We start from the raw sequence: 57,671 nt of genomic DNA on the forward strand, positions 1-57,671 counted from the left end.
TGCTGGAAAAGCTGCGCCACCACTACCGACGAGCCAAAACCATCACGCTGATCCTCGATAACTACATCATTCACAAAAGCAAACAGACCGAGCGATGGTTGAAGAAGAACCCCAAGTTCTGCCTGGTATTCCAGCCAGTTTACAGTCCTTGGGTTAATCACATCGAACGGCTGTGGCACAAGTTACATGAAACCATCACGCGCAATCATCAATGCAGAGGGATGGCCAACCTGCTGGCTCGAGTGAAATACTTCATGGATACCGTGTCTCCTTTCCCCGGGAATGGCTATGGCACAGCGAAGGTGTAGCACTATTAGGATCAGTTATTTAGAGGCTTCACAACAGGCTTAACTGTTTTTTGGCTATGTTGCTCTCTCCACTCCTTTCTATTTTCCATGAATTGATCAACTTTGATTTCTACATTTGTTGATTCCACATCAGAAAATTTAATGACATCATATTCATTAGAAAAACCAACACCGCCACTCTTGATAACTATCAGACCCATTTTCTCAAGAGTTTTTAGGCTAGTCTCGATAGTGCCTTTGCTAACACCAAGTTCTTGTTGTAACTCACGGACTGAGCTATTAACCTTGGTTACTTTTTTATTGTTTGGATCATCTTTAGACACTTGCCAGCCTAGCAAGTAACTATACAACAGTTTGTCGATTGGCTTGAATTGAATGCCGTTAACTGTTTTGGCGCGGCGGACAGAATCCCAAACTGTAGTAAAATTCTCGGTTTCTTTTTCAGTGCTATTGTTTTTGGTTGTTTTTTCCATCGGTTTCCTCTTTATCATTAATATCATTGGATTTTTTATGGTGGTCGATCATTCTAATTATCACTGTCTGTGCGCTTACTTGTTGTTTCTGGCTTTCTGACATAACATATCGCAATAGCTCACGTGGAATATTCAGTTGCATTAATTTATTCCTCTTTGTTTTTAAGATATTTAGCTTTTGATTTCTTATATGGCTTATGTGATTTCAAGATCTCTTCTACTTCACGCCAGAAGTAATAACGAGCTTCTGTTGTAGCTTGGTGTGCTGCGCGCTGTGCTTTCTTAATTGCTTCGGATAATTCGTAGCGAGACATGTAATCTGTATATGCTTGATCAGTTGTAAAATAAGCCATTGGTTCCTCATAGTTAAAATATAAACAAAAATCTGCCGTTCAATAATATTATTGAAAGCATAATTTAATGGGTAATATGTGTGGGTGTTATACAAACAAGAAAAGTAAGTTATTTCCCATTTCTCACTGTATAACTATATATTATCACAAAAACAGAAAATAATCAAGAACTTTTTGCTTGTTATGCACAAATAATTCCTACTTAGTATATCACACAATAAATTTAGGTGTCAAATCGCAAATCAATGAAAAATAGATTTGCATTTAAAGCCTCTAATTAAGCCTAAATTTCAATTGCAGCCCTCAACCCATACAAACAACCCTACCTATAACACAACAATTGAATACAGCGCGATTTAAGCATGTTCTATTGAGGCGTAAAGCTTGTCACACAACACAATTAGCTGTCGCTGAACACCAACATAATATCTATTCAGATATATCACACAACATATGTTTTTATTTATGTTTGTTACTATAAATCTTGATGAATAATATATACTGTGTTTTTTAGTATATATTATGAATCTTAGATTTATCATATAGGCAAGTGTCATTGTGTTTGGACACGAAGCATATAGGGAGACTGTCGTAATGAGTGAGCATAGCGAGCATTTATGACTGTCTATTAATATCTATTAATATCTATAAACACATACCATAATATTAGACACAACACAATCATTCATGTTCATTCATTATGTTATGTTGGTCTTTAACACATACTGTTAATGAACGGATGTGAATGGGCTGTTTGTGTTCATAGTTTTATATATACATATTATATTATTAACCAATACATAAATTTCATATCCATTCAATTTATATACTGGTGTGTTTGGGCGACATTGGATGTTGGAGCATAAGCGACAACAGACAGGGCGAGCCCTACTAATTTAATTAATAGTTTTATTTAGTGTTATATAGTCTTATATAATATTATAAGTCCCAGTTTCTAGGACACCCTGTCCTAAATACTAGGACACCCCTACCCAGAAATTAGGACACCCTATTTATTATAAGGGGCAGTGTCACCCCTTTTTTGTTTGTGTTGGAAATAGGCGGCCATTAAATTTATTGGTATAATGATATTGGTGTAGGTGATGAGTCTGGTAGTGTATATTTTATTTCTATTACACCGTGGCTCAGTACATATTTTTTAATTTTATCACTTATTGTGTTGTCTTCACCTCTGATACCAGCCAACTCGTCATACAAACTCCAACCCTTAATTTTTGCTAAGCAGTTATATGCTTCACGTATCTTATTTTGATCGTTGAATGTAAAACACGCACTGATTAAGTCTTTATTTCCATCACCATGTATAACTATGTATTCGATACTTGCATTTATTTTATGCAAGACTTTAATGGTATTCTGGGAGTCTTTTATGGTAACATCATATTTTTTACCATTATAAATATTAAGCACCGATACTATTTCATTTGTATTATGAATATCAAAGCTTGCACCTACTTTGCGTTCATCAACTTTATGTCCTTTCTTGTTATATTGTTCAATTATAAAATCACTCATTAATTACCTCTTATGTAGTGTTCCATTGCTCAATATTAAACAATGGAGTCCCGAAGGACTCCACCACATTATTAAATAAAAGGTTGATTGTCAAAGCCCCGGAAAAATATATTTATCTCTAAATAAATAAAAGAGTTATCATATTAATTTTAAATCAATTTATAATAATTAAAAATACATAAATTTAAGACACGTTTTGTGTGTATTGATCCTAACTGTTTGTGTGGCATCGTCCTTACCATCTCCACGGCTCCCTGTGCGCTCATAGACACATACCTTATGTGACCCATCTAGATATGAATTGACGAGCCTATACTGTGTTTAGGGGCCGATAGAGCAGCCCCAGAGGCTAAGAACGTGAGAGATAACATGATTGTAATTATTGATTTCATAGTGCTACCTCTAAAGCCTCTTGCAATTTATTCAATGGAACATCACCACCATAGCGATCATAGCTGATAGCCTTGTTTGTGTGCCCGAGTATGGCAGCCGCATATTGCAAGGGAATACCCGCAGCTTTCAGCTTGCTGGCTACCGTGTGCCGCAGGCTGTGGAAGTCTTTATCAACTGGCCTGTTACGGCTGAACCATTGCCCAAACAGATGGCTATAGCTGTTGTTCCGGTATGGTAGCTCTTTGAACAACCTACCCACTTTCCTGCTTGCTACGAAGTCCAGGAATCCAGCAGCCAACAATTTGCTGTGTATGGGGACAAGCCGTTGGCTTGCTTCTGTCTTGAGGCTCTGATCTTTCCGTGTGGCTCGGATGTTGAAACACCACACACCATTAACTTGCTCTATATCGTCGCTGTAGAGCTGACAGGCTTCATTAGAACGCAATCCGTGGTATCGCCCTATCATGGCGATGAACATGCGCCACGGCTCTTGCTCCTTGGCCCATACATCGAATTGTTTAAGCTCTGGATCTGTGTAGCCGGATCTTACGTTGACCTCTTTGACCCGCTTGAGCTTCAAGCCTTTAAAGATGTCTGTTGTTTGCTCTGTGTGATCAGCAAGCCAACTAAACAACAAACTCAGTTTTTGAATGTACTTATTGATTGTGGTCGGAGACTTGCCAGAACCCAACAGCCAAGTTTTGAACGCTACAGCATCCGCCTTTGTGTACTCAGACAGACACTTATCACCAACGTTTTCAATAAAGGTGTTGATGTAGTTTTGTTGGTTCTTGGTCTCTTTAGGAGCCCATGACAATTGCTTTTCAGTAATGTATGACTCTACGTGACCGGAAAGCTTTTCTTCTTGGTCTGGTGATGTGTGTTCGGAAGGTACAACGGGGGACTCGACCCCGGAGGGGCTGCCGGTGCAAGCAGGGATGTGAACGTGCCCGTTTAGCGGGGGATGTTGTGTCGTTGATGCTTCAGCTTCAAACCCAACGGGTTTAGACATGACATCACGGCAAGCAGCATCGGAGATGCATACAGCTTGCTGCACATCAGGGCTGGAATGATTGAAGTGAATTTGAAGTGCTAAGAGCTGGGCTTGTGCCTTGTCTCTTGTTTTGAGGGATTTACGGAAGGTCTGACGACGACCATTACACATGGTCACTCGTTGGTAGTAGTAAATGCCGTTTCTATTCAGTAAGTACATGGCACCCCCTATGAGGATTGTGTGCCAGTTTGTGTGACAGTCATACACAAACAGCTTGCCTTCAACAAGCTAAGTTACTGATCTTAAACGGGAATGGCAGAAACAGGTGGTGGCCCCATCAGCCACATCCCGGCACTCGAGTCCCCCGCCTTGGCTGCTACCTTCCGGTCCTGACCAGGTTGACGAGTTATCAATGCGAGAGGACCAATGGGACCACCGGCGAGGAGAATAGCAAAGTCCCATTTCATTGCAATGGCTTTCTGCCTGCGGGCGTACCGTTTGCCTTATTTTTCAACAATCTGCCGAATGAGTCAGCTAAACAACATGAATTTTGCCCCGACCAGCAACATCAGCAGGGCGAAGGCCTGCTTGAGCCGCTTGGGAGAAAGTCGATGTGCCAGCCTGGCGCCCACCCGGGCAAACTGGGTGCTGGTGAGCACTATGCCAAGCAGGGCGGGCAGATAGATGAAACCGACACTCCACTCGGGCAAGTCCGCATGGCCCCAACCGGCGTAGAGATAGCTGAGGCTGCCCGCCAGCGCTATGGGTATGCTGCAGGCCGCAGAGGCTGCAACCGCGTTGCGCATCGGTACGCTGTTCCAGCAGAGATAAGGCACTGTCAGCGAGCCGCCGCCGATACCGAACAGTGCCGACATCCAGCCGATGAGGGTGCCCGCTATGCCGGTTCCCACTGGGCCGGGCAGATGGCGCTCCGCCTTTGGCCTGAGGTTGAGCCCCATCTGCAATGCCATGGCCCAGGCGAAACAGCCGATGATGACATTGAGGGTGCCGGCACTGAGCTGGTTGGCTGTCATGCCACCGAGCCAGGCGCCAATCAACATGCCGACCCCGAGGCGCCGTATCATCACCCAGTCGACCGCACCAGCCTCTTGGTGAGCCCGCAGCGAGCTGAAACCGGTGAAGATCATGGTGGGCAACGAGGTGCCAAGTGCCAGATGGGTGATGATGTCGGGCTCAAATCCCATGGCCCTGAAGCTCACCACCAGCACGGGCACTATGATAAGACCGCCGCCAATGCCGAACAGCCCAGCCAGCATGCCAGCAAACGCGCCCAACAACAGATAACCCATAAACAGCATAAACATTCCTTCCAGAGGCCGCGCAGTGGCCCCAAGGCCAACACGCGCATAAAAAAGAGATGGCCCTTGGACCATCTCTTCATTGTGCCGGTTAACTCAAGGGAATGGTACCGTCCATCACCTTGTAGAAGGCCAGCACGGCGCACCCGAGCAGGGCCGCCGTCATCCCCTGCTCCAGTCGGTTGAGGCCGCGCAACCCGTGGTGTTGACGCGCCTTCCAGTAGATGAAGATGCCCGGGCTGTAGAGCAGCGCCACCAGCAGCAGGTACTCCACACCGGCGGCATAGACCAGCCAGCAGCCATAAGTAGTGGCCACCAGGGCCAGCAGCAGGTCACGCTTGCGCTGATGGGATTGACCCTCGTAGGTCTCTCCCTTCATTGCCAGCTTGAGGCCATAGGCACCGGAGAAGACGTAGGGCACCAGCGCCGCCGAGGTGGCGATATTGACCAGCGCCAGATAGGTGCTGCTCTGGAAGTAGATGATGATCAGGAAGATCTGCACCAGACAGGTGGAACACCAGAGCGACACCTGCGGCGAGCCGTTCTTGTTCTCCTTGGCAAACCAACTGGGGAAGACACCTGTCTTGCCGGCTATGTAAGGTACTTCCGCTGCCAACACTGTCCAGCTAAGCAAGGCACCCATCACGGAGATCACCAGACCTATGTTGATGAGCCAGGCGCCCCAGGGGCCCAGCACTTTTTCAAGGATCATGGCGGTAGAGGGATTCTTGAGCTGGGCCAGTTCCGGCTGACTCATGACCCCCAGGGAGAACAGAGTCACCATGACGTAGAGCGTCAGGGCACCGAGCAGCGCCAGCACGGTGGCACGGCCCACGTCCTTGCGGTGACGGGCACGGGCAGAGACCACCACAGCCCCTTCGATGCCGATGAAGACCCAGAGCGTCACCTTCATGGTGGACTTGACCTGATCCATCACGGATCCCAGCTCCACGTTGTCGTGGCCCCAGATATCCAGGGTGAAGGTCTGCATGTTGAAGGCGAGCAGTATGGCGATGCAGAACACGATGAGCGGCACCATCTTGGCGATGGTGGTGATGATGTTCACCAGAGCGGCGACCTGGATCCCGCGCAGCACCAGCGCATGCACCGACCAGATCAGGATGGAGGCCAGTACGATGGCCACCGGCGTGTTGCCGTCACCGAAGATGACGTTGTCCGGCGTGTCAAAGAAGTAGCTCAGGGCGCTGAACACGACGATGGCATAGGAGACGTTGGCCAGCAGCTGACAGAGCCAGTAACCCCAGGCGGCGTTGAAACCGATGAAATCGCCGAAACCGGCCTTGGCGTAACTGAAGATACCGCCATCGAGATCCGGGCGGCGCATGGAAAGATTCTGGTAAACCAGCGCGAGGCAGATCATGCCCAGACCCGTGATGGCCCAACCCAGGGCAACGGCCCCGGCACTGGCATGAGCGGCAATATTTTGTGGCAGACTGAAGACCCCGGCGCCGACCATGGAGCCGATCACCAGCGAGATGAGGGCGCCAAGCCCTAGTTTCTTGTCCATCTCAATCCTGTTTGATTAGGCGGCGGCAGAGCGTCCGTATTCATACTGCGCGCAATATGGGAGGGGCGAAAAATCCGTACCCCGTGAAAAAGGCGGCAACTATATTGCATGACTATTCCGACCGCAATCCCTCGTACCGTCAATCATGCCCCGTCTTGACCGCGCGCAATTTTACAGTACTGACCCCGAGTGCCTGTGAGCTGGTTCAAATTAAGAAAGACCCGTTGATATTTCACATTTTTCCATGACCTGGCCCCCGTTTTTCCGGATCAGACCTGCATGGGCATGCAGATGACCATCAGCGCCGCCGGGCCGGCCCGCGAGTCAAACGCACAATAAAAATGCCCCTGTACCAGCGGCCAGGGGCATCTAGTGGTGGGCGACAAAACTAGAGTCTCAGGCCACCGTCGAGCTCTATCATGCGGCCCGACAGATAGTCATTGGCGAGAATAAAATGCACGGTGTCGGCCAGCTGGTGCGCCTCCCCCAGGGCGCCAACCGGGATGGCCTGCTGCATGCGGGCCATTGCCTCCGGTTTCATCGCCGCCGTCATGTCGGTGGCAAACACGCCGGGGGCTATGCCCATCACCCGAATGCCGTGGCGAGCCAGCTCCCGCCCCCAGGTCACCACCAGAGAGGCCACTCCCGCCTTGCTGGCGGCATAGTTGCTCTGGCCCATGTTGCCGGCACGGGCAATGGAGGAGATGTTGACGATGACCCCCCCCTGCCCCCCCTGGGCCATCAGGGCGGCCCCTTCGCGACCACAGAGGAAGGTGCCGGTCAGGTTGACGTCGATGACGGCCTGCCACTGGGCCAGACTCATCTTCTCCACCAGCGCGCCCTCTTTCACCTTGATCAGCATGCCGTCCCGCAGGATACCGGCGCAGTTGATGAGGCCATGCAAGGCGCCGAGTTGCTCTTTGATGGCACTAAAGGTCGCCTCAACCTCGGCTTCGCTCGCCACGTTGCAGACGAACAGGGTGCATTGACCATCGCGACTGCGCACCTCGGCTTCGGTCACCTCCAAATCCGCACGATTCACATCGATCAACGCCAGTACGGCGCCCTGACTGGCCAGACTGAGGGCAATGGCCCGGCCGAGCCCCCGCCCCGCGCCCGTGACGGCGATGATCTTCTGCTTGATATCCATGGGTACTCCTTGCCAGTTTGTCTGGCCATACATGATTGGGTGAATGAGTTGAGAGCAGAGCACCCGAGATCAACCGGCTTTGGACTGATCCCGCATTTTATCCAGATAGAGCTCGACGATGCTGGAAAAATCCTTGCTCTCCTGGCCCTGACTTGCGTGCAGGTTGAACAGGTTACGGGCCAGCGCCCCCATGGGGACAGCGCTGTGGGCATGCTCGGCCAGCGCCATGGCCAGTCCCAAATCTTTGACCATCAAGCGGGTCATAAAGCCCCCCTGATAATTGCGGGCGGCGGGCACGTTTTCCATCACACCAGGCCAGGGGTTGTAGCGCTCCAGGCTCCAGTTGTTGCCCGAGCTCTTGCCCATGATGGTGGAGAGCACACTCGGATCCAGCCCCTCCTTCACCCCGAGCGCCAGCGCCTCGGCCGTGCCCGCCATGTGGATGGCGAGCAGCATGTTGTTGCACATCTTGGCGATCTGGCCCGCCCCCAGCGCCCCGGCATGGAACAGGTTCTGTCCCATGTGGGCCAGAATGGGGCTGGCCGCCTCGAAATCCGCCAGTTCACCACCGACGATGAAGGTGAGGGTCCCTGCGCTCGCCCCCGCCACGCCACCCGAAACGGGGGCATCGACAAAGCGAATGCCCCGCGCCTTCGCCGCTTCCCCCACCTGGCGGGCCGACGCCACGTCTATGGTGGAGCAGTCGATCACCAGGGCTCCCGTTGGCAAGGCCGCCAGCAGATCCTGTCCGCCATTGCCTGCGAGCCAAAGTGCCCGTACATGCTCACCGGCGGGCAGCATGCTGATGACCACCTCGCAATCAGCCACCGCCTCGCGGGCATCCCCGGCGGCGATCGCCTTGGCGATACTCTCCGGCATCAAGTCAAATACCCGGACCCCGTGCCCCGCCCTGGCCAGATTGGCGGCCATGGGGCCCCCCATGTTGCCCAGCCCGATAAATCCAATCCTTGTCATCTCGTTTGCTCCTTGCCGTGCTGGCTCTCCAGCAACCTGTGTCCGTTCATCCGCTCTGACGTCTTACACTCCAAGACTCAAGGCGCCAGGGGGTTTTTCCCTTCGGGCCAGCGATAGAAGGCATCCAGCCACTCAGTGCCTGCTTGCGGCGCCTGCCAACGGGGGGACTTGTCCTTGTCGATGAGCAATGCCCGCACCCCTTCCACAAAATCCCCTTTCAACACGCAATTGACCGACAGCGCCAGCTCATCGGCAAACACCTCGGCCAGCGACTGGCGGCGCGCCTGCCAGTACTGGCGCCACAGAATGGCGCGGCTGATGGGACTGCCGCTGCGACATATTTCGCGAGCCTGCGCCAGGCTCCCTTCACCCAGATCGGGATCGAAGCTGGCATCAAACACGCTGTCCAGCACCCCTTGCAGGGTGCGCCCGACCAGCAGGGCGTCAATTTTGGCCCTGTGGGGCAAGAACACAGGCGCTGGCAGGTCTTTGTCTGCCTCTACCTGCAAGCCCCTCAACAGCAGATCGATCTGCTCCCGTGGCGCCTGGCTGCCACACCAGTCCAACCCGGCCAGGCGAGGCAACAAGGCTGCACGCTCACTGCTGACGATGGCGTGATCCGCCAGCCCCAGTCCGATGGCATCCGCGCCATTGAAACGGGCGCCGGTCAGACCGAGCCAGAGCCCGAGTCGCCCCGGCATCCGGCTTAAAAACCAGCTGGCCCCCACATCCGGATAGAGACCGATAGTGACCTCCGGCATGGCGAACAGGCTCTTCTCGGTCACCACCCGAAAGTCGGCGCCGGCGAACAGGCCTATGCCACCCCCCATGCAGATGCCATCCGCCACACAGATGAGGGGCTTGCCGTAGCGGTGGATATGGTGATCGAGCCGATACTCCTGCTCAAAAAAATCCCGCGCATAGCCAAACAGCGCCTGCTCGCTCTCCTCCTGTCTGCGGTAATAGAAGGAGCGGATGTCACCGCCGGCGCAAAATGCCTTCTCGCCGGCCCCTTGCAACAGCACGCAGACCACGGCGGGATCCTGCTCCCAGCGCGTGAGCTCGCGCTGCAGAGCCTGGATCATCGGCAGGCTCAGGGCATTGAGAGACGCAGGGCTGTCCAGGGTCAAGACGCCGATATGATGGCCGTCCGCCGTGGGATGGGTCTCTATGCGTACCGATTCACTCATTCGTCACTCCATTGGATTTTTCATACTGCCAGCGGGGTGGGCGCTTCTCCAGGAAGGCCGCCACCCCTTCACGCTGGTTGGCGTCTGCAAACTGCTCGAGAAACAGGCTTCGCTCCAGCGGCAAGGCAGCATCACGATGGCCACTGCGCCCCTGATTGATAAGGGTCTTGCAGGCGCGCAGGGCGCTCGGGCTCTGACGCTCCACCAGCTGGGCCATCTGGTGCGCCGCGTCCCAGGCGTGACCTTCTTTGACCACCTCCTCCACCAGTCCCATCTCGTAGGCCAGGGTGGCGCTGACCTTCTCGCCGCACAAGATCATGCGCTTGGCCCAGCCAGGCCCCACCAGCTCTGTGAGCCGCTGGGTGCCACCGGCGCAAGGCAGCAAGCCCACGGACGCTTCCGGCAACCCAAGCTTGGCTTGCAGCTCGGCGATGCGGATGTCGCAGGCCAGCGCCACTTCCAGCCCGCCGCCCATGGCGTAACCATTGATGGCGGCTATGCTGACGCCATGAAAACGCGCCAGCGCCTCGAAGGCATGACCAAAGGCCTCGGCTACCTCGCGAGCATGGTCCAGATCGCCATCGGCAAACATCTTGAGATCGGCGCCGGCGCAGAAGAACTTGTCCCCCGCCCCGCGGATCACCAGGGCCACCACATCGGGGCGACTGTCGAGCTCCACCATCATCTGCAAGAAGGCCTGCAAGCTGGCCAGGGTCCAGGTGTTGGCGGGCGGATGGTCGAGGGTGATAAAGGCCACGTGACCGTGATATTCGAGCCTGATCCTTGTCATTGCATTGTCCTTGTGAATGAGACTGCCCCATGATGACAGGGTTGAATGGAGCCAACCTTCGGCTGGCTCACAAAGCCTGATGACGTCTCGGAGGCAGATAATATGTTACGCCAGCGCCAGGCCGGGCTTCGCCAGCAAGCGCCCCCCCTTACTCCAGTGACAGACAGGGATCCGCCAGCAGGCGGCGGGCGATGATCAACCGCATCACGTCGGTGGCAAAACGCTTGGCCATGGCACACCAGGCGCTCTTGTCCGGGCTGCCTCTGTCCAGCTTGTCGGCGGCCTGCCGTACCATCAACCGAGCCGCCGCCAGCTCGGTGGCCATGTCAGCGAGACGAAACTGCACGCTCTGGAATTCGCTGATAGGGTGGCCAAACTGCTGGCGCTGCTGCACATAGCGCAGAGCATCGTCCAGCGCCTGCTGGGCGGTACCCACAGAGCAGGTGGCGATGTTGATGCGCCCACCATCCAGCGCCTGCATGGCGAACTTGAACCCTTCCCCCTCCTGCCCCAACCGATAGCTGGCGGGAATGCGCACCCCGTTGAAGGCCACCTCCCGGGTCGGCTGGCTGTTCCAGCCCATCTTCTCTTCCGCCTTGCCGTAGACAATCCCGTCACTGTCGGCGGGCACCATGAAGGCGGAAATCCCCTTGGCCCCGTCGCCTCCGGTGCGAGCCATCACCACCAGCACATCCGTGCTGCCCGCCCCCGAGATGAACACCTTGCTGCCGTCGATGAGATAGTCATCGCCGTCACGCACCGCACGGGTCTTGAGGGCCGCCGCATCTGAGCCAGCACCAGGCTCGGTCAGGCAATAAGAGCCCAGCAGTTCGCCGCTGGCGAGCCTGGGCACCCACTCCTCGGCAACAGCGGCAGGCAGCCAGCTGCCCAGCATCCAGCTCACCATGTTGTGGATGGTCAGATAAGCCGTGGTGGAGGTGCAGCCCATGGCGAGGCGCTCAAAAATCAGGCTGGCATCGAGCCGGGGCAGACCGAGCCCGCCGTACTGTTCCGGGGTATAGAGGCCGCAAAAGCCGAGCGCCGCCGCCTGCTTGATGGTGGGGATGGGAAACTCGTGATCTCTGTCCCAGCGGGCGGCATGGGGTTTGAGCGCCTCATTGGCAAAGGCGGTGGCCGCCTCGACATAAGCCTGTTGATCCTCGGTCAGGGTAAAATCCATCTTGTCCGCTTCCTTGTGTCCTTTGTCTGTTGTCTCTCTGGCCCACGCGCAACGCAGCCGATGGTCAGGTTCGCGCCGGTCTGCATTGCCAAGTTCTGTGTCTTTTACCCCCTCAACGCAGGCTGATGGTCATATTGGGGCCTGTGGGGATATCCTCGTCGAACCAGCGTTCGGTCACCGTCTTGGTCTCGGTGTAGAAGCGCACCGCCTGCTTGCCGTAGGCGTGCAGATCCCCGTAAAAAGAGCCACGCCAGCCGGTAAAGGAGAAAAATGGCAGCGGTACCGGGATGGGCACGTTGATCCCCACCTGACCCACTGCCACCTCGTGGCGAAACTTGCGGGCCGCAGCGCCGCAGCCGGTAAAGATGGAGGTGCCGTTGCCGTAGGGGTTGGTGTTGATGAGGGTCAGCGCCTCGTCCAGGCTCTCCACCTCCAGGCAGGCGAGCACGGGGCCGAAGATCTCCTCTTTATAAATCCGCATCTCTGGGGTCACACCTCGAAACAGGGTCGGCCCCACCCAGTTGCCCACCGGATAGCCCGCCACATCGCAGAAGCGACCATCGAGCAGGCACTCGGCCCCCTCCTTGATCCCCGCCTCGATGAGGCCCTCTACCCTGACTTTCGCCTCCGGGCTGATGAGGGGACCATAGGCCGCCTCGGGATCGTGCCAGACCCCGGGCCTTACCTTGGCAAACTCGGCGGCAAGCTCGGGGATCCAGTCGCGGGCACTGCCGACAAACACAGCCACACTGATGGCCATGCAGCGTTGACCGGCCGCGCCAACGCCAGCCCCCACCAGGTTGCTCAGCACCTGCCCCTTGTTGGCATCCGGCATGATCACCATGTGGTTCTTGGCACCGACAAAGCACTGGGCCCGTTTGAGATGTTCGGTGGCGGTGCGATAGACGTGAGCCCCGACCCGGGCAGAGCCGACGAAGCTGACCGCCTTCACATCTGGATGACACAGCAGCGCATCCACCTGCTCGGCGCCGCCGTGTACAACGGAGAGGATGCCTTTGGGGGCTCCCGCCTCGGTGAACAGCTCGGCCAGCCGCATGGGGGTAAGCGGATCCTGCTCGGAAGGCTTGAGCACGAAGCCGTTGCCGCAAGCCACCGCCAGCGGGAACATCCACAGGGGTATCATGGCGGGGAAGTTGAACGGCGTGATGCCGACACAGACCCCCAGCGGCTGGACCCAGGAGTGGCCATCGACCCGACGCGCCACGTTGCCCATTGTCTCCCCCATGGTCTGGCTGGCGATACCACAGGCTTGCTCCACCACCTCGATGCCGCGCCACACATCCCCCCTGGCGTCCGCCAGATTCTTGCCGGTCTCCTGGGCCAGCAGGGAGGCCAGCTCATCGTGATGGGCTTTAAGCAGATGCTGGTAGTTGAACATGACCCGCGCCCGCTCGGGGGCGGGTACATCCCGCCACAGCAGATAAGCGTCGTGAGTGCTGCGCACCGCACGCTCCACCTCGGCCGGGGTCGCTTTGGGCACGCGTGCCAACAGGCTCTGATCCGCCGGATTGGTCACCTCGATCCACGCCTCGCTCGTGGAAGCACAGGCCTCGCCACCGATATAAAGCGGCACATCACCGTACTGGGTCTGATGGTTGCTCATGCCCTGCTCTCCTTGCTGGCAGGCTGCAATGGATATTGGCTTGTCATGCCGCTCACTCCTTGAGGTCGGTTGATGGAGGGGGACGAGCCACCTTGCAGCCGCCACCCGACAAATTTACCTTAGACTAACAATCAATTTACGTTTACGCTAACGTAAACTTAACTCACAAATGGACTGACCAGTTTGACACCCTGTTTACGACCATAGGGGCTGTCAGATGGGTGAGAACCAACCATTCAAAGGAGAGCAAGGATGCACGCAGTGATGGATGAGACCCTCAGCGCCCTGACCGAGCAGGTCGAGGCCTTCTGCCAGAAAGTGATAGCGCCGCGCGCCAGCGAGATCGATCACAGCAACGTCTTTCCGCGGGATCTCTGGCCCCAAATGGGCGAACTCGGGCTGCACGGCATCACAGTGGCGGAAGAGTATGACGGCGTGAGCCTCGGTTATCTGGCCCACGTGCTGGTGATGGAGCAAGTGAGTCGCGCCAGCGCCTCGGTCGGCCTCTCCTACGGCGCCCACTCCAACCTCTGCATCAACCAGATCCACCGCCACGGCACACCCGATCAGAAGGCGCGTTATCTGCCCTCCCTCGTCAGCGGCGAGCACGTGGGCGCACTGGCCATGAGCGAGACGGGAGCAGGCTCCGATGTTGTCAGCATGCGGCTTACCGCCAAGCACGATGGCGATCATTTCGTGCTGAACGGCAACAAGATGTGGATCACCAATGGCCCGGATGCCGACACCTTTGTCATCTATGCCAAAACCGATACCAGCGCCGGACCCAAGGGGATTTCGGCCTTTATCGTCGAGGCGGGTACACAAGGTTTCACCACAGCCCAGAAGCTCGACAAGCTCGGCATGCGTGGCTCCAGCACCTGCGAGCTGGTATTTGACAACTGCCGCGTCCCGCAGGAGAACCTGCTCGGCACCTTGCACGGCGGGGCCCGGGTACTGATGAGCGGCCTCGATTACGAGCGGGTGGTGCTGGCCGCCGGCCCCCTTGGCATCATGCAGGCCTGCATGGACGTTGTGCTGCCCTATGTGCGCGAGCGCAAGCAGTTCGGTCAGGCCATCGGCGAGTTCCAGCTGGTACAGGGCAAGCTGGCGGACATGTATACCCGTCTGGCCAGCAGCCGGGCCCTGGTCTACTCGGTGGCGAGCGCCTGCGATCAGGGCCGTACCAGTCGCAAGGATTGCGCCGCCGCCATTTTGTTTGCCGCCGAGAATGCCACCCAGATGGCGCTGGATGCCATTCAGCTCTTGGGGGGCAATGGCTACATCAACGAGTATCCCACCGGCCGCCTGCTGCGGGACGCCAAGCTCTACGAGATAGGCGCCGGCACCTCGGAGATCCGCCGTTGGCTCATCGGTCGGGAGCTGATGGGAGAGAACGCATGAGCCAGATACACTCCCGTCTCGACACGGCCAGCCCGGAATTTGCCGCCAACAAAGCGGCGATGCAGGCGCTGGTCGAGGATCTCAATGCCCGGCTCGCCGAGATAGCCCAGGGCGGGGGCGCGGCCAACAACGCCCGCCATCAGGCCCGTGGCAAACTGCTGCCCCGCGAGCGCATCAATCAGCTGCTGGACCCGGGCTCCCCTTTTCTCGAACTCTCCGCGCTGGCTGCATGGCAGGTCTATGACGAGCCTGTGCCCGCTGCTGGCATCATCACGGGGCTCGGCCAGATTGCGGGCAGGCTCTGCCTGCTGGTGGTGAACGATGCCACCGTCAAGGGGGGCACCTACTACCCGCTCACGGTGAAAAAGCACCTGCGCGCCCAGGCCATCGCCGAGCGGCTGCGCCTGCCCTGCCTCTATCTGGTGGATTCCGGCGGCGCCTTCCTGCCCATGCAGGACGAGGTGTTCCCCGACCGGGAGCACTTCGGTCGCATCTTCTACAACCAGGCCCGCATGTCCGCCCAAAACATTCCCCAGCTGGCGGTGGTGATGGGGCTCTGTACCGCCGGGGGCGCCTATGTACCCGCCATGGCGGATGAATCCATCATGGTCAAGGAACAGGCCACCATCTTTCTGGCGGGGCCCCCACTGGTCAAAGCGGCCACTGGCGAGGAGATCAGCGCCGAGGCCCTGGGCGGCGCCGAGGTGCACTGCGCTCACTCAGGCGTGGCGGATCACATGGCGCGAGACGATGCCCATGCCCTGGCCATAGCCCGTACTTTGGTTGGCAATCTGGGGGAAAACACGATTCCGGTGTTGGGTTTCGCTTCGCGCGACCCGGGCTATGACGAACCCCGGTACCCCATTGAGGAGCTCTACGGTCTGGTGGGCACCAGCCTCAAGCGCCCCTACGATGCCCGAGAGCTCATCGCCCGTCTGGTGGATGGCTCCGAATTTGACGAATTCAAGGCACTGTTCGGCACTACCTTGGTGACGGGGTTTGCCCGCATCGGTGGCATGCAGGTGGGGATCCTTGCCAACAACGGTGTGTTGCACAGCGACAGCGCCCAGAAAGGCGCCCACTTTATCCAGCTTTGCAACAAGCGATCCATTCCCCTGCTGTTCCTGCAAAATATCACCGGCTTTATGGTGGGCAGTACCGCAGAGCGGGAAGGCATCGCCAAGCATGGGGCCAAACTGGTCACCGCCGTGGCCTGCAGTCGGGTACCCAAGATAACCCTGATCGTCGGCGGCAGCTTCGGCGCGGGCAACTACGGCATGTGTGGCCGCGCCTATGAGCCCGATTTTCTGTTCAGCTGGCCCAACAGTCGCATCTCTGTCATGGGCGGCGAGCAGGCTGCCGGTGTGCTGGTACAGGTGCGCCGGGACAAGCTGGCCGTTGAGGGCAAGGTATTGAGCGAGCAGGAAGCCGCCGCCATCCGCGCGCCCGTGATCGCCCAGTATGAACAGCAGGGTCACCCCTATTACGCCAGCGCGCGGTTATGGGATGACGGCGTCATAGACCCGGCGCAAAGCCGCACAGTGCTGGCGCTGGCGCTGGCCGCCTGCCGGGGTGCTGAGCCGGGACCTGAGCAATACGGCATCTTCCGGATGTAAGGAGTTCGTCATGTCCGATCCACTTTTCAATGATCCTCCGGCGGGATTTCGCCTGGAGCGCCATGGGCCACTGGCCGAACTGGTGCTGTCACGCCCCGCTCGCCACAACGCCTTTGATGCCGAGCTCATGCTGGGGCTGCTCGATTGCCTCGACGAACTGGCCCATCTTCATGGTCAATCGCTCGCCGAACGCCCCCATGCCTTGCTGCTGCGCGCCGAGGGCAGGCACTTTTGTGCCGGCGCCGATCTCAACTGGATGCGCAATCTCGCTCACGCCGACTTTGAACACAACAGAGAAGACGCCCGGGTACTGGCGAGGCTGATGCAAACCCTGGATGAGCTCCCTTTCCCCACCCTGGCGCTGGTGCAGGGAGCTGCCTATGGCGGTGCATTGGGCCTTGTCTGTGCCTGCGATCTGGTGCTGGCCAGCGAAGATGCACGCTTCTGCCTCTCCGAGGTGAGCCTGGGGCTGGTACCTGCGGTGATCAGCCCCTATGTGGTGCGCACCATGGGCATGCGCCAGGCACGCCGTTACATGCTGAGCGCCGAACCTTTCGATGCCATCACCGCCTGCCGGCTCAATGTGGCGCACCAACTGGCCAAGCCGGAGCAGTTGCTGGCCGAAGGGCGCGCGCTGGCCATGCGCCTGTGTCGCAACGGCCCGGAGGCGATGAAGGAGACCAAGCGACTGCTGGCCGCCATCGAAAGCCATACCGCCCGCCTCCATGAAGAGAAAACCGTCGAGACCATAGCCCGGGTGCGGGTCGGGCTCGAGGCCCAGGAGGGGATGCAGGCCTTTTTTGATAAACGCCCCCCCAGCTGGCGCCCCCGTTTCAAGGATGAAGCATGACTCACAGCAACACCGTCAAGCGACTGCAGATCGCCAACCGCGGCGAGGAAACCCGCCCCGCATGATCCCATTTTGCTTTTTCAACGCAATGTGAGGAGCCGTCATGACCAACCAGACGCCGATTAGACGGCTGTTGATTGCCAACCGCGGCGAAATCGCCGTGCGCATCATCAAGACAGCCCGTCGGCTCGGCATCCACACCATAGCCCTCTACTCGGATGCCGACCAAAATGCCATGCATATGCGGGAAGCCGACGAAGCCTGGCATCTGGGACCTGCCCCCGCGCGGGAGAGCTATCTCGATGCGGCCAAGGTACTGCGCATCGCCCAGCAGGCAGGCGCCGATGCCATCCATCCCGGTTACGGCTTTTTGTCGGAAAACAGCGACTTTGCCACCGCCTGCGAGCAGCGTGGTGTGCGTTTTATCGGCCCCAGTGGCGCGGCTATCCTCGCCATGGGGGACAAGTCCGGCGCCAAGTCGCTGATGCAGGCAGCCGGCGTGCCCGTGCTGCCCGGCTATCACGGCACGGATCAGCGCCTCGAGCTGCTGCGCGAGCAGGCATTGCTGACCGGCTTGCCGCTGCTGATCAAGGCGGCCAGCGGGGGCGGTGGCAAGGGGATGCGCCTGGTCGAACAGATCGACGAATTTGACGAGGCGCTGGCGGCCGTGAAACGCGAAGCGCTGGGCGCCTTTGGCGATGACAGCGTCTTGCTGGAGCGCTACTTGCCCAAGGCCCGTCATGTGGAGGTGCAGGTGTTTGCCGACAGCCTCGGCAACGCCATCTATCTGGGGGACAGGGATTGCTCCTTGCAGCGACGCCACCAGAAGGTGATTGAAGAGGCCCCCGCCCCCGACATCCCCCCGTCACTGCGCCAAGCCATGGGGCAAGCCGCCGTCGCCGCTGCCAAAGCCATCGATTATCGAGGGGCTGGTACCATCGAATTTTTGCTGTGCGGGGACGAATTCTTCTTTATGGAGATGAACACTCGCCTGCAGGTGGAACACCCTGTCACCGAGTGTGTCACCGGCCAGGATCTGGTGGCCTGGCAGTTGGCAGTCGCCGAAGGCAAGCCCCTGCCCCTGACCCAGGAGGAGGTAGTCCTGCACGGCCATGCGGTAGAAGCGCGCCTTTATGCCGAGGATGTGGCAGCCGGTTTTCTGCCCGCCAGCGGCCCCATAGAGTGGCTGCACTGGCCGGACGGGGTGCGCATCGACACAGGTGTGACTGCCGGAGATGACGTCAGCCCCTATTACGATCCCATGATTGCCAAGCTGATTGCCCACGGCCAGAGCCGAGCAGAAGCCTTTGCCAGACTGGCCGATGCGCTGGGTGCGCTGGAACTCGGCCCCCTGGTGCACAATGGCCCCTTGTTGCTGCGCCTGTGTCAGGAGCCGGACGTGCTGGCCATGCGCCATCACACCCAGTGGCCCATCCCCACAGAACCATTGGCAGTGCCCGAGCTTGCCTGGCCGCTGGCCACCCTCTGGCTCGCCAGCCGCAGTACAGGCAGTGCCCCCTGGCAACAGGCATCCGGCTTTCGTCTGGGTCAACGCAAAAACTGGACGGCGGCGGTACAGATCGGCGAGGAGGATCGGGTACTGAGCCTCACCGAATGTGCAGGCAAGCTTGAGTGGCAGGGAGAGCAAATTCCCTATGCGCTGGGCGCTGATCATATCCGCCTGCAACATGCAGGGTGCTGGCAGCGCTACCCCATACAGGCTGTTGGGGCGAGGGATTTCATGGTGCAACTGGATAGGCAACGTATTCGCTTTTTCCCCCATGAACACGCGCACCAGACCCATCATGATCACACCAGCACCACCATGCAGGGCGCCATTGCCCCCATGCATGGCATCGTAGTGGCACTGCTGGTCGAGGTCGGGCAACGTGTCAGCAAAGGGCAACCCCTGCTGGTACTGGAGGCAATGAAGATGGAGCACGTCTTGAAAGCCGAACAAGACGGTGTGATCGATACCCTGCAATGCAAAGCAGGGGAACAGGTGAGTCAGGGCGCCGTGCTGGTACGTTTTACCGATGCCGACCTGGCCGATGAAAGCACGCTGAAGACGCAAGAGAGCAGTACATGAAAAGAGAATCTGGCATGCAGGACGACAAGGTAAGCCTAGTGGAGATGGGCCCGCGCGATGGCCTGCAAAACGAAGCCAATGCCCTGTCCCTTATCCAGCGGCTTGAGCTGATAGCCCGTCTCGTCGAGAGCGGCTTGCAGCGCATCGAGGTGGGGGCCTTCGTCTCCCCCAGGCGAGTGCCGCAGATGGCCGACTCAGCCGAACTGTTCAAGGCCCTGCCGCGCAAGGGGCCAACCCGCTACGGCGCCCTGGTGCCCAACTTGCAAGGCCTGCAGGCCGCCATTGCCGCCCGGGCTGACGAGATTGGTCTGTTCACCGCCTGTTCTGACGGTTTTACCCGCGCCAATATCGGCATCGGTGTGGAGGAGTCGCTGGTGCGCTTCGCCCCTCTGGTGCAGGAGGCACGCAGCCTCGGCATCAAGGTGCGCGGTTATCTCTCCACCGTCATCGCCTGCCCCTTCGATGGCCCGACCCGCCCGAAACGGGTAGCGGCCATGGCCGAGCGACTCCTTGATCTCGGTTGTCATGAGATCTCGCTGGGGGACACCATAGGAGTCGGTACCCCTGGCACGGTCGCCCCCATGCTGGATGCTGTGCTGCACGAGATCCCCGCAGGTCGGCTCGCGGTCCATTTTCACGACACCTATGGCCAGGGCTTGGCCAATTTGCTGCCGGCGCTGGAGCGCGGTATCCGCACCATAGACTGCTCGGTAGCCGGACTCGGCGGTTGCCCCTACGCACCGGGTGCCTCTGGCAACGTCGCCTCGGAGGAGGTGATCTATCTGCTGCACGGCCTTGGCATGAGCACAGGGGTGGATCTGGACAAGCTGGCGGCCACCGGCCAATGGGTAAGCGAGCGGCTCGGCCGTCCCAACGGCTCCCGGGTCGGCCAGGCCCTCCACGCCAATGCAGAGCGGCTGCGGATGCGCCTTTGCCAGTCATCCTCGCACTAACAGGAGTCACTACCATGCCACCGTCCCTGCCCGGCAAGGAGATCACCTACAGCATCTCGGAGCTGGCCCATGAATTTGATATCACGCCAAGGACCATCCGCTACTACGAGGATGAGGGACTGATCACCCCGACCCGGGAGGGACAGACCCGCATCTACAGCCACAAGGACAAGATCCGCCTCAAGCTGACATTGCGCGGCAAACGGCTCGGCTTCAGCCTGGCGGAAATCCGCGAGCTGTTCGACATGTATGACACGGATCGCTCGAGCAAGACCCAGCTCCACTCCATGATCCAGCTCATCAATGCCAAGCGCCAATCCCTGCACCAGCAACTAGAGGATATCCAGATGGTGATGGCAGAGCTGGAAGCCGCCGAGCAGCGCTGTGCAAATTCCCTTAACAGCTTGAAAACCAGCGCAGATTAACCGAATCTGGGATCATCTCACCATCTTGGTGCTCCCGATGAAATGCTGGTGCTGGTTGTTACTCTTGTTCTGCTCCACGGCCTGGAGCCATCCCCTGATCCGGGTCGGGGGTTACCCCTATGCCCCCTTCGTGGTCAAGGAGAGTGAGAACCGCTATCGGGGACTGACGCTGGATCTCATCTCGGCGCTCAACGAAGTTCAGCAAGAGGTGCGTTTTGTCTTTGTCCCCACCTCGGCCACCTATCGCTATCAGGCGCTGGCACTCGGCCGCTTCTCCCTCATGCTGTTCGAGGATATCCGCTGGAATTGGGATGCGGAACAAGTTCACATGACCCCACCTTTACTGCTGGGGGGCGGAATATATGTCGCCCTCAAAGTGCCCGGACGTGATCAAACGTTCTTCGAACACATTGATCAGCGCAAGCTTATCGGCGTCACCGGTTATCACTATGGATTTGCCGACTTCAATGCCAATGCGGACGCGCTCAAGCAGCGCTTTCGCATCACGCTGGTGAAAGACAGTGCCACCGCCATACAGGGATTGTTCAAGGAGCGCGGCGAGGTGGCCATCCTCAACCTTGCCTACCTCAACCAGTTCAGCCAACAGTATCCTGAGCTGGCGACCCAGTTGCTGCGGTCAGACAAGTGGGATCAGCAGTATGAGCTGAGAGCACTGCTCAGCCCGACGGCAGACATCTCGACCCGCCAGCTGGAAACCTGGCTGGCCGAGTTGAAGAAAAGCGGAACCCTGGCACGCTTGTGGACAAAGTACGGCGTACAGCATCAAGCGGCACCATGATTATGTCCTGAAAACTTGCTACCCTGTGCGCATCAATTGGAGACCTTCATGCCCAAACCCCTGCGTGTCCGCCTGCTGCGCTATACCCTTTATCTCTTCGCCGCACTGCTCATCTCCCTGTTGGTCCTGTTATGGCAAGCGCCGACTCTCACCCAGCGCCACCTGCCCGCCTGGCTGGCCAAACACTATGGTCTGAACCTGACGCTGGGGGAGATCCATGTCAGCCTGCGCCATCCCTCCCTTGCCATCGGTCCCTCGGCGCTGCTCGATGAAAAACAGCAACCCATCATTGCATTCGAGCAGTTGCAGCTTGTCCCAGAGCTTGGCCAGAGCTGGCGGCAGAAGGCCATTATTCTGAGTGACGCCACCCTCACCAAGCCGATGGTGAATCTCATCCGTCGGGCCGACAGCAAAGGTGAGGTACGTTTCAATCTGACCGATGCCCTGGCCAGCATGCTGACGCCCTCGCAGACGCCCGCCACGACCAGCAGCGAACCCCCTCTGGTACAGATAGCCAAACTGGCCGCCGTACAGGGTCACGTCAGCTACCAGGACAGTCGCAAGAAAAACAGTGCGGGCTGGATACCCCCGCTCACCCTGAGCGGGCTCGATCTGCAACTGCCGGATTTCTCCACTGCGGCGAAAAATACCAACCACTTCCAGTTGACCGCCCGGCTCAACAAGCAGAGCCCGCTCAAGGCGAGCGGCCAGCTCGATATCATGACGGGGGCTGGCAAGGGCCAGCTCAGTCTCGGCAAGCTTGCGCTCTCGCCCTTCGCGCCGCTCTGGGCCCCCTACCTCAAGGTCAATCTGGTCAAGGGCGAGGCCAGCGCCGAACTGAACTACCAGCTCAGTCAGGGCAAGCATGGGCTGGATTGGCAGTTGTCAAAGGGCAAGCTGACCTTGAGCGACTGGCAACTCAAGCAGAACAAGGGCGCCGAGTTTGCCCGCTTCAAACAGCTGGCATTGGCAGGCATAGCCCTGGATGGCAACAAGCAGTCGGTCAGGATCGACAAGATCGCACTCAAGGCCCCGGCGGTCACGGCAACCCTCGATGCCGCGCAGCAGCTGGACCTGACAGCACTGCTTGTCCCCCAGCCTGCGGATAAACCCTCGGGCAAAAAGCCGGCTCCGGGCAACCCCTGGCGCTGGTCGCTTAAGGAGACGCGCATCAGCCAGGGGGAGTTCAAGCTGACCGAGTCGAGCAGTGGCAAGCCGCTGCTGCGCGAGATCTCCGGGCTGAACCTCACGCTGGGTCCCCTTGGCAGTCAGTCTGATCAGCCCAGCCCGCTCAGCCTCAATGCCACCCTCAACACCCAGAGTACGCTGGGGTTTGACGGCGACCTCACCCTGGCCCCTTTCACCCTCAAGGGCGAGTTCAAGCAGCAGGGGCTGCCCCTCAAATGGGCACAACCCTACCTGCAGGATCTGCTGCGCATCACGGTGCGCGACGGCCAGCTTGCCAGCCGTACCAGACTGGACTTGACCACCAATGCCGAGGGGGGGCTGAGCAAACTCGAAGTCACAGGGGGGCTCGACATAGACCAGTTGTTCGTGCTTGATCGGGCCGACAATCAACGCCTGCTGCAGATAGATCGTCTGGAGCTGAGCGGGTTGCACTATGACGGCATCAGCCAGCAGGTGAAGATTGGCGACATACTGCTGCGCAAACCCTTCGCCCGCATCGAGATCAACGAAGACGGGATCACCAACCTCCAGCAACTGGTGCTGCCACAAGCTGCCAGCACAGAGCCCGCCAACGGGCCCGTCCCCCGCATTACCATCGATCAGGTCCGTACCGAACAGGGCAACCTGCGCTTTGCCGATCGCAGCCTGAGCCCGGAATTCGTGGTGGACATTGCCTCCCTCAGCGGCCAGAGCCGCCATATCAGCAATATTCCCGGCCAACGTTCGGATCTCGCCTTCAACGGCAAGGTTGACCGCTATGCCCCCGTGACCATTCGCGGCAACACCAATCTGCTGATCGAGCAGCCCGTGCTCGATGTGGCAGTCACCTTCAGCAACCTGGAACTCACCACTTTTACCCCCTACTCCAGTACCTACGCCGGTTATGCCATCGACAAGGGACAGCTCTCCATGAAGCTGAACTACAAGCTGCAGGGCAATCGACTGGAGGGGGATAACGACATCACCATCAAGAAGCTGCAACTGGGAGAGAAGATCAAGAGCGAGCAGGCCAAGGACATGCCGCTGGGACTGGCCATCGCCCTGCTCAGCGATGCCAACGGCGTCATCCAGATGAACCTGAAGGTAAAAGGCAATCTGGATCAGCCAAATTTCAGCCTCGGCAATATCTTCTGGGATGTACTGGGCAATACCCTCAGAAAGGCCATTACGTCCCCCTTCTCTCTGCTGGCGTCGTTGACCGGAGGCACTGAGGATCTGGATGAGCTGCCCTTCCTGCTGGGTGAGCCGGCTCTCACTCCGACCCAGCAGATCAGGCTGACCAAGCTGGCGCAAGCGCTCAAGGAGAGACCCAAGATCAGCATGAACATTCGCGGCAAGGTCAACTTCAACGAAGAACGCCCCATTTTGCAGCGCCAGAAGCTGGAGCGAGTATTGACCAAGATCACTGGCATGCCGGTTGACCTCGATCTGCTGGAGCAGGACCCCGTACTCCAAGCCGCGCTGGCCGAAGCCTATGAGGCGCGCTTCAACGAAGAGCTGGGGGACTTGGCCGACAGGTCGAAACTGGATGAAGAGAGCCCGGCCCTGCGAAGCCAGGCTATGATCCTGCTGCGGGATCAACAGCTGATCACCGCCAAGTCCCTGCGCAATCTGGCCATGCGCCGTGCCCAGAATACCAAGGAGTATCTGGTGGATACCCAGGGGATTGCGCCGGAACGGCTGTTCGTACTCGACAGTCAGGTAAAGGAGGCGGACAAGGAAGCCAAGGTCGTTCTGACACTGGATAACTGACCGCTGCCGGGGAGCAGAAACGGCTCCCCGGCGTTTTCACCTCAGCTCTCCTTGATTGTTCGTGCCGCCAGGCGTCCACTTCCCCCTTGAAACCATAGCCACTAACGACTCATCATTGAGTGCGCAGAGCATAGAGGGTATCCCCCCTCATTCCCAACGCCTTTTACGACTGCGCTCTGCCCTCCTCTGGCGACCCGTTATCCCGTTATCCCGTTATCCCGTTATCCCGTTATCCCGTTATCCACATAATGCGTCCAATGTGAGCGCCCCTGCTCGACCGGTTTTCCTCTGGATTTGGGCAAGTGTCTTCTGCGCTTCAAATGGTGACTCCCTCTTTTTGTTTGATGGCATATATAGTGATTTTTACCTCTGACGAATGCCTGGCATCTGGCTGCAACAGACAAGAGCCCAGTGGCATGAAACAGGCTCGAAAACCAGGGGACGAAGGCACTGCTGCTATCTGTTATTCACTTTCATATCCGGCGTGGCTCACACAAAAAATCAACCTTGCCACCGCTATTCATTCACCTGTTATCTACCTGAATGGCACGAATAATGACGTGGATAAAATTTCGTGTAGTTTTTTTACCATTTTTTGTACTCCCCTCTTGCGAGGGACCCGTTGCCTGCCTAAAATCGCGCGTCTTTTATCAACCCCCACCTCTATTTTTGGAGAACACCACGTGAGCGAAAAATTGGCCAACCCTGCCCCTCTGGGTCTGATGGGTTTCGGTATGACCACCATTCTGCTGAACATCCATAACGCAGGTTTCTTCCCCATCAGCGCCATGATCCTGGCCATGGGCCTGTGCTATGGCGGTCTGGCCCAGATCATCGCCGGTATCATGGAGTTCAAGCGTGGCAACACCTTCGGTGTCACCGCCTTCATCTCCTACGGCACCTTCTGGTGGAGCCTGGTGTTCCTGCTGGTGATGCCAACCATGGGTCTGGCCGAAGCCACTCCCCACGCTTACATGGGCTGGTATCTGCTGATGTGGGGCATGTTCACTCTCTTCATGCTGGTCGGCACCGTCAACTTCCCCCGTGTGAAGCAGTTCGTGTTCGCCTCCCTGACAGTGCTGTTCTTCCTGCTGGCCGCCCGTGATTTCACCGGCAGCACCCTGATCGGCACCATTGCCGGTTTCGAAGGCATCATCTGTGGCGCCAGTGCCATCTACCTGGCCATGGCTACCGTGATCAACGAACAGTTTGGCCGCACTGTGCTACCGATTGGCGATCACAAGAAAGCCGCTGCCGTGCAGCTGAAAGCTGCTGCCTGATAGGTAAGCAATTCAGATTGTGAAAAAGGCACCTCCGGGTGCCTTTTTGCTATTCAGATTAATTCATCTGCGGATCGGTTATCAGACAATTAGCCCCGTTTGCGCCTCTCCCGCCAACAAGCGGGTCGCCGGAAAACGCAGGGCGGGATCCTGGCTGAAGAACTGACTTAGTTGCCGGTATACAGCGGGATAGACCTGCCGCAAGCGCAACGGATCGGTAAAGAAGCTCTCGCAGCACACGGCAAAAACTCGGCCGGATGCTCGGCGGCATAGGGATCGATAGCTGTTACCTCGTCGCGGGCCAGCTGGGCATTCATGGCATCGAACGCCTCCTGCAGGGCCTGGGTCCACTGGCGTGTATCCATGCCACTTGGCAGCGGCGGCGCACCGTCGGCATCTCCCCCCAGCATGTCGAGTTTATGAGCCAATTCGTGGATAACCAGGTTGAAGCCATCCCAATCCCCGTCCTGCTGCAACTCGCTCCAGGCCAGCACCAGCGGCCCCTGAGGCCAGGACTCCCCAGCGTTCTCTTCTTCCCACTCGCTCACCAGACCGAATTCATCCTGCACCTCCTGACGACGGACCACGGGTTCCGGGATCAATATGATTTCGTGAAAGCCACGATACCAGTCGAGACCAAGATGCAAAATGGGCAGCACCGCCTGCAAGGCCAATACCGCCTGCTGGCGGGAAGTCAGCTCAACCCCGAGTTGGGTCAGGGTCTTGCGGGCCAGAAATTGCTGCGCCAGAGCAATCAGCCGCAGCTGATCGTCTTTGGAAAATCCCTGCAAGATGGGCACCACAGCCAGGGCCTGTTGCCACTCCAGCGCTCGTGGGGCGCTCTCTTCCTGTCGGGACATACCACCAAACAGACTCCATAACCTGGACCAGAACACGCAGACTCCTCTTGCCAATCAAAATACTTTTACGAACCGCTTCGGACGCTCGAGGTAACCCTGAGACAGATAGAAACGATGGGCATCTTGCCGTTTGAGACTGCTGGACAATTCCAGCTGGCTGCAACCTTGCGCCAGGGCACGAGCTTCTGCCGTCGCCAGCAAGGCAGCCCCCACGCCAGCGCCTCTTGCACCTTCATCGACGACCAGCGCCGAGATCAGGCCCCAGTCTGGTGCAACATGCAAGGGCCGCAGGCGATGCCACACCAGCACTCCCACTACCTCGACCTCGTGACAGGCGAGCAGCACCTCACGATCAGGAGCTGGCTGCAACCAGCGTTCAGCCACCTCGACCGGGCTGGCGGGGTAGCCAAGCTGCCCGAACAGGTAGGCCATGGCGACCGCATCCCCCTGCCCGGCGAGGCGGATCACATTGAGATGGTTTTCTATTTTCATCCTTGGCCTCAAATTTGCTGTGTCTCCGTTATCACCAATCCAGGTAGACGAGAGAGGAGATCATGGCGGGGATACCGGCTCATCCCGACCAAAAGGACCATTTGTTAACGCCAACTCACAAATTAACAACATGACAACATATTTTGCTGGGAAGCCCTTGAACAAACCGATATGTTAAAACCCACGGACTTGGCAGTTGAAAGTCCCGCTCAAGATTGAGTGACCCTCTTGGTCACTTACCATTTTAAGGGAGCGAGGCAAAGACCTCGCCAAGACAGCACAACAAAGGAGTTGTTGTACATGAATGAAATCGTCAATGCTATCAATGGTGTGATTTGGAGCCCTGCGCTCATCTATCTGTGCCTGGGGATAGGCCTCTACTTCTCCCTACGCACCCGTTTTTTACAACTACGCCACATGAAAGAGATGGTACGCCTGATGTTTGATGGCAAGAGCACCGATGCGGGTGTCTCCTCCTTCCAGGCGCTGGCCATGACGCTTGCGGGTCGGGTCGGTACCGGCAACATAGCCGGTGTCGCCACTGCCATCACCTTCGGTGGTCCGGGCGCCCTGTTCTGGATGTGGATGGTGGCCTTCCTCGGTGCCAGCTCCGCCTTCGTGGAGTCCACCCTGGGTCAGGTCTACAAAGAGAAGATCAACGGTGAGTACCGCGGTGGCCCAGCCTTTTATATCGAGAAAGGGCTTGGCATGAAGTGGTACGCCTGGACCTTCGCCATATCTACCATCTTTGCCTGCGGCGTGCTGCTGCCGGGGGTGCAAGCAAACTCCATCGGCTCCAGCCTGAAAACCGCCTTTGACATTGATCCAAACGTCACTGCCGCTGGTCTCGCTCTGCTGCTGGGCTTTATCATCTTCGGTGGCGTCAAACGGATTGCCAGCTTTGCCAGTACCGTAGTGCCCTTCATGGCGCTGGGCTACATCATAGTGGCCTGCGTCATCATAGCCCTCAACATCTCGGCACTGCCGGGCGTGATCCTGCTGATCTGGAAGAGTGCCTTTGGTCTGGACGCCGGTTTTGGTGCCATTCTGGGTCTGGCCATCATGTGGGGCGTCAAGCGTGGGGTCTATTCCAACGAAGCGGGTCAAGGTACCGGCCCCCATGCCTCCTCTGCCGCCGCAGTGAGTCATCCGGCTAAACAAGGGCTGGTGCAGGCGTTTTCCGTCTACATCGACACCCTGTTTGTCTGCTCCGCCACCGGCTTCATGCTGCTGATCACCGGCCTTTACAACGTGCAAGGACCGGATGGCGCAGCCATTTACACAGGCATCGCCGGCATTGCCGCAGGCCCTGGTTATGTACAGACCGCCATGGAGAGCATGATGCCGGGCTTTGGCAGCATCTTCGTGGCTATCGCGCTGTTCTTCTTCGCGTTCACCACCATAGTCGCCTACTACTACATCGCCGAAACCAACATCGCCTATATCAACCGCAAGATTAATCGCCCCTGGCTCACCTTCTTGCTGAAGATTGCTCTGATGGCAGCGACTGTCTACGGTACCGTCAAGACGGCAGATCTCGCTTGGGGTCTGGGAGACATAGGGGTAGGTCTGATGGCCTGGCTCAACATCATAGCCATCCTGCTGCTGCAAAAAACTGCTTTTATCTGCTTGAAAGACTATGAAGCACAGCAGGCTCAAGGGCTGGATCCCGTGTTCCACCCGGAGAAACTCGGTATCAAGAACGCCGATTACTGGACTGGTCGTCGCTCCGAGCAAAACCTGGAGCAAGAGCTGTCTGGCCACCCGTTCGAACCGGATCCGGATACCATTACCAAATAAGTGCAACGACACAACGAAAAATGGCAGCCTCGGCTGCCATTTTATTTTGCTGTGTTCTTTACCGCTTCCCTTTACCACGTCAGAGGGCGTTGCGCCTCGGCCCAAACGGCAGGCGCCAGCGAAACAGGCTGTTGAACGTGGCGCGCCACTGATTGGGTCGGCCCAGGATCTGCTTTTGCAAGCGGGTCTCTTCCTTGAGCATCACCTCATCGCTGCGAGCCCAGGCCTGCTGGTAGAGCTGCTTGATCCCCGCCAGCGCATCCGGCGACTTGGTGATGAGGGTGCGGGCAAACTCCCGCGCCTCGGTCAGCGGATCCTCGCATACCCGGCTTACCAACCCGAGGGACTTGGCCTCAAGGGCATCGCACTCGCGCCCGCTCATGGCAAGCTCCATGGCGGTATCCACCCCCATCAGGTTACGCAGGGTGACGCAGCCACTCATGTCGGGAATGATGCCCCACTTGATCTCCATCACGGAGAAGCGACAATCCGGGGTGCTGAACCGGAAGTCTGCGCCGAGGGCAATCTGCAAGCCGCCGCCAAAGCACACCCCCTGGGTCACGGCAATCACAGGCACCGGCAACTGGTGCCAGCCATAGGCGACCCGCTGCGCCAGATTGGTTGCCTCATCCGCCTCGCGCTTGAGTATGTCCAGGGCCGCCACCGGCTGCTTGAGCATGGATTTCACATCCAGACCGGCGCAGAAGGCGCGCCCTTCCCCATACAGGATCACCGCCCGCAGTCCTTTGTGTTGCTGCAACTCGGCGAGCGTCTGGTCGATGGCGCCAAACATGCTTCTATCCAGCGCATTGAGCTTGTCCCCCCGCGCCAGCATCACCTCGGCGATACCGTCCCGGATCTCGCACTTGACCCTTGGTTTTTCCATTTCCCTCTCCGCTCCTTGAATCAAACTGGTCATACCACCACGTTATCAGAGTGTTATTGCGAGGTACAGCGAGGCCACCATTTTCCCGCTTCCTGTTGCAGGCAAGGTGTGCGACTAAAGTCGGCTGGCTCCTGCGTCACGGCTTTGTCAGACTGATCTGACGCCACAGGCCAAGGATTGCCATGACTAGCTTGTTCAACTTTGCCCGCCCCCCATTTGATGTACTGAATGCAGAGCAGCGTGAGCGGCTCGAACAGCACCTCTCCATCTGCTATTTTCGCGCGGGACAGACGGTGTTGAACGCCGGTGATGCCCCACCCGGCCTCTACCTCATCATCAAGGGAGCGGTGGAGGAATCCGCGACCCATCACCATTTTGGCGATTACGGGGTCGACGATCTGTTTGATGTGCGCGCCCAGTTTGATGGCCGCTGTCGCCACCAGTTCAACGCACTGGAAGATACCCTCTGCCAGCTCATTCCCCACGCCGAGTTTCGGGCACTGTGCGACAGCAATCCGGTGCTGGCTGGCTACTTCACCGCCAGCCTGGCCGAACGACAACAGCAACAAGAGCAGCGCGAACAGCTGGGCCAGAAGAATCTGGCGGAATTTATCCTGACCCGGATTGAACCCGGTCATCTGCAAGCACCGCTCGTCGTCGAAAACCGGCTCAGCCTGCTGGCGGCCACCGAGGCCATGGTGGCCAAGGGCACGGATTGCCTGCTCTACCCCGCTCACGATGGCAGCCTGACCCTGGCTACCCGCAAGACATTGCTGCACGCCCTCACCCTGAAGGGGCTGCCGCTGACGGCACCGCTCGCCGTGCTGACCCCGGCACCACTGATTGGCCTGCCACTGGGCAGCTATCTGTTTGATGCCCTGTTATTGATGACCCGTCATCGCATCAAGCGGCTAGTCATCTGGCAACAAGGTGAAGTGATGGGCATCTTGCAGTTGGCACAGGTGCTGGGGCTCTTCTCCACCCACTCCCATGTGTTGACCCTGCGCATCGCCCGCGCCGATACACTGCCCGCACTGGAAGCGGTGGCCCGGGAGCAGCAACAACTGACCCGATCCCTGTTTGGTCAGGGTATCCACACCGCCTTTTTGATGAAACTCATCGCCACCATCAACGAGCAATTGATCGCCAAGGCCTTTTCTCTGGTGATCCCGCCCGAGGTACAGGACAAGGTGTGCCTGCTGATGCTGGGCTCGGAGGGACGCGGCGAACAGATCCTCAAAACAGATCAGGACAATGCCCTGATCCTGCCTGCCGACCTGCACTGGCCCAGTCAACAGAAAGATCTGGCCGCCTTCAGCGCACTGCTTGAGCAACTCGGTTACCCTCCCTGCTCCGGCCAGGTGATGGTCAACAATCCCCTATGGGTGAAAGAGGTGACACAGTGGCAGAGCGGGATTGAGCAGGCCTGCCTCGCAGCAAACGAAGCCAGCCTGCTCTGGCTCGCCACCCTGGCCGATGCTCACCCTATCGCCGGAGATCGCAACCTGCTCCCTCCCATCGCCCGTCAACTGCGGGAGCAGCTTGCCGACAGGCGGGATCTGCTGGCGGAGATGGTCAGACCGGCAGTGGCGTTTCATGCGCCGCTCACCCTGCTTGGCCGGCTGGAACGCTCCGCTGATGGGCTGGATCTCAAGCGGGGCGGACTGTTCCCCCTGGTCCATGGCATCCGTATGCTGGCACTGGAGGCGACCATTATGGAGACCTCGACCCTGGGGCGCATCGAGGCACTGGTGGCGGCAGAACGACTTAGCGCCAGCTATGGTGACAATCTGGCAGAGGCATTTCGACTCTTTATCCGTCTGCGATTGCGCAGCCAGCTCAAGGGAGGAGAGAGCCGGGTACAGGTCAATGAACTCAGCCACGGCGAGCGGGATCTGCTGCGTCAGGCACTGCATCAGGTAAAGAAATTCCAGCAGTGGCTCACCTTGCACTTTCGTCTGAGACAATAGGCATGTGGAGCCGCGCTCGACGCTACTGGCATGGCCGTGCTTTCCGAACTGGCGAGTTCGCCCCGCTCTTTGCCCTGCCACCAGAGGATGAGCTGATTGCCCTCGATTTTGAAACCACCAGCCTGGATCCTGCCCGGGCCGAGATCGTTTCCATCGGGGCGGTGCGCATCAAGGGTAACCGGATATTGACCGGCGAAGCGCTCTCACTGCGGGTACAAGCCCCCGCCAGCCTGAACGCGCAATCCGTGGTGATCCACGGCCTGCGCCATCAGGATCTGCAACAGGGCATGAGGCTGGAAGCCGCACTGCGCCAGCTGTTGGCCTTTATCGGCCCACGTGAACTGGTGGGATATCACATCGCCTACGATCTGCGCATTCTCAACCTGGCCTGCCAGAAACAGTGGGGGCTGACCCTTGCCCAACAAGGGATAGAGGTGAGCCGGCTCTACCACGACCACCTCTATCGCCGCTATCCCGACGCGGTCATCGACCTGCATCTGGCCGCCATCCGCCAGCACCTGAACTTGCCTTCCCTGCCCGTACACGACGCCCTGAGCGATGCCATCACGGCTGCTCTTATTTACCTGCGCCTGACCCAAGGCGGGCCACTGGCTTATCCCAAAGTCTAATTGCCCATAAATAACATTTAATTCACATTTTGATTACATGAGCAGGGTGCCTGCTCGGTAGGGACTTCCCTTCATCCACCGCTGACACTTATGTCATGGAGAACTGCAATGGAACAGCAACGTTACTTGAGGATCCAGCAAGATCCCCACTTCCAGGAGTTGGTGGCCAAACGCCAGCGCTTTGCCTGGACCCTCTCCATCCTGATGCTGGGGCTCTACCTAGCCTTCATCCTGCTCATCGCTTTTGCCCCCGGCTGGCTTGGCACCCCCTTGAGCGAGGGCTCCACCATCACCCGTGGTATTCCGGTGGGAGTGGGACTGATCCTATCTTCCTTCGTACTGACCGGCATCTATGTATTCCGGGCCAACGGCGAGTTCGACGAGCTGAACCAGAAGATCCTCAAGGGAGTGCAATCATGAAAGGCAAGTCTCTGCTGTTGCTGGCCTCGCTGGCCTCTTCCCCCTTGCTGGCGGCCGAGGCGCTGACCGGTGACGTCAATCGCCAACCCCTCAACATCTCTGCCATAGTGATGTTCGTGATCTTCGTGGCGGGTACCCTGTTCATTACCTATTGGGCCTCCAAGCGTAACCGCTCCGCCTCCGATTATTATGCCGCTGGCGGACGCATCACCGGCTTTCAAAACGGTCTGGCCATCGCCGGTGACTACATGTCTGCCGCCTCTTTCCTCGGTATCTCCGCTCTGGTTTACACCTCGGGCTACGATGGCCTCATTTACTCCATCGGCTTTTTGGTGGGCTGGCCCATCATACTGTTCCTGATCGCGGAGCGGCTGCGCAATCTCGGCAAATATACTTTTGCTGATGTGGCTTCCTACCGCCTCAAACAGACCTCTGTGCGCAGCCTCTCCGCCAGCGGCTCCCTGGTGGTAGTGGCCCTCTACCTCATCGCCCAGATGGTGGGTGCGGGCAAACTCATCGAGCTGCTGTTCGGCCTGCAATACCATGTGGCTGTGGTGCTGGTCGGCATACTGATGGTGCTCTATGTGTTGTTTGGCGGCATGCTGGCCACCACCTGGGTGCAGATCATCAAGGCGGTGATGCTGCTCTCCGGTGCCAGCTTCATGGCCATCATGGTGATGAAGTCCGTCAACTTCGATATCGGTGCCCTGTTCAGCGAAGCGGTCAAGGTACATGAGAAGGGTATCGCCATCATGAGTCCGGGTGGGCTGGTGTCTGATCCCATCTCCGCCATCTCGCTGGGTCTGGCGCTGATGTTCGGTACCGCCGGTCTACCCCACATACTGATGCGTTTCTTCACAGTGAGCGACGCCAAGGAAGCCCGTAAATCTGTGTTCTATGCCACCGGCTTCATCGGCTACTTCTACATCCTGACCTTCATCATCGGCTTTGGCGCCATTTTGCTGGTCAGCACCAACCCTGACTTCAAGGACGCTACCGGCGCCCTGCTGGGCGGCACCAATATGGCAGCCATTCATCTGGCCGATGCAGTCGGTGGCAGCCTGTTCCTCGGCTTCATCTCCGCCGTTGCGTTCGCCACCATACTGGCGGTGGTCGCGGGCTTGACCCTGGCAGGTGCTTCTGCGGTCTCCCACGATATCTATGCCAGCGTCATCAAGAAGGGCAAGGCCAACGAAACAGACGAGCTGCGCGTTTCCAAGTACACCACTGTGGTGCTGGGGGTGGTCGCCATCGGTCTGGGGATCCTGTTCGAGAAGCAGAACATCGCCTTCATGGTCGGACTGGCCTTCTCCATTGCGGCGAGCTGCAACTTCCCTGTGCTCTTCCTCTCCATGTTCTGGTCCCGTCTGACGACGCGCGGTGCCGTCTTCGGTGGCTGGCTCGGTCTGGTCAGTGCTGTCAGCCTGATGGTGCTGGGCCCGACCGTGTGGGTGAAGGTACTGGGTCATGCAGAAGCTATCTTCCCCTACGAGTACCCTGCCCTCTTCTCCATGGCAGTGGCTTTCATCGGGATCTGGCTGTTCTCTGTCACCGACAAGTCCGAGAATGCGGCAGACGAACATGCCAAGTTCCAGCCCCAGTTCATCCGTTCACAAACCGGGCTCGGTGCCTCCGGCGCGACAGCCCACTAACCACAACTTACCTTGTTGCAAGCCGGCCCTGCGCCGGCTTTTTTCATGGCCGACGCTCACGGACGATTCCCCCCATGCCATGAGAACCGGTCACTGACTTCATCAAAACGTTCAGAGGACTTGCCACCTGATCTGTGCCCTGCCCGCAATGGGGCCAGATCACAGTTCTTGCTAAAACTTTCGGGGGATCTGTGCCATAATGCGCGCCATTTGACAGACCAACCGGGACACTTACTTTGTTAAGCAGCAATAACATCACCATGCAATTCGGCGCCAAGCCGCTGTTTGAGAACATCAACGTCAAGTTTGGCGGCGGCAACCGCTATGGCCTCATTGGCGCCAACGGCTGTGGCAAGTCCACCTTTATGAAGATCCTCGGCGGCGACCTTGAGCCGAGCGGCGGTAATGTGAGCCTGGACGTCAACGAGCGGATCGGTAAGCTGCGCCAGGACCAGTTCGCCTACGAAGAGATGCGCGTACTGGACGTGGTCATGATGGGTCACGGCGAGTTGTGGGCCGCCATCGCCGAACGCGATGCCATCTACGCCAACCTGGACGCCACCGACGACGACTACATGAAGGCCGCCGAGCTGGAAGGCATGGTTGCCGAGTACGATGGCTATACCGCTGAATCCCGTGCTGGCGAACTGCTGCTGGGCGCCGGCATTCCCATCGAGCTGCACAATGGCCCGATGAGTGAAGTGGCACCAGGCTGGAAGCTGCGGGTGCTGCTGGCGCAGGCACTGTTCTCCAACCCCGACATCCTGCTGCTGGACGAACCGACCAACAACCTGGACATCAATACCATCCGCTGGCTGGAGCAGGTGCTCAACGATCGTGAAAGTACCATGATCATCATCTCTCACGACCGTCACTTCCTGAACTCGGTCTGTACCCACATGGCGGATCTGGACTACGGCGAGCTGCGCGTCTACCCGGGCAACTACGACGAGTACATGACGGCGGCCACCCAGGCCCGCGAGCGTCTGCTCTCCGACAACGCCAAGAAGAAGGCCCAGATTGCCGACCTGCAATCCTTCGTCTCCCGTTTCAGTGCCAACGCCTCCAAGTCCAGCCAGGCTACCTCCCGTCTCAAGCAGATCGACAAGATCAAGATTGAGGAAGTGAAGGTCTCCAGCCGTCAGAACCCCTTCATCCGCTTCGAGCAGGAGAAGAAGCTCTACCGCAACATCCTGGAAGTGGAAGGCGTTGCCAAAGGCTATGGTGAGGCGCCCCTGTTCAAGGGCCTGAGCATGATGCTGGAAGTGGGCGAGAAGGTCGCCATTCTGGGTACCAACGGCATCGGTAAATCCACCCTGATCAAGACCCTCATGGGCGAGCTGGCACCGGACAGCGGCACCATCAAGTGGTCCGAGAACGCCCAGATCGGCTATTACGCTCAGGATCACGCCGACGATTTCGACACCGATCTCAACGTGTTCGACTGGATGGCCCAGTGGAAACAGGCCAACGAAGACGAGCAGGCAGTGCGCTCCGTGCTGGGTCGTCTGCTGTTCACCCAGGACGACATCAAAAAGCCGGCCAAGGTACTCTCCGGTGGCGAGCAGGGTCGCATGCTGTTCGGCAAGCTGATGATGCAGCGTCCCAACATCCTGATCATGGATGAGCCGACCAACCACCTGGACATGGAATCCATCGAATCCTTGAACCTGGCGCTGGAGATGTATCAGGGCACCCTGATCTTCGTCTCCCATGACCGTGAGTTCGTGTCGTCCCTGGCGACCCGCATCATGGAGCTGACCGAGAACGGTATCCGCGACTTCGGCGGCACCTACGAGGATTACCTGCGCACTCAGGGCGTGGTATAAGCCTCGCCAGCCAAGGCGATTGAATAGAAAAAGCCGGCAAGCGATTGCCGGTTTTTTTATGGCCGCCGCGCTCTGGGGAAACCAACACATATCCGCGTTTCTACGCTGCGCATAACGTATCACGCAGGTCACGCAGGTCACGCAGGTCACGCAGGTCACGCAGGTCACGCAGGTCACGCAGGTCACGCAGGTCACGCAGGTCACGCAGGTCACGCAGGTCACGCAGCCAGCATAGCGGCCTCAACCTCACTTCGCAGATAAAAAAACGGCCCCATGACGGGGCCGTTTTCAATGGGTTGCAACCGGTCGGGTTTATTCGACTGTGGCTTCCACATCGGTGAAGTACTCGATCTTGGCGGCTTTGCGCAGCTCGTCAATCAGGGACTTGTAGCTCACCTGGGCCTTGCCCTGGCCAAGCTGGCCTTGCAGCAGGCTGACCATCTGGGACGGCTCCTTGGCTACTACCACCTTGTCCAGTGCGACCACCACGCGATCACCATTGGCTTCGGCGACCAGTTCGACACTCGGCTTCCCATCCTTCGGATGAGGCATGCGGAACACCTGGGCAACCAGGTTCTGATCCATGTCCTGAGCGAAGCGGGCAACCCCTTTGTGGGTCTCCATCTTCAAGCCAAGCGCAGTCAGATCGGCCTGGATGTTCTCACCGGCCTTCAGCTTGTCCAGCAGGCCCTGCGCCTTGCCACGAGCCACTTCACTGGCCTTGTCATACTTGATGGCCGCGATCACCTGCTCCTTGATCTCCGCCAGCGGTTTGGCCGCTTTCGGTTGATAACCTGTGATGTGCAGGACCAGCGCCTTGCCATCAGCCAGTTCGATCACATCCGAGTTGGTGTTGTCATCGCGCAGCTGTTCGGAGAACGCCACCGAGAGCACCTTGGGATCATTGAGGGGTTCTGGTGCATCAGCCTGACTGAAGAAGTCCACAGACTGCACCTTGAGGCCCATGGTATCGGCGGTCAGATCCAGCGAGTCCTGGTTCTCGAAGCTGCTGTCAGCCATTTTCTGCTGCTCGGCAAAGAACAGCTCCTTGGCCTTGTCAGCCTGCAGACGTCGGATGGTTTCACCCATGACATCCACAAACGGCTTGGTCTGAGCCGCTTCAACACCCAGCAACTTGATGACGTGGAAACCGAACGGGCTCTTCACCAGGTTGGAGAGATCCCCTGCCTTGTTCAGGGCAAAGGCGGCCTGCTCGAAGGCCGGATCCATCACCCCTTTCTCGAACCAGTCCAGCTCGCCACCCTTCTTGGCAGAGAAAGTATCGGAGGAGTTGGCCTTGGCCAGCGCGGCAAAATCATCGCCGCCCTTGGCCTTGGTCAGGAGTTCGCCAGCCAGCTTCTCGGCCGCCTTCTCATCCTTGCCAAACGGGATCAGGATATGCGCTACATGACGACGCTCGGCACGCTGGAACAGGTCCTGGTGCTGATCGTAGTAATCCTTGGCATCCTGCTCGGTGACCTTGATATCTTTGCCGAGGTTGGCCGCATCCAGCAGCAGATAGTCGACCTTCACCTTCTCGTCGTTCATGAAACGCGCGCTGTTGGTCTTGTAGTACTGCTCCACTTCCTGATCGGAAACCTGGACATCGCCCAGATAAGCGGCGGCAGCAAGACGCACCAGACGCAGATCACGGGTCTGGTTGTAGAGCTTGTCGAGTTGCTCCGCTTCACCCTTGAGCGCGAACTCGGTGCCGAGCAGGGCGCCCATCAGCTGCTGACGCACCATGTCCTGGCGCAGTGAGTCACGGAACATCTCCGGTGTCATGCCGGCACGACGAATGAGCTGCAGGTAGCGGTCATTGTTGAATTTGCCATCTTCGGCAAACTCCGGCATGGCGATGATGGCCTGTTTGATCTGCTCGTCACTGACCCGCAGACCCAGTTCACGGGCCTTGCTGTCGAACAGGGCCTGATCGATCAGCCTGTCCAGCACACCACGGCGGAACTGCTTCATGTAGTCAGGGTTGGCGGCCAACTGGCTGAAAGATTCCCCCATTTGGGATTCCATGCGGGCCCGCTCGTTGCGATAGGCATTTTCCAGCGCAGCGGAGCTGATGTCATTGCCGTTGACGGTAGCGGGGGCGGTACGTGCCGGGCCATTGAGGTAACTGCCTACACCGGCCAAGGCAAAGGAGAGGATGATCAGGCCCAAGATAACCTTGGCTACCTTGCCCTGCGCCCCTTCGCGTAGTTTATCCAACATCATGTTTGTACTTATGCTCCCGAACTCGATGGGCGTAAATAATGAAAAGGCGCACCGATTGCGATGCGCCTTGGTCAATCAGTATGAGGGAGAGCCCTCTCACTTGTCTGGTCTGTGACCAAGGACGGTGGCCGATGTAATATCAGCGCCCGGCTTAGTTGACAGCGTCTTTCAGGGCCTTGCCGGCTTTGAAAGCAGGAACTTTACCAGCGGCGATTTCGATGGTCGCGCCAGTTTGCGGGTTACGACCAGAACGGGCAGCACGCTCGCGCACGGCGAAAGTACCGAAACCCACCAGAGCAACCTGGTCACCCTCTTTCAGGGCTTCACCCACGGCATCAATGAAAGCGTCCAGCGCACGGCCAGCAGCGGCTTTGGAGATATCAGCACCGTCTGCAATCTTGTCAATCAGTTGAGATTTATTCACTCTTATATTCCCCTTTTATCGAACATCGCTGCGGCGCTGATTTCCATGGCCACAACAAGTGGAGGTTTTATAGCAAGCCTCCTGATCAGTTGCAAGTGACAATCTAGCGCAAACCCGCGCCACATCACGCATTGCGACTCATCATGAGTACCCGATCGGTGGTCAAGGCTACTTCCGTTACCCGGTGCATGCAAGCCTTAACCCCCCCCCGAATGCGCCAAATTTGCGGCGCATCAACATTTACACGACAGAAACGCGCTCAAACCCTTGCGGATTGTCCTGCAACGCCAGTTCCAGCACTTCATCAATCCAGCGAACCGGATAGATTTCAAGGTCTTGTTTGACGTTGTCCGGGATCTCTTCGAGGTCTCGTTCGTTTTCTTTCGGGATAAGCACACGCTTGATGCCACCACGATGAGCCGCCAGCAGCTTCTCTTTGAGACCGCCGATGGGCAGCACTTCGCCGCGCAAGGTGATTTCCCCCGTCATGGCCACATCAGCACGAACCGGATTACCGGTCAAGCTGGAGACCAGCGCGGTACACATGGCGATACCGGCACTCGGACCGTCTTTCGGGGTCGCCCCTTCCGGCACGTGCACATGGATATCGCGCTTCTCGTAGAAGTCGGCATTGATGCGCAGCTTGTCGGCACGGGCCCGTACTACCGTCATGGCAGCCTGGATGGACTCCTGCATCACATCACCGAGTGAACCGGTGTAGGTGAGCTTGCCCTTGCCCGGCATGTTGGTGGTTTCGATGGTGAGCAGATCGCCGCCCACTTCGGTCCACGCCAAACCACAGACCTGACCGACCTGGTTCTGGTCGGTGGCCTTGCCGTAGTCGAAACGCTGCACCCCGAGGAACTCCTTGAGGTTGGCCTGATTGACCTGAACATGCTTGATGCTCTTGTCCAGCAGGATGCGCTTGACCGCCTTGCGACAAATCTTGGAGATCTCCCGCTCCAGATTCCGCACCCCCGCCTCGCGGGTGTAGTAGCGGATCACACCGACCAGAGCAGAATCTTCGATGGTGATCTCGGACTCTTTCAGGCCGTTGCGCTGGATCTGCTTGGAGACCAGATGCTGCTTGGCAATATTGAGCTTCTCATCTTCGGTATAACCGGAGAGGCGGATCACTTCCATCCGGTCCAGCAGCGGACCCGGGATGTTCATGGAGTTGGAGGTGGCCACGAACATGACGTCCGACAGGTCATAATCCACTTCCAGATAGTGATCGTTGAAGCTGTTGTTCTGCTCCGGATCCAGCACTTCCAGCAAGGCAGAAGCGGGATCGCCACGCATGTCCGAGCTCATCTTGTCGATTTCATCGAGCAGGAACAGCGGGTTTTTCACCCCCACCTTCGCCATCTTCTGGATGAGCTTGCCGGGCATGGAACCGATATAGGTACGACGGTGACCACGGATCTCCGCTTCGTCACGCACCCCACCCAAGGCCATACGCACATACTTGCGACCGGTTGCCTTGGCGATGGACTGGCCCAGCGAGGTCTTGCCCACACCGGGAGGACCAACCAGACAGAGGATGGGGCCTTTAAGCTTGTTCACCCGCGCCTGTACCGCCAGATACTCGAGGATGCGCTCCTTGACCTTCTCCAGACCAAAGTGATCCGAATCCAGCACCTCCTGCGCCTTGCCAAGGTCTTTCTTGACCTTGGAGCGCGCCTTCCACGGCACCTGTACCATCCAGTCCACATAGCTGCGCACGACTGTGGCTTCGGCAGACATGGGGGACATCATCTTCAGCTTGGCGAGCTCGGCATGGGCCTTTTCACGGGCATCTTCCGGCATCCCCGCCTCTTCAATCTTGCGATTGAGGGCTTCAAATTCATCCGGGCTGTCTTCCAGCTCACCCAGCTCTTTCTGGATGGCCTTCATCTGCTCGTTGAGATAGTACTCCCGCTGACTCTTCTCCATCTGCTTCTTGACCCGGGTACGGATGCGTTTCTCGACCTGCAGCAGGTCAATCTCCGACTCCATCATGGCCATCAGAAACTCGATGCGCTCGGACACAGAGGCGATTTCCAGCACCTTCTGCTTGTCTTCGAGCTTGAGCGGCATGTGTGCGGCCATGGTATCGGCCAGGCGAGCAGCATCATCGATCGCCGAAATCGAGGTCAATACCTCGGGCGGGATCTTCTTGTTGAGCTTGATATAGCCTTCAAACTGACCGATGGCGGAGCGCACCAGCACGTCCTGGTACTTCTCCTCGATGGCGGTAGAAGCGATGTACTGCGCCTCACCGACGAAGAAGTCCTTGTCATCGATTATCCGCTCAAGACGGGCACGCTGGCCCCCTTCCACCAGCACCTTGACGGTGCCATCCGGCAGCTTGAGCATCTGTAGAATATTGGCCACTGTCCCGACGGAGAAAATCTCCTCCACCGTCGGCTCATCGGTTGACGCGTCCTTCTGAGCCACCAGCAGAACTTTTTTGTCCTGCTCCATGGCCGCTTCCAGACAGCGAATGGATTTTTCCCGCCCCACAAAGAGTGGAATGACCATGTGGGGGTAAACCACCACGTCACGAAGAGGCAGGACGGGAATCTCGATGCGTTCTGAACGCTCTAGGTTCATATATGTCCTCTCGGCTTGTTATACCGTTGGCAAAGCGCTTGGCTGAGTATATGGGGGCGCAGAGATGAGATTCAATCGCCGAATCGGTAAAAAGCATGAAAGGGGCAAAAAGCCCCTTTCATTTGATTAAAAATCAGACTGTTACTCTGATACAGCAGCCTGGGACTCGGGATTTTCGTAGATCATCAAGGGCGCGGAGTCCCCTTTGATCACCGTCTCGTCGATCACCACCTTGCTGACACCCTCCAGGGATGGCAGGTCATACATGGTATCGAGCAACACGGCTTCCACGATGGATCTCAGACCACGGGCACCGGTTTTCCGCTCCATCGCCTTGTGCGCAATGGCGTTCAAGGCGTCGTCACGGAACTCCAGCTCCACCCCTTCAAGATCGAACAAGGCGGCATATTGCTTGGTCAGCGCATTTTTCGGCTCTTTCAGGATCTGGATGAGGGCAGCCTCGTCCAGCTCGGTCAAGGTCGCGACCACAGGCAAACGGCCGATGAACTCGGGGATCAGACCATATTTGATCAGATCTTCCGGCTCCACCTTGGCAAAGTTCTCGCTCAAGGTCGCTCTGGCATTCTTGGATTTGACGTCAGCGCCAAAACCGATGCCGGTGCCCTTGACGGAGCGTTGCTCGATCACCTTGTCCAGACCGGCAAAGGCGCCGCCACAGATGAAGAGGATCTTGGAGGTATCGACCTGCAAGAACTCCTGCTGCGGGTGCTTGCGACCACCTTGCGGCGGCACGGAAGCAATGGTGCCTTCGATCAGCTTGAGCAGGGCCTGCTGCACCCCTTCCCCGGACACGTCGCGGGTAATGGAGGGATTGTCTGACTTGCGGGAGATCTTGTCGATCTCGTCGATATAGACGATGCCACGCTGGGCCTTCTCTACGTCGTAGTCACACTTTTGCAACAGCTTCTGGATGATGTTCTCCACGTCTTCGCCCACATAACCGGCTTCGGTCAGTGTGGTGGCGTCGGCCATGGTGAACGGCACATCCAGCAGACGAGCAAGTGTTTCGGCCAGCAGCGTCTTGCCGCTACCGGTCGGGCCAATCAACAGAATGTTGGACTTGCCCAGCTCCACACCACCGGCTTCGCTGCTGTTACGCAGACGCTTGTAGTGGTTGTAGACGGCCACGGCCAACACCTTCTTGGCATATTCCTGCCCGATCACATAGTCATCCAGGTGAGCACGGATTTCATGAGGGGTCGGCAGCTCGCTACCATCGCGCTTGGGAGAGATCTCGCGGATCTCTTCGCGGATGATGTCGTTGCACAGCTCGACACACTCATCACATATGTAGACGGAAGGGCCAGCGATCAGCTTGCGCACTTCATGCTGGCTTTTGCCGCAAAAAGAGCAGTAGAGCAGCTTATCACCCTCACCCTTGCGTTTTTCTGTCATTCAGCAACCTCGTTTTATCAATAGAGGATGGGTCGTCCCGTTGAGTTTACAACAGTCCGCGACACCCTGCTCAAGCACGCTAGTTCAGGACACAGTCACTCAGGCCATGTCCAGGACGACACCGGAGCTCAGCCGCGCTGGCTCAGGATACCGTCAACCAGGCCATAAGCAACGGCTTGATCGGCCGACATGAAGTTGTCACGGTCGGTATCACGCTCTATGGTGGCCATCTCCTGACCGGTATGGAAGGCCAGACGCTCGTTCAGGGTATTCTTGATTTTCAGGATCTCCTGGGCATGGATCTGGATGTCAGATGCCTGTCCCTGGAAACCGCCCAACGGCTGATGGATCATCACGCGGGCACTGGGCAGGCAGAAACGCTTGCCCTTGGCACCACCGGCCAGCAGGAAGGCACCCATGGAGCAGGCCTGCCCCATACAGACGGTACTCACATCCGGCTTGATGAACTGCATGGTGTCATAAATGGACATGCCGGCCGTGACGGCACCACCCGGAGAGTTGATGTAGATGCTGATGTCCTGATCCGGATTTTCGGACTCCAGAAACAGCAGCTGGGCTACAACCAGATTTGCCATATGATCTTCAACCTGACCAGTCAGGAAGATCACCCGCTCCTTCAACAGACGAGAATAAATGTCGTAGGAACGCTCCCCTTTTGCAGTCTGCTCTACCACCATGGGGATGAGCGCATTGCGTGGGGATTCAGTCACATCGTTATAGTTCTTGTACATAAGGCATTGTCCCTAAAATAAAATGGCCCGAGTGGAGATCACACGAGCCATTATACTTAACAGTCTTGACCTTAAGTCAAATGTTCTTAGGCAGCGGCACCGGACTTGTTGATCACTTCGTCAAAGGCAACTTCTTTCTCGGTCACTTGCGCTTTGGACAGGATCAGGTCGATGGCTTGATCTTCAACCGCCAGATTGCGCACGCCATTCAGCATTTGCTCATTCTTCTGGTAGTACTCGATCACTTCCTTCGGATCTTCGTAGGCAGTGGCCATGGACTCGATGATGCTGGTCACGCGGGCATCGTCAGCCTTGATCTCGTTGGTACGGATCACGTCGCCCAGCAGCAGACCTACGCGTACGCGACGCTCGGCCTGAGCCTGGAACAGCTCAGCCGGCAGCTCAGGTGCGTTGCCGCCCTGGAAACCGCCAAAGCGCTGCAGAGCCTGTTGACGCAGGGTATCGATCTCCTGAGCAACAGCAGCCTTCGGCAGATCGATCTGGTTGGCTTCAACCAGACCGTTCAGAACCTGCTCTTTCACGCTGTTTTTCAGGGCTTGAGCCAGTTCGCGCTCCATGTTCTTGCGCACTTCGGCTTTCAGCTCTTCAACGTTGCCGCTCTCGATACCGAAACGCTTGACGAACTCTTCAGTCAGCTCAGGCAGGATCTGCTCTTCAACCTTGATCAACTTGGAGGCGAACTTGGCCGCTTTGCCTTTCAGGTTTTCAGCGTGGTAGTCAGCCGGGAAAGTCACTTCGATAGTGAACTCGTCGCCCGCTTTCTTGCCCATGATGGCGTCTTCGAAGCCAGGGATCATGCGACCGGCACCCAGTACCAGGTTGAAGCCTTCGGCTTTGCCGCCGTCGAACTCTTCACCGTCGATGGAACCGATGAAGTCCATGGTCACACGCATGCCATCGGCAGCGGCGGCATCGACATCAGCCCAAGTGGCGTGCTGCTTGCGCAGGGTGTCGATCATGTTGGCCAGATCTTCATCCTTGACGGTCGCAACCGGCTTCTCGACCTTGATGGTCTCCAGGCCAGCCACTTCAAACTCGGGATAAACTTCAAAGGTCGCGGTGAATTCGAAATCCTGACCTTCCTGGATCTCTTTCGGATCCATGGTCGGGGCACCGGCCGGGCTCAGTTTGTTTTCGATGATGGCCTTGATGAAGTTGTTCTGCATCATTTCATCAGCAACACGAGCGTGAGCCATGGCGCCGAACATCTTCTTGATGATGGCAACCGGGGCCTTGCCAGGACGGAAACCGTCGATACGACGGGTTTTGGCCAGGCCGTTCAATTCTTTACGCACGGCAGCGTCAACGGTAGCAGCCGGTACAGTGATGGTAAGACGGCGTTCCAGACCCTGGGTTGTCTCTACAGAAACTTGCATTCTTTTACCTCGTTCAACTCAGCACTGTGTGCTGACCCTTATTGCCCCTGGGCAAAGCCCGGAGTCTTCCTGTTTATAAAGACAACGACTGTCTTTGTGATGAGAAAATATGACGCGACATTATAGCGGCGCACTTTGGTCGAGTCGAGCCACACATCCCCCAACGGGGGTGGCGATAGCACAATTCGCGCAAAACTGACCCTTATATGGGGAACTCCCGAGCAGACTTCAAGCGCACAACACGCAAGAATTTGCACTTGCTCACCTTTTTTCGCGCAAAGGCCTACTTTTTCACCTCATTTCCTGCCAAAAAGGCAGCCTGTTCAGGGGTTGCGACCCAAATTGTCCACCCTGTCACATCAACCATTGCGTCTATGGCCGCTGCTCGCTATGGTGACAGCCAAATTTATGAGTCTGGAGTGACCAACATGGCCTTTTTCCGCTTCTTGTTTAACCTGCTCTGGTTTGTACTGGGGGGCGTCTTCATGGGGCTGGCCTGGTGGCTGGCCGGGCTGCTCTGCTTTGTCTCGCTGATCGGGATCCCCTGGGGTCGCGCCTGCTTCGTCATCGGCACCTTTACCTTCTTCCCGTTTGGCAAGCAGGCGGTGAGCCGCAAGAGCATGACTGGGCAAAGCGACATTGGCACCGGTACTCTGGGGCTGATTGGCAACATTCTCTGGTTCCTGGTGATCGGGATCTGGCTGGCCATCGGCCACATCGCCTCGGCGCTGGCCTGCTTCGTGACCATCATAGGCATTCCGTTTGGCATCCAGCACCTCAAGCTGGCGCTAATTGCCCTGGCCCCCATAGGGCAGATGGTGGTGACCAACCACGAAGCCGAATCCGGTCGCTACATTCGCTGAGCACCACGCAAAATTGCACGGGCAAGCTGCCTGCGCAGCAAAAAAAAGGGCAGACTAGGGTCTGCCCTTTTTCATTGCCACTGCCCGAGGCCCTCCATGCTTCCCAGCCATTTTTTTGCCAATCTCGCCCGCATGAAACTCATTTACCGCTGGCCGCTGATGCGCAACATACAACCTGAAAACATCGCCGAGCACAGTCTGCAGGTCGCCATGGTGGCCCACGCCCTGGGGCTTATCCAGAATCGTCTTTTTGGTGGCCAAGTCGATGCGGATCGCGCCGCCGTGATGGCGCTCTACCACGACAGCAGCGAGGTGCTGACCGGCGATCTGCCCACACCGGTCAAGTATTTCAATCCCGAAATTGCGAGGGAGTACAAGAAGATAGAGCTGGCCGCCGAGCAGCGCCTGCTGGGGATGCTACCGGCCGAACTGGTGGAGGATTTTCGCCCTCTGCTGGACTCGGGAGCCCAGGACGCCGGGCTGGTTCGTCTGGTGAAAGACGCCGATACCCTCTGCGCCTACACCAAGTGTCTGGAGGAGATAAACGCCGGCAACCGTGAGTTCGAACCAGCCAGGAAACGCCTCGAAGCCATGCTGGAAGCGCGCATGAGCCCGCAGATGCATTACTTCATCGATGTCTTCGTGGCGAGCTTCTCCCTGCCGCTCGATGAGCTGAACGCCCACTAAGCCAGCCAAACCACCTGAAAACAGAAGGGCCCGCCGGTTTGCACCGGCGGGCCCTTCGTTAGTGATCGGCAGATCAGATACAGCGCATCAGTGCCCCAACTCCCGCGATGGCACCAGACCGCTCGCCCGCCAGGCAGGATAGAGGGTCGCCAACAGGCTCATCAGTATGGCTGCACCAGTCACGATGGCCAGATCCTGCATGTGCAATTCGGTCGGCAAGAAGTCGATAAAGTAGATGTCAGGGTTGAGGAAGCGATGGCCTATCACCCCTTCGATAAAGCCCAGGATCTGGGTCAGCTTGCTGGAGAGCAGGCCGCCGAGCAGGGCACCAAGCAGCGCCCCCGCCACCCCGTTAACCATGCCCTGAATGACGAAGGTAAGACGGATCTGACCGGGGCTCGCCCCCATGGTCTTCAAGATGGCAATCTCGCTGCGCTTCTCGTTCACCGCCATCACCAGGGTGGAGACGATGTTGAAGCAGGCCACTGCCACCACCATCAGCATCACCACATACATGACGGTACGCACCATCTGTATGTCCTGATAGAGGTAGCCCTGCCGGCTCATCCAGCTGCTGATGTAGACGTAATGCGGAAATTTCTGGGCAGCCGCGACCGTGATGGATTGTGCCTTGAGCACATCGCTGACCTTGAGGCTGAACCCTTCCACCGTATTGCCCATGCCGGTCATGGCCTGGGCATCGGCCAGGTGCATGAAGCCGAGCATGCCATCGAGCTGACCGCCAATCTCAAGCAGGCCCACTACCTTGAGGGATTCCCGCTTCGGGTTCTTGATGCCGGCGGCGTCCCCCCCTTGCGGCAGCAAGAGGGCAACCGAGTCACCTATCTTGACCCCCAGCTTGTCGGCGATGGTCTTGCCGAGAATCAGCCCATGTTCGCCCACCTGCAGTTCACGCAGACCACGGCCTGTCATGTATTTGCCCGCATCCGACAGATTCGCTTCGAGCTCCGGCAACACGGCACGCACCTGCAAGCCCTTGAGGGCATTGCCATGCTCAAGCAACCCATTGAGGGTGATCACAGGCGCGGCAGCTTCCACCCCTGGCTGGGCCAGCAGGTAATCCCGCAACTTGGGCCAGTCAGGCAATGGTGCCTCCATCCCCATCAGCTCACCGTGAGGCACCACTGAGAGCACTCTGTCTTTGAGCTCCCGCTCGAACCCGTTCATGGCAGAGAGACCCAGAATGAGGGCCATCACACCGAGAGCGATACCGATGAGGGACGAGGCGGAAATAAACGCGATGAAGCCGTTGCGACGACGGGAGCGGCTGTAACGCAGGCCCAGAAAGAGGGGCAGCGGTTTGAACATCAGGCGACCTCCGCCATGATGCCGCTCACCAGGGTGACCCGCCGATGGAGCTTGGCGGCCAGACTCAGGTCATGGGTGACTACCACGAAGGCAGTGCCCAGCTCACGATTGAGCTCACAGAGCAGCTCGTAAACAGCAGTGGCGCTGGCGTGATCCAGGTTGCCGGTGGGCTCGTCCGCCAGTACCAGGCTGGGCTCGTTGACCAGGGCGCGGGCAATGGCCACCCGCTGGCGTTCGCCACCGGACAGCTCGGATGGCCTGTGGTTGAGACGATGGGAAAGCCCCACCCGACCCAGCATGCGAGTCGCCTTGTCGGTGGCGACGGCTACCGACTCACCAGCAATAAGCAGCGGCATGGCGGTGTTCTCCAGCGCGGTAAACTCGGCGAGCAAGTGGTGAAACTGATAGACAAATCCCAGCTCCTGGTTGCGGAATCTCGCCTGAGTACGGCTATCCCAGTGGTGGATATCCTGCCCCTTGAACAGCACGGCGCCGCTTGACGGGTTGTCGAGCGCCCCCATCAGATGCAGCAAGGTGGTCTTGCCCGATCCCGAGCTGCCCACCACCGCCAGCATCTCGCCGGGGGCCACACTCAGATCAATCCCCTTGAGAACCTGGATCTCCAGCTCACCCTCTTGATAAACATGATTCAGGGCCTGACAACGCAGCAGAGGTTCACTAGACAAGGGTTCATTCATAAAGGGAGCTCCACTTACGCCGGTAATCTCACCGGAGGTAACAACAGAAGATGAGTTATTCATAACGCAGCGCCTCGGCCGGTTTCACCCGGGCCGCACGGGCCGCAGGGTAGAGGGTGGCACTGAAGCTGAGCAGCACGGCGCCCAGCAGGATGGTAATGACCTGGGTTGGCTCCACTATCACGGGCAGGCCGCTACCGCCCGCCGTCATATAGAGGTTGAGCCCCACCGCATCGAGCAGGGGGTTGAGTCCGAGCGAGAGTGCGAGCCCGGTCAGGCCGCCAAGCAGGGCGCCGATCACACCGCTGGAAGCGCCGAGCACCATGAATATCTTGACGATACCCGACTCGTTCATGCCCATGGTGCGCAGTATGGCAACCTCTCCCTCCTTGTCGGTGACCACCATCACCAAGGCGGAGAGGATGTTGAAGGTGGCGACCGCGATGATCAGCACCAGCATCAGCCCCATCATGCGCTTCTCCATGGCGACCGCCTGAAACAGCTCACCGCGCTCTCGGCGCCAGTCCTGCCATTCCAGCCCATCCGGCAATGCCGTCTTTATCACCTGATCGGCGGCGAAGGGATCGTCCAGCCAGAGCCGAATGCCACCGACGGTTTCTGTCGGCAGGCGCAGCAGGCGCTGGGCATCCCCCAACGCAACCAGAGCAACCTGGCTATCCACGTCGGCGCCGACTCCGAAGATGCCGGAAACGGTAAACAGGCGCTGGGCAGGGACCCGACCAAAGGGCGTGAAACGGGTGCCCTCGGTCAGAAGCAGACGAACCTGATCCCCCATGGAGACCTTGAGACGGCTGGCCACCCCCTGCCCCAGCACTATGTGGTATTCGCCCTGCTGCAGGCTGTCGAGGCGACCCATCTGCATCTGGGCGTGCAGTATGTCATCCTTTGGCCACTGGGCCGGGTCTATCCCCTGTACGCTGACACCGATGAGCTGGCCCGGGCTCTGCAACATCCCTTCGCTATCGAGCATGGGGGCGCTGGCAATCACATGGGGCAGCTTGGCAAGGTCGGGCAAACCGTCGGGATGGGCATCGATGCGGTCAGTCTGGTTGGTCACCACCACATGGGGGATCACGCCCAGGATCCGGCCCTTGAGCTGCCCTTCGAAGCCGTTCATCACGGATATGACCACCATCAGGGCCGCGACCCCGATGGCGATACCAAAGGTGGAGAACAGGGAGATGAATGAAACGAAGCGATTACTGCGTCGTGAGCCTGCGTAGCGAAGGCCAATGGCCAGCGACAGCGGCTGAAAAAGTCCAGTCTTCAAGGAGTTCTACGTTGCCAACAAAATAAGATACCGGATAATAAAGGGAAACCGTCTATGACAACAAGGGATAGCCTCCATGCAGGAACAGTTCTTCAGCGTCACCCATGCCACCCCGGTCAATGTGATCCCCATGCCCGGTGACTTTCATCTGCCGACGCTGGAGGCACTGGAGGCCGAACTGCCCGAGCCCTTTCGCATCGCCTCCTCCATCACCTCCATCGACATGGTGACCAGTCGCCTGATGCGAAACCAGAATGAATCGATGCATGATCTGGTGGAAATCGTCAACCAGCAGTCGCGCAAGATCGACATGATCATGGGTTATGTGCTGTCGGTGCAGGATCACCCCGAGCATCGCTTCCACACCCTGCGCTTTGGCGCAGGCCAGCTTACCTACCTGCATCCGCACCAGGGCCATGGCGAGCCACCGCCTCTGCACCAGATAGTGCGACTCAAGATCTTCCTGCGGGAAGAGGCCTCCGCCATCTACTGCTATGCCGAGGTCAAGCAGCTGGACCCGAGCGAACATGGCACTCAGGTGGGGCTCGATTATGCCCGGATCCGTGAGGATGACCGCGAACTGCTGGTCCGTGCCAGCCTGCATGTCCAATCCAAGCAACTCAAATTGCGTGCTCAAGACCGTCAACGTTAAAAGAATCGAATGATGCCAATGAAGCTTCCCGCCTTGCCCGCCAAGGCGGGCCAAAAGTTAACGCTCGGCCAGTTGACCGGCAGCAGCCTTTCACTGGTTGCCGCCCGCCTTACCACCCAAGCGAACCGCCCGGTCCTGCTGGTGACCGCCGATACCCCGAGTGCCCTGCGCCTCGAGCAGGAATTGCAGTTCCTGCTGGCCGATCAAGGTTGCCCTGTGCTGATGTTCCCGGATTGGGAAACCCTGCCCTACGACACCTTTTCCCCCCATCAGGACATCATCTCCCAGCGACTGGAGACCCTCTACAAACTGCCGCAAATGAGCGCCGGCGTGCTGATCGTGCCCATCTCGACCTTGATGCTGCGCTGCGCCCCCCAAGTCTACCTCGACAAGTACAGCCTGATGGTGAAGGCCGGTCAGCGCCTCAACCTGCAACAGTTGCGAGGACGTCTGGCCGAGGCAGGCTATGTGGCGGTGGATCAGGTGCTGGAGCACGGCGAGTTTGCCGCCCGCGGCTCACTGCTCGATCTCTTTCCCATGGGCAGCAACAGCCCCTATCGCATCGACTTTTTCGATGACGAGGTGGACTCCATCCGTCCGTTCGATCCCGAGACCCAGCGTTCCAGCGAACCGGTCAAGACGGTCAGCCTGTTGCCCGCCCGGGAATTCCCCACCGACGAGGCCGCCATCGAGCTGTTCCGTGGGCAATTTCGCGAACAGTTCGAGCTGTCGCGCGCGGAAGGCTCCGTCTATCAGGAAGTGAGCAAGGGGCGCTGGCCCGCCGGCATCGAATACTACCTGCCGCTCTTCTTCCATCAGACCGCCAGCCTGTTCGACTACCTGCCGGACAACACCCTGCTGCTCACAGTGGGGGATATCTATCCCGCGGCCCAGCGCTTCTGGAACGACATAGGCCAACGCTATGAGGACAGGCGCTGGGACAACACCCGCCCCTTGTTACCACCCCAGCAGATCTACCTGCCGGTGGAGCAATTGTTCGCCGCCCTCGGTCACTATGGCGCCGTGCGGCTGCAGGAAGCCGCCACCGACGGCGGCGCCGGCCAGCATGATCTCCCCATAGCCGCGCTGCCGGAGCTGCAACTGGATCACAGCAAAGAGCAGCCCATGCTGGCGCTGAACCAGTTTCTGGACAGCTTCACGGGCCGCACCCTGTTCGTGGTGGAATCAGAAGGACGGCGGGAAGTGCTCGGCGATCTGCTGGCGCGCATATCCTTGCAACCCAAGGAGTTCCCCTCGCTGGATGCCTTCATAGCGGGCAAGGCGCGCCACGGTCTGCTGGTTGCACCGCTGGAGCGGGGTTTTCTGCTACAAGAGGCCGGGCATGATGAGCTCGCCCTTATCACGGAGACAGAGCTGCTGGGCGGTAAAGTCCGCAGCAAGCGAGCCCGGGAAAAGAACAAGAACTTAAGCTCGGATGCGGTGATCCGAAACCTCGGCGAGTTGACCCAGGGCCAGCCTGTGGTTCACCTGGATCACGGCGTCGGCCGGTATCTGGGGCTCGAAACCATCGATGCCGGTGGCCTGCCCACCGAGTTCCTGACCCTCGAGTATGCCGGTGGCGACAAGCTGTTCGTGCCGGTCACCAACCTGCACCTCATCAGCCGCTACACAGGCTCTGACAACCCGCCCAGCCACAAACTCGGCGGCGAGGCCTGGGTCAAGGCGCGGCGCAAGGCGGCAGAGAAGGTGCGCGACGTGGCAGCCGAGCTGCTGGATGTCTATGCCCTGCGGGCGGCGCGCCACGGTTTTGCCTTCCAGCACGACAGGGAGGCCTACCGCCAGTTCGCCGCCGGTTTCCCGTTCGAGGAAACAGAGGATCAGCTCAACGCCATCAATGCGGTACTGGGGGACATGTGTCAGGCCAAGAGCATGGACCGGCTGGTGTGCGGCGACGTGGGCTTTGGCAAGACAGAAGTGGCGATGCGAGCCGCCTTCGTGGCGGTCCATGGCGGCAAGCAGGTCGCCGTGCTGGTGCCCACCACCTTGCTGGCCCAGCAGCACTACGACAACTTCCGTGATCGCTTCGCCAACTGGCCGGTGCGGGTCGAGGTGCTGAGCCGCTTTCGTACCGCCAGGGAGCAGACCAGCGTGATGAAGGAGCTGGCCGATGGTAAGGTCGACATCATCATAGGTACCCACAAACTCTTGGGCTCAGATCTGACCTTCAAGGATTTGGGGCTGCTCATCGTCGATGAGGAGCACAGATTCGGGGTGCGTCAGAAGGAGAAGATCAAGGCGCTGCGGGCCGACGTCGATATCCTTACCCTCACGGCGACGCCTATCCCGCGCACCCTCAACATGGCGATGGCCGGCATGCGGGATCTCTCCATCATCGCCACCCCGCCCGCCAAGCGGCTCGCCATCAAGACCTTTGTGCGCCAGCAGGATCCTGCGGTCACCCGCGAGGCGGTACTGCGTGAGCTCAAGCGCGGTGGTCAGGTCTACTACCTGCACAACGACGTGGAGAGCATAGAAAAATGCGCCGGCGATCTCGCCGAGCTGGTGCCGGAGGCCCGTATCGGCATCGCCCACGGCCAGATGCGCGAACGCGATCTTGAGCGAGTCATGTCGGACTTCTACCACCAGCGCTTCAACCTGCTGGTCTGCACCTCCATCATAGAGACCGGCATAGACGTCCCCAGCGCCAACACCATCATCATGGATCGCGCCGATCATCTGGGGCTGGCCCAGTTGCACCAGTTGCGGGGCCGGGTTGGCCGCTCCCACCACCAGGCCTATGCCTACCTGCTCACCCCTCATCCCAAGTTGATGAGCAAGGATGCGCTCAAGCGGCTCGAGGCCATCGCATCGCTCGAAGATCTCGGCGCCGGTTTTGCGCTGGCGACCCACGATCTGGAGATCCGGGGTGCAGGCGAGCTCTTGGGCGACGATCAGAGCGGCCAGATCGAATCGGTCGGTTTCACTCTCTACATGGAGATGCTGGAGCAGGCGGTCGAGGCGCTGAAAAATGGCAAGGAGCCATCGCTGGAGCAGCTGATGAGTCAGCACACAGAGGTCGAGCTGCGCCTGCCCGCCCTGTTGCCGGAGGAATACATACCGGACGTCAACATGCGTCTGTCCATGTACAAGCGCATCGCCAGCGCGGCCGACGAGCAGGAGCTGCGCGAATTGAAGGTGGAGCTGATCGACCGCTTCGGCCTGCTGCCGGAGGCGACCAAGACGCTCATGGAGATTGCGGCCTTCCGCCAGCGCGCCACCGCCCTTGGCATTCGCCGGGTGGAGATGAGCGAGCGCGGCGGTTACCTGGACTTCACTCAGGATACTCGCGTCAACCCTGGCTATCTGGTCAAGCTGCTCTCCGAGCAGCCACGCATCTACAAGATGGATGGGCCCACCCGATTGCGCTTCCAGGTACCAACCCCGGACCGCGCCATGCGTCTGAAACTGGTGGACGGCCTGCTGGCGGATCTCGCCAACCATGCCAGCCACTGATGCAAGAAACGCAACTCGCCCAAACAAAACGGGAGCCATATCGGCTCCCGTTTTTTTATGCGCTCATCGCAGACGCTGGATCAGTGCATCAACCCTGATTGGCCGGATCCTCATGGGCGGAGAACTCCCGCATGAAGGCCTCGGCCCGCTCCACCATCTTGGTGGAACCGACGAAGTAAGGGGTGCGCTGGTGCAAGGCAGTGGGCTGGATGTCCATGATGCGGCCAAAGCCGTCGGACGCCTTGCCACCGGCCTGCTCCACCAGAAATGCCATGGGGTTGCATTCATAGAGCAGGCGCAGCTTGCCGTTCGGGGAGTTGGTGCCGGACGGATAGATATAGATGCCGCCCTTGAGCAGGTTGCGATGGAAATCGGAGACCAGGGAGCCGATATAGCGGGAGGTGTAGGGTCTGTGAGTCGCCTCGTCCCGCTCCTGGCAATATTTAAGGTACTTCTTCACTCCGTCCGGGAACTTGATGTAGTTGCCCTCGTTGATGGAGTAGATCTTGCCCTCCTCCGGGATGCGGATGTTCTCGTGGGAGAGGCAGAAGCAACCGATGGAAGGATCGTAGGTGAAGCCGTTGACGCCAAAGCCGGTGGTGTAGACCAGCATGGTGGAAGAGCCGTAGACCACGTAACCGGCAGCGACCTGACGGTTGCCCGGTTGCAGGAAGTCTTCCAGGGTGACGCCCGTCCCCGGGGCGCTGAGACGGCGGTAAATGGAGAAGATGGTCCCGACCGAGACGTTGACATCAATGTTGGAAGAGCCGTCGAGGGGATCGATCAGCACCACGTATTTGGAGTGACGGGAGAGCTCGGAATCAAAGGAGACGAAGTCCTCTTCTTCTTCGGATGCAATACCGCACACTTCACCACGGGCTTCCAGCGCGGCTTTAAAGCGCTCATTGGCATACACATCCAGCTTCTGCTGCACCTCGCCCTGCACGTTTTCAGCACCCATGGAGCCGATGATGTCTGCCAGCCCCGCTTTGTTGATCTCCCGGTTCACCACCTTGGCGGCCAGACGGATGGAACTGAGCAGTGAGGTCAGCTCGCCGGTCGCGGTGGGATAATCCGCCTGCTTTTTGACGATGAACTCGCCCATGGTGATCATGTTTCGCATTATTGTTCCTTTAAGAGCGTTTCCGTTGGCTTTGAAAACGTTTGCACGCGTCGACAAAAAAAGTGCCGATCCTCGGCAGCCTTGTTTTGTAACCTAATGTAACGCCTGTTTTTTGTTTTTGCAGCGAATTAAGCCGCTGGATAAACGTGCGATTTACGCCTCACCACCCCATCAAAAGGGCATAAAACCAGTGCCAATTGGTGACTTTTATCATGTTAATTCGCAGCAAAAAATCACGAACAGGCAGCCATGATGGGTGCAACGGCCCACTTGGCCCCCCTATCTGGGTAGCTGATGGCAAGGCCGGTGCCCACCTCTTGAGATCTCCAGATCAATCCAGCACACTGACCAGGCTTTGGAAGCAAAAAACATAAGGATATTCAATGAAAAGGACACTCATTGCCGGCACGGTTGCCGCCCTGTTCGCGTTACCGACTCTGGCGGCTAACGTGCCTGCCGGCACCCAGCTGCTACCCGGCGATCAACAAATCTTCGTGCGCAACATAGGTTCAGAGCCCGCCTCCATCGCTCCCCAGATGGTGGAAGAGAGCTCTGGCAGCGATATCGTCAACGACCTGTTCGAGGGTCTTTATACCCTGGATGGCGACGGCAAGCTGCAAGCAGCCGGGGCGCTTGGCTATGAACTCGACACCACGGGCACCGTCTACACCTTCAAGCTGAGACCCGAGGCCAAATGGTCCAACGGCGAGCCGGTGACGGCGGCGGATTATGTCTATGGCTGGCAACGGGCGGCGGATCCCAGAAACGCCTCCAACTATGCCTGGTTCATCGAGCTGACCGGCGTCACCAACGCCAGCGACGTGGTGCAGGGTAAAAAAAGCCCGGATGCCCTCGGCATCAAGGCCCTCGATACGCACACCCTGCAGATCACCCTGAACAACCCTGTGCCCTTCTTTCTGAAGACGCTCTCCCACTACACCACCTTCCCCGCGCCCAAGGCGACCATAGAGAAGTTCGGTCATGAGTGGGTCAAGCCGGGCAACATCGTCTCCAACGGCGCTTTTATGCTCAAGGAGTGGACCCCCAACGAGCGCCTCATCGCAGAGCGCAATCCCCTCTACTGGGATAACCAGAACACAGTGCTCAACAAGGTGCTCTATCTGGAGATAGTCTCTGACACCGCCGCCTACAACCGCTATCGCGCAGGGGAACTGCACTACACGCCCTATCCGCTGGAGCAGTACAAGCAGCTCAAGACCCAAAGCCCGGAGGAGCTTGTCAACGCCCCCATGCTCGCCACCTATTACTATGTGTTCAATACCCAGCGCAAACCATTCGACAATCCAAAGGTGCGCAAGGCGCTCTCGCTTGCCATCGACAGAGACACCATCACCGAGAAGATCCTGGGACAAGGTCAGCTCTCCGCCTTCAGCCTGACCCCGCCGAGCGTCGACGGCTTCGAGCTCAAGCGCCCTGCCAGCCAGTTGCTGAGCAAGGAGGAGCGCGTCAAACAGGCGAAAGCATTGCTGAGCGAGGCCGGATACGGCCCGGGCAAGCCGCTGGATGTGGACATCCTCTACAACACCAACGAGAGCCACAAGAAGATAGCCCTGGCCATCTCCTCCATGTGGAAACGCAACCTGGGGGTTACCGCCAAGCTCAACAACATGGAGTGGAAGACCATGGTGTCCGCACTCAATGAGGGGGATTTTACCGTCAGTCGCTACTCGTGGAACGGGGATTACAACGATGCCTCGACCTTCCTCGACATCATGACCTCCAGCAGCAGCGCCAACAGCGGCAAGTGGTTCAACAAGCAGTATGATGCCCTGCTGGCGAAGGCTCATGACTCCAAGGATCCGGCCGAGCGCAACCGCCTCTATCAAGAGGCCGAGGCGCTGATCGACCAAGAGGCCCCCATCGCCCCCGTCTATTTCTATGTCAAGTCACGGCTGCTCAAGCCCAACATCAAGGGCTATCCCTATCAGAACCCACAAGACGTGGTTTATTCGAAAGACCTCTATCTCACCGCGCAGTAACACCCTGACCTCCTAAACAGAAAGACCGCCTCGAAGGCGG

Annotated in this window: 47 protein-coding genes, 1 other RNA gene and 1 pseudogene; 21 read left to right on the forward strand and 28 right to left on the reverse strand. The window is 58.2% G+C overall.

Annotated elements, in window-relative coordinates:
• A partial coding sequence (locus AXW79_RS17490; protein WP_211271106.1) for a transposase occupies positions 1–308 on the forward strand: 308 nt, incomplete at its 5' end.
• A gap of 11 nt (positions 309–319) precedes the next feature.
• Here AXW79_RS17490 and AXW79_RS17495 read toward each other — a convergent pair.
• The 14 genes from AXW79_RS17495 to AXW79_RS17550 form a co-directional block, all read right to left on the reverse strand.
• Positions 320–781 (reverse strand): HTH domain-containing protein, encoded by a 462-nt coding sequence (locus AXW79_RS17495; RefSeq protein ID WP_043149412.1) that lies wholly within the window; start codon positions 779–781, stop codon positions 320–322.
• Entirely contained in the window at positions 756–923 is a 168-nt protein-coding gene (locus tag AXW79_RS23220) for a hypothetical protein (protein ID WP_157811028.1), read from the reverse strand. Before AXW79_RS23220 ends, AXW79_RS17495 begins: the two co-directional genes overlap by 26 nt.
• 4 nt (positions 924–927) lie before the next feature.
• The gene (locus AXW79_RS23065) at positions 928–1,134 is read right to left on the reverse strand and encodes a hypothetical protein (protein ID WP_129712391.1); all 207 of its coding nucleotides are present in this window, start codon (positions 1,132–1,134) and stop codon (positions 928–930) included.
• Between the two features lie 1,074 nt (positions 1,135–2,208).
• Entirely contained in the window at positions 2,209–2,670 is a 462-nt protein-coding gene (locus tag AXW79_RS23070; RefSeq protein WP_011898672.1) for a hypothetical protein, read from the reverse strand.
• Between the two features lie 388 nt (positions 2,671–3,058).
• Positions 3,059–4,276 carry a site-specific integrase gene (locus AXW79_RS17505; protein ID WP_043144696.1) on the reverse strand — a complete coding sequence of 406 codons (1,218 nt, stop codon included), beginning with the start codon at positions 4,274–4,276 and terminating at the stop codon, positions 3,059–3,061.
• 113 nt (positions 4,277–4,389) lie between these two features.
• Positions 4,390–4,486, reverse strand: an RNA gene (gene ffs, locus AXW79_RS17510) — signal recognition particle sRNA small type.
• Positions 4,487–4,587: 101 nt separating this feature from the next.
• Positions 4,588–5,376, reverse strand: a complete 789-nt coding sequence (locus AXW79_RS17515) for a sulfite exporter TauE/SafE family protein (RefSeq protein WP_005315438.1) — start codon at positions 5,374–5,376, stop codon at positions 4,588–4,590.
• Between the two features lie 91 nt (positions 5,377–5,467).
• Positions 5,468–6,904, reverse strand: a complete 1,437-nt coding sequence (arcD, locus tag AXW79_RS17520) for an arginine-ornithine antiporter (protein ID WP_005315436.1) — start codon at positions 6,902–6,904, stop codon at positions 5,468–5,470.
• 388 nt (positions 6,905–7,292) lie between these two features.
• Positions 7,293–8,054, reverse strand: coding sequence for an SDR family oxidoreductase (locus tag AXW79_RS17525; RefSeq protein ID WP_011898669.1), 762 nt, complete (start codon positions 8,052–8,054; stop codon positions 7,293–7,295).
• Between the two features lie 69 nt (positions 8,055–8,123).
• Positions 8,124–9,029: a 3-hydroxyisobutyrate dehydrogenase gene (gene mmsB, locus AXW79_RS17530; RefSeq protein ID WP_005315427.1), complete on the reverse strand. Its 906-nt coding sequence runs from the start codon at positions 9,027–9,029 to the stop codon at positions 8,124–8,126.
• Positions 9,030–9,106: 77 nt separating this feature from the next.
• Positions 9,107–10,219: an enoyl-CoA hydratase/isomerase family protein gene (locus AXW79_RS17535; RefSeq protein WP_005315425.1), complete on the reverse strand. Its 1,113-nt coding sequence runs from the start codon at positions 10,217–10,219 to the stop codon at positions 9,107–9,109.
• Complete coding sequence (locus AXW79_RS17540; RefSeq protein WP_005315423.1) at positions 10,212–11,009, reverse strand: enoyl-CoA hydratase; 798 nt, start codon at positions 11,007–11,009, stop codon at positions 10,212–10,214. Before AXW79_RS17540 ends, AXW79_RS17535 begins: the two co-directional genes overlap by 8 nt.
• A 148-nt stretch (positions 11,010–11,157) precedes the next feature.
• Positions 11,158–12,189: an acyl-CoA dehydrogenase family protein gene (locus AXW79_RS17545; protein ID WP_005315421.1), complete on the reverse strand. Its 1,032-nt coding sequence runs from the start codon at positions 12,187–12,189 to the stop codon at positions 11,158–11,160.
• Positions 12,190–12,301: 112 nt separating this feature from the next.
• Positions 12,302–13,813 (reverse strand): CoA-acylating methylmalonate-semialdehyde dehydrogenase, encoded by a 1,512-nt coding sequence (locus AXW79_RS17550; protein WP_005315418.1) that lies wholly within the window; start codon positions 13,811–13,813, stop codon positions 12,302–12,304.
• Between the two features lie 252 nt (positions 13,814–14,065).
• Between AXW79_RS17550 and AXW79_RS17555 the strand changes: the two genes are divergently transcribed.
• From AXW79_RS17555 to AXW79_RS17595, 9 genes are all read left to right on the forward strand, one after another.
• Positions 14,066–15,214: an isovaleryl-CoA dehydrogenase gene (locus AXW79_RS17555; RefSeq protein WP_005315413.1), complete on the forward strand. Its 1,149-nt coding sequence runs from the start codon at positions 14,066–14,068 to the stop codon at positions 15,212–15,214.
• A complete protein-coding gene (locus AXW79_RS17560) occupies positions 15,211–16,830 on the forward strand; it encodes a carboxyl transferase domain-containing protein (RefSeq protein WP_005315410.1) in 1,620 nt (539 codons plus the stop codon). The genes AXW79_RS17555 and AXW79_RS17560 overlap by 4 nt, the downstream gene beginning before the upstream one ends.
• 10 nt (positions 16,831–16,840) lie before the next feature.
• Entirely contained in the window at positions 16,841–17,680 is an 840-nt protein-coding gene (locus AXW79_RS17565) for an enoyl-CoA hydratase-related protein (protein ID WP_005315407.1), read from the forward strand.
• A 103-nt stretch (positions 17,681–17,783) separates the two neighbouring features.
• Positions 17,784–19,769, forward strand: coding sequence for an acetyl/propionyl/methylcrotonyl-CoA carboxylase subunit alpha (locus AXW79_RS17570; protein WP_005315405.1), 1,986 nt, complete (start codon positions 17,784–17,786; stop codon positions 19,767–19,769).
• A 14-nt stretch (positions 19,770–19,783) separates the two neighbouring features.
• A complete protein-coding gene (locus AXW79_RS17575) occupies positions 19,784–20,722 on the forward strand; it encodes a hydroxymethylglutaryl-CoA lyase (RefSeq protein WP_005315404.1) in 939 nt (312 codons plus the stop codon).
• A 14-nt stretch (positions 20,723–20,736) separates the two neighbouring features.
• Entirely contained in the window at positions 20,737–21,147 is a 411-nt protein-coding gene (locus tag AXW79_RS17580) for a MerR family transcriptional regulator (RefSeq protein ID WP_005315403.1), read from the forward strand.
• A gap of 37 nt (positions 21,148–21,184) precedes the next feature.
• Entirely contained in the window at positions 21,185–21,946 is a 762-nt protein-coding gene (locus AXW79_RS17585) for a substrate-binding periplasmic protein (protein WP_011898666.1), read from the forward strand.
• Between the two features lie 48 nt (positions 21,947–21,994).
• Positions 21,995–24,886: a DUF748 domain-containing protein gene (locus tag AXW79_RS17590; protein ID WP_005315400.1), complete on the forward strand. Its 2,892-nt coding sequence runs from the start codon at positions 21,995–21,997 to the stop codon at positions 24,884–24,886.
• A 683-nt stretch (positions 24,887–25,569) separates the two neighbouring features.
• Positions 25,570–26,166: an acetate uptake transporter gene (locus AXW79_RS17595; RefSeq protein ID WP_005315399.1), complete on the forward strand. Its 597-nt coding sequence runs from the start codon at positions 25,570–25,572 to the stop codon at positions 26,164–26,166.
• 81 nt (positions 26,167–26,247) lie between these two features.
• On the opposite strand, the pseudogene AXW79_RS17600 reads toward AXW79_RS17595, so the two are convergent.
• A pseudogene (locus AXW79_RS17600) lies at positions 26,248–27,062 on the reverse strand (M90 family metallopeptidase).
• Positions 27,063–27,080: 18 nt separating this feature from the next.
• Positions 27,081–27,518: a GNAT family N-acetyltransferase gene (locus AXW79_RS17605; protein WP_005315396.1), complete on the reverse strand. Its 438-nt coding sequence runs from the start codon at positions 27,516–27,518 to the stop codon at positions 27,081–27,083.
• Between the two features lie 300 nt (positions 27,519–27,818).
• On the opposite strand from AXW79_RS17605, the gene AXW79_RS17610 reads away from it, so the two are divergent.
• The gene (locus AXW79_RS17610) at positions 27,819–29,318 is read left to right on the forward strand and encodes an alanine/glycine:cation symporter family protein (protein ID WP_005315395.1); all 1,500 of its coding nucleotides are present in this window, start codon (positions 27,819–27,821) and stop codon (positions 29,316–29,318) included.
• Between the two features lie 79 nt (positions 29,319–29,397).
• Here the strand turns inward: AXW79_RS17610 and AXW79_RS17615 are convergent, their stop codons facing one another.
• Positions 29,398–30,204, reverse strand: a complete 807-nt coding sequence (locus tag AXW79_RS17615) for a crotonase/enoyl-CoA hydratase family protein (protein ID WP_005315394.1) — start codon at positions 30,202–30,204, stop codon at positions 29,398–29,400.
• A gap of 182 nt (positions 30,205–30,386) precedes the next feature.
• Here AXW79_RS17615 and AXW79_RS17620 point away from each other — a divergent pair, with 182 nt between their 5' ends.
• The 5 genes from AXW79_RS17620 (at position 30,387) to AXW79_RS17640 (ending at position 36,704) form a co-directional block, all read left to right on the forward strand.
• On the forward strand, positions 30,387–32,174 hold the full coding sequence (locus tag AXW79_RS17620) for a putative nucleotidyltransferase substrate binding domain-containing protein (protein WP_005315392.1): 1,788 nt from the start codon (positions 30,387–30,389) through the stop codon (positions 32,172–32,174).
• 2 nt (positions 32,175–32,176) lie between these two features.
• Positions 32,177–32,803, forward strand: coding sequence for a 3'-5' exonuclease (locus AXW79_RS17625; protein ID WP_005315390.1), 627 nt, complete (start codon positions 32,177–32,179; stop codon positions 32,801–32,803).
• Between the two features lie 108 nt (positions 32,804–32,911).
• Positions 32,912–33,223 (forward strand): DUF485 domain-containing protein, encoded by a 312-nt coding sequence (locus AXW79_RS17630; RefSeq protein WP_005315383.1) that lies wholly within the window; start codon positions 32,912–32,914, stop codon positions 33,221–33,223.
• A complete protein-coding gene (locus AXW79_RS17635) occupies positions 33,220–34,875 on the forward strand; it encodes a cation acetate symporter (RefSeq protein WP_005315381.1) in 1,656 nt (551 codons plus the stop codon). The genes AXW79_RS17630 and AXW79_RS17635 overlap by 4 nt, the downstream gene beginning before the upstream one ends.
• 236 nt (positions 34,876–35,111) lie before the next feature.
• Complete coding sequence (locus AXW79_RS17640) at positions 35,112–36,704, forward strand: ABC-F family ATPase (protein WP_005315379.1); 1,593 nt, start codon at positions 35,112–35,114, stop codon at positions 36,702–36,704.
• 100 nt (positions 36,705–36,804) lie between these two features.
• Here AXW79_RS17640 and AXW79_RS23850 read toward each other — a convergent pair whose 3' ends face one another.
• The 7 genes from AXW79_RS23850 to tig all read right to left on the reverse strand — a co-directional run bounded on the left by AXW79_RS23850 (position 36,805) and on the right by tig (position 45,514).
• Positions 36,805–36,948, reverse strand: coding sequence for a hypothetical protein (locus tag AXW79_RS23850; RefSeq protein WP_155395629.1), 144 nt, complete (start codon positions 36,946–36,948; stop codon positions 36,805–36,807).
• Between the two features lie 68 nt (positions 36,949–37,016).
• Positions 37,017–38,930: a peptidylprolyl isomerase gene (ppiD, locus tag AXW79_RS17645; protein ID WP_005315377.1), complete on the reverse strand. Its 1,914-nt coding sequence runs from the start codon at positions 38,928–38,930 to the stop codon at positions 37,017–37,019.
• A 151-nt stretch (positions 38,931–39,081) separates the two neighbouring features.
• Positions 39,082–39,354: a nucleoid-associated protein HU-beta gene (gene hupB, locus AXW79_RS17650; protein ID WP_005315375.1), complete on the reverse strand. Its 273-nt coding sequence runs from the start codon at positions 39,352–39,354 to the stop codon at positions 39,082–39,084.
• Positions 39,355–39,594: 240 nt separating this feature from the next.
• Entirely contained in the window at positions 39,595–41,949 is a 2,355-nt protein-coding gene (lon, locus tag AXW79_RS17655) for an endopeptidase La (RefSeq protein WP_005315371.1), read from the reverse strand.
• 141 nt (positions 41,950–42,090) lie between these two features.
• Entirely contained in the window at positions 42,091–43,365 is a 1,275-nt protein-coding gene (gene clpX, locus AXW79_RS17660; RefSeq protein WP_005315369.1) for an ATP-dependent protease ATP-binding subunit ClpX, read from the reverse strand.
• Positions 43,366–43,493: 128 nt separating this feature from the next.
• Positions 43,494–44,117, reverse strand: a complete 624-nt coding sequence (clpP, locus tag AXW79_RS17665) for an ATP-dependent Clp endopeptidase proteolytic subunit ClpP (protein ID WP_005315368.1) — start codon at positions 44,115–44,117, stop codon at positions 43,494–43,496.
• Positions 44,118–44,203: 86 nt separating this feature from the next.
• Complete coding sequence (tig, locus tag AXW79_RS17670) at positions 44,204–45,514, reverse strand: trigger factor (RefSeq protein ID WP_005315366.1); 1,311 nt, start codon at positions 45,512–45,514, stop codon at positions 44,204–44,206.
• Positions 45,515–45,942: 428 nt separating this feature from the next.
• Between tig and AXW79_RS17675 the strand changes: the two genes are divergently transcribed.
• Together AXW79_RS17675 and yfbR are read left to right on the forward strand one after the other, a co-directional pair.
• The gene (locus AXW79_RS17675) at positions 45,943–46,377 is read left to right on the forward strand and encodes a YccF domain-containing protein (protein WP_011898663.1); all 435 of its coding nucleotides are present in this window, start codon (positions 45,943–45,945) and stop codon (positions 46,375–46,377) included.
• A gap of 96 nt (positions 46,378–46,473) precedes the next feature.
• Positions 46,474–47,064 (forward strand): 5'-deoxynucleotidase, encoded by a 591-nt coding sequence (yfbR, locus tag AXW79_RS17680; protein WP_005315363.1) that lies wholly within the window; start codon positions 46,474–46,476, stop codon positions 47,062–47,064.
• A gap of 87 nt (positions 47,065–47,151) precedes the next feature.
• Here the strand turns inward: yfbR and lolE are convergent, their stop codons facing one another.
• From lolE to AXW79_RS17695, 3 genes are read right to left on the reverse strand one after another with little or no spacing between them, the layout of a single operon-like run.
• On the reverse strand, positions 47,152–48,393 hold the full coding sequence (gene lolE, locus AXW79_RS17685; RefSeq protein WP_005315361.1) for a lipoprotein-releasing ABC transporter permease subunit LolE: 1,242 nt from the start codon (positions 48,391–48,393) through the stop codon (positions 47,152–47,154).
• Positions 48,393–49,091 carry a lipoprotein-releasing ABC transporter ATP-binding protein LolD gene (lolD, locus tag AXW79_RS17690; protein ID WP_005315359.1) on the reverse strand — a complete coding sequence of 233 codons (699 nt, stop codon included), beginning with the start codon at positions 49,089–49,091 and terminating at the stop codon, positions 48,393–48,395. The genes lolE and lolD overlap by 1 nt, the downstream gene beginning before the upstream one ends.
• Positions 49,092–49,146: 55 nt before the next feature.
• Complete coding sequence (locus tag AXW79_RS17695) at positions 49,147–50,382, reverse strand: lipoprotein-releasing ABC transporter permease subunit (RefSeq protein WP_005315358.1); 1,236 nt, start codon at positions 50,380–50,382, stop codon at positions 49,147–49,149.
• Between the two features lie 76 nt (positions 50,383–50,458).
• Between AXW79_RS17695 and AXW79_RS17700 the strand changes: the two genes are divergently transcribed.
• Positions 50,459–51,034: a PilZ domain-containing protein gene (locus AXW79_RS17700; RefSeq protein ID WP_005315356.1), complete on the forward strand. Its 576-nt coding sequence runs from the start codon at positions 50,459–50,461 to the stop codon at positions 51,032–51,034.
• Positions 51,035–51,043: 9 nt separating this feature from the next.
• Positions 51,044–54,508, forward strand: a complete 3,465-nt coding sequence (mfd, locus tag AXW79_RS17705; protein ID WP_005315354.1) for a transcription-repair coupling factor — start codon at positions 51,044–51,046, stop codon at positions 54,506–54,508.
• A gap of 88 nt (positions 54,509–54,596) precedes the next feature.
• Here mfd and fbp read toward each other — a convergent pair whose 3' ends face one another.
• Positions 54,597–55,631, reverse strand: coding sequence for a class 1 fructose-bisphosphatase (gene fbp / locus AXW79_RS17710; RefSeq protein ID WP_005315352.1), 1,035 nt, complete (start codon positions 55,629–55,631; stop codon positions 54,597–54,599).
• Positions 55,632–56,014: 383 nt separating this feature from the next.
• Between fbp and AXW79_RS17715 the strand changes: the two genes are divergently transcribed.
• The gene (locus AXW79_RS17715) at positions 56,015–57,631 is read left to right on the forward strand and encodes a peptide ABC transporter substrate-binding protein (RefSeq protein ID WP_005315350.1); all 1,617 of its coding nucleotides are present in this window, start codon (positions 56,015–56,017) and stop codon (positions 57,629–57,631) included.
• Positions 57,632–57,671 lie beyond the last annotated feature (40 nt).

The sequence above is a fragment of the Aeromonas salmonicida subsp. salmonicida genome, from assembly GCF_001643305.1.
Taxonomy (GTDB): domain Bacteria; phylum Pseudomonadota; class Gammaproteobacteria; order Enterobacterales; family Aeromonadaceae; genus Aeromonas; species Aeromonas salmonicida.

Bases quoted from the DNA above. Each gene is read 5' to 3' on its own strand.
- AXW79_RS17585 (WP_011898666.1), top strand. From the start codon at position 21,185: ATGAAATGCTGGTGCTGGTTGTTACTCTTGTTCTGCTCCACGGCCTGG.
- lolD (WP_005315359.1), bottom strand. From the start codon at position 49,091: ATGAATGAACCCTTGTCTAGTGAACCTCTGCTGCGTTGTCAGGCCCTG.
- AXW79_RS17525 (WP_011898669.1), bottom strand. From the start codon at position 8,054: ATGGATATCAAGCAGAAGATCATCGCCGTCACGGGCGCGGGGCGGGGG.
- AXW79_RS17605 (WP_005315396.1), bottom strand. From the start codon at position 27,518: ATGAAAATAGAAAACCATCTCAATGTGATCCGCCTCGCCGGGCAGGGG.
- AXW79_RS17590 (WP_005315400.1), top strand. From the start codon at position 21,995: ATGCCCAAACCCCTGCGTGTCCGCCTGCTGCGCTATACCCTTTATCTC.
- AXW79_RS17580 (WP_005315403.1), top strand. From the start codon at position 20,737: ATGCCACCGTCCCTGCCCGGCAAGGAGATCACCTACAGCATCTCGGAG.
- AXW79_RS17575 (WP_005315404.1), top strand. From the start codon at position 19,784: ATGCAGGACGACAAGGTAAGCCTAGTGGAGATGGGCCCGCGCGATGGC.
- lon (WP_005315371.1), bottom strand. From the start codon at position 41,949: ATGAACCTAGAGCGTTCAGAACGCATCGAGATTCCCGTCCTGCCTCTT.
- AXW79_RS17630 (WP_005315383.1), top strand. From the start codon at position 32,912: ATGGAACAGCAACGTTACTTGAGGATCCAGCAAGATCCCCACTTCCAG.
- ppiD (WP_005315377.1), bottom strand. From the start codon at position 38,930: ATGATGTTGGATAAACTACGCGAAGGGGCGCAGGGCAAGGTAGCCAAG.
- AXW79_RS17700 (WP_005315356.1), top strand. From the start codon at position 50,459: ATGCAGGAACAGTTCTTCAGCGTCACCCATGCCACCCCGGTCAATGTG.
- AXW79_RS17675 (WP_011898663.1), top strand. From the start codon at position 45,943: ATGGCCTTTTTCCGCTTCTTGTTTAACCTGCTCTGGTTTGTACTGGGG.
- mmsB (WP_005315427.1), bottom strand. From the start codon at position 9,029: ATGACAAGGATTGGATTTATCGGGCTGGGCAACATGGGGGGCCCCATG.
- clpX (WP_005315369.1), bottom strand. From the start codon at position 43,365: ATGACAGAAAAACGCAAGGGTGAGGGTGATAAGCTGCTCTACTGCTCT.
- AXW79_RS23220 (WP_157811028.1), bottom strand. From the start codon at position 923: ATGCAACTGAATATTCCACGTGAGCTATTGCGATATGTTATGTCAGAA.
- mfd (WP_005315354.1), top strand. From the start codon at position 51,044: ATGATGCCAATGAAGCTTCCCGCCTTGCCCGCCAAGGCGGGCCAAAAG.
- arcD (WP_005315436.1), bottom strand. From the start codon at position 6,904: ATGGACAAGAAACTAGGGCTTGGCGCCCTCATCTCGCTGGTGATCGGC.
- yfbR (WP_005315363.1), top strand. From the start codon at position 46,474: ATGCTTCCCAGCCATTTTTTTGCCAATCTCGCCCGCATGAAACTCATT.
- AXW79_RS17550 (WP_005315418.1), bottom strand. From the start codon at position 13,813: ATGAGCAACCATCAGACCCAGTACGGTGATGTGCCGCTTTATATCGGT.
- AXW79_RS23070 (WP_011898672.1), bottom strand. From the start codon at position 2,670: ATGAGTGATTTTATAATTGAACAATATAACAAGAAAGGACATAAAGTT.
- AXW79_RS17555 (WP_005315413.1), top strand. From the start codon at position 14,066: ATGCACGCAGTGATGGATGAGACCCTCAGCGCCCTGACCGAGCAGGTC.
- AXW79_RS17570 (WP_005315405.1), top strand. From the start codon at position 17,784: ATGACCAACCAGACGCCGATTAGACGGCTGTTGATTGCCAACCGCGGC.
- AXW79_RS17515 (WP_005315438.1), bottom strand. From the start codon at position 5,376: ATGCTGTTTATGGGTTATCTGTTGTTGGGCGCGTTTGCTGGCATGCTG.
- AXW79_RS17535 (WP_005315425.1), bottom strand. From the start codon at position 10,219: ATGAGTGAATCGGTACGCATAGAGACCCATCCCACGGCGGACGGCCAT.
- AXW79_RS17715 (WP_005315350.1), top strand. From the start codon at position 56,015: ATGAAAAGGACACTCATTGCCGGCACGGTTGCCGCCCTGTTCGCGTTA.
- fbp (WP_005315352.1), bottom strand. From the start codon at position 55,631: ATGCGAAACATGATCACCATGGGCGAGTTCATCGTCAAAAAGCAGGCG.
- AXW79_RS17560 (WP_005315410.1), top strand. From the start codon at position 15,211: ATGAGCCAGATACACTCCCGTCTCGACACGGCCAGCCCGGAATTTGCC.
- AXW79_RS23065 (WP_129712391.1), bottom strand. From the start codon at position 1,134: ATGGCTTATTTTACAACTGATCAAGCATATACAGATTACATGTCTCGC.
- AXW79_RS17505 (WP_043144696.1), bottom strand. From the start codon at position 4,276: ATGTACTTACTGAATAGAAACGGCATTTACTACTACCAACGAGTGACC.
- AXW79_RS17620 (WP_005315392.1), top strand. From the start codon at position 30,387: ATGACTAGCTTGTTCAACTTTGCCCGCCCCCCATTTGATGTACTGAAT.
- AXW79_RS17615 (WP_005315394.1), bottom strand. From the start codon at position 30,204: ATGGAAAAACCAAGGGTCAAGTGCGAGATCCGGGACGGTATCGCCGAG.
- AXW79_RS17495 (WP_043149412.1), bottom strand. From the start codon at position 781: ATGGAAAAAACAACCAAAAACAATAGCACTGAAAAAGAAACCGAGAAT.
- lolE (WP_005315361.1), bottom strand. From the start codon at position 48,393: ATGTTCAAACCGCTGCCCCTCTTTCTGGGCCTGCGTTACAGCCGCTCC.
- AXW79_RS17625 (WP_005315390.1), top strand. From the start codon at position 32,177: ATGTGGAGCCGCGCTCGACGCTACTGGCATGGCCGTGCTTTCCGAACT.
- clpP (WP_005315368.1), bottom strand. From the start codon at position 44,117: ATGTACAAGAACTATAACGATGTGACTGAATCCCCACGCAATGCGCTC.
- AXW79_RS17565 (WP_005315407.1), top strand. From the start codon at position 16,841: ATGTCCGATCCACTTTTCAATGATCCTCCGGCGGGATTTCGCCTGGAG.
- AXW79_RS17635 (WP_005315381.1), top strand. From the start codon at position 33,220: ATGAAAGGCAAGTCTCTGCTGTTGCTGGCCTCGCTGGCCTCTTCCCCC.
- AXW79_RS17540 (WP_005315423.1), bottom strand. From the start codon at position 11,009: ATGACAAGGATCAGGCTCGAATATCACGGTCACGTGGCCTTTATCACC.
- AXW79_RS17545 (WP_005315421.1), bottom strand. From the start codon at position 12,189: ATGGATTTTACCCTGACCGAGGATCAACAGGCTTATGTCGAGGCGGCC.
- tig (WP_005315366.1), bottom strand. From the start codon at position 45,514: ATGCAAGTTTCTGTAGAGACAACCCAGGGTCTGGAACGCCGTCTTACC.
- AXW79_RS17610 (WP_005315395.1), top strand. From the start codon at position 27,819: ATGAATGAAATCGTCAATGCTATCAATGGTGTGATTTGGAGCCCTGCG.